The organism is Pseudomonas sp. GW821-FHT03C07, assembly GCF_059420925.1.
Genome location: NZ_JBWKUQ010000008.1, coordinates 1 through 57,671 on the forward strand (window position 1 = coordinate 1; position 57,671 = coordinate 57,671).

Annotated in this window: 51 protein-coding genes (1 of these 51 running past the window's edge); 27 read left to right on the forward strand and 24 right to left on the reverse strand. The window is 59.4% G+C overall.

The window, feature by feature from the left end:
* Nucleotides 1–179 precede the first annotated feature (179 nt).
* The gene (locus tag AC07VG_RS16905) at nucleotides 180–503 is read left to right on the forward strand and encodes a tetratricopeptide repeat protein (protein WP_495000275.1); all 324 of its coding nucleotides are present in this window, start codon (nucleotides 180–182) and stop codon (nucleotides 501–503) included.
* Here AC07VG_RS16905 and AC07VG_RS16910 read toward each other — a convergent pair.
* The 3 genes from AC07VG_RS16910 to AC07VG_RS16920 all read right to left on the reverse strand — a co-directional run bounded on the left by AC07VG_RS16910 (nucleotide 490) and on the right by AC07VG_RS16920 (nucleotide 2,298).
* Nucleotides 490–735, reverse strand: a complete 246-nt coding sequence (locus AC07VG_RS16910) for a PilZ domain-containing protein (protein ID WP_495021573.1) — start codon at nucleotides 733–735, stop codon at nucleotides 490–492. The genes AC07VG_RS16905 and AC07VG_RS16910 overlap by 14 nt on opposite strands.
* Nucleotides 736–811: 76 nt before the next feature.
* Nucleotides 812–1,699, reverse strand: coding sequence for a lysophospholipid acyltransferase (locus AC07VG_RS16915; protein WP_495000273.1), 888 nt, complete (start codon nucleotides 1,697–1,699; stop codon nucleotides 812–814).
* 35 nt (nucleotides 1,700–1,734) lie between these two features.
* A complete protein-coding gene (locus AC07VG_RS16920; RefSeq protein WP_495000272.1) occupies nucleotides 1,735–2,298 on the reverse strand; it encodes a DNA-3-methyladenine glycosylase I in 564 nt (187 codons plus the stop codon).
* A gap of 81 nt (nucleotides 2,299–2,379) precedes the next feature.
* On the opposite strand from AC07VG_RS16920, the gene glyQ reads away from it, so the two are divergent.
* The 4 genes from glyQ to AC07VG_RS16940 are packed head-to-tail and all read left to right on the forward strand — an operon-like array spanning nucleotide 2,380 to nucleotide 6,779.
* Complete coding sequence (glyQ, locus tag AC07VG_RS16925; RefSeq protein WP_248804124.1) at nucleotides 2,380–3,333, forward strand: glycine--tRNA ligase subunit alpha; 954 nt, start codon at nucleotides 2,380–2,382, stop codon at nucleotides 3,331–3,333.
* Nucleotides 3,330–5,384 (forward strand): glycine--tRNA ligase subunit beta, encoded by a 2,055-nt coding sequence (gene glyS, locus AC07VG_RS16930; RefSeq protein ID WP_495000271.1) that lies wholly within the window; start codon nucleotides 3,330–3,332, stop codon nucleotides 5,382–5,384. The genes glyQ and glyS overlap by 4 nt, the downstream gene beginning before the upstream one ends.
* Nucleotides 5,385–5,393: 9 nt before the next feature.
* Entirely contained in the window at nucleotides 5,394–5,927 is a 534-nt protein-coding gene (gene gmhB, locus AC07VG_RS16935; protein WP_495000270.1) for a D-glycero-beta-D-manno-heptose 1,7-bisphosphate 7-phosphatase, read from the forward strand.
* Nucleotides 5,928–5,984: 57 nt separating this feature from the next.
* Nucleotides 5,985–6,779, forward strand: coding sequence for a lysophospholipid acyltransferase family protein (locus AC07VG_RS16940; RefSeq protein WP_495000269.1), 795 nt, complete (start codon nucleotides 5,985–5,987; stop codon nucleotides 6,777–6,779).
* A gap of 292 nt (nucleotides 6,780–7,071) precedes the next feature.
* On the opposite strand, the gene AC07VG_RS16945 is transcribed toward AC07VG_RS16940, so the two are convergent.
* Together AC07VG_RS16945 and AC07VG_RS16950 are read right to left on the reverse strand one after the other, a co-directional pair.
* Nucleotides 7,072–8,694 carry an MFS transporter gene (locus tag AC07VG_RS16945; protein WP_495000268.1) on the reverse strand — a complete coding sequence of 541 codons (1,623 nt, stop codon included), beginning with the start codon at nucleotides 8,692–8,694 and terminating at the stop codon, nucleotides 7,072–7,074.
* A gap of 205 nt (nucleotides 8,695–8,899) precedes the next feature.
* A complete protein-coding gene (locus AC07VG_RS16950) occupies nucleotides 8,900–10,549 on the reverse strand; it encodes a GMC family oxidoreductase (RefSeq protein WP_495000267.1) in 1,650 nt (549 codons plus the stop codon).
* A 137-nt stretch (nucleotides 10,550–10,686) separates the two neighbouring features.
* Between AC07VG_RS16950 and AC07VG_RS16955 the strand changes: the two genes are divergently transcribed.
* Nucleotides 10,687–11,574, forward strand: a complete 888-nt coding sequence (locus tag AC07VG_RS16955; RefSeq protein WP_495000266.1) for a LysR family transcriptional regulator — start codon at nucleotides 10,687–10,689, stop codon at nucleotides 11,572–11,574.
* A gap of 12 nt (nucleotides 11,575–11,586) precedes the next feature.
* Here AC07VG_RS16955 and AC07VG_RS16960 read toward each other — a convergent pair whose 3' ends face one another.
* From AC07VG_RS16960 to AC07VG_RS17020, 13 genes are all read right to left on the reverse strand, one after another.
* Nucleotides 11,587–12,855 carry a TerC family protein gene (locus AC07VG_RS16960; RefSeq protein WP_495021574.1) on the reverse strand — a complete coding sequence of 423 codons (1,269 nt, stop codon included), beginning with the start codon at nucleotides 12,853–12,855 and terminating at the stop codon, nucleotides 11,587–11,589.
* A 25-nt stretch (nucleotides 12,856–12,880) separates the two neighbouring features.
* Nucleotides 12,881–14,104, reverse strand: coding sequence for an NRAMP family divalent metal transporter (locus AC07VG_RS16965; RefSeq protein ID WP_495000264.1), 1,224 nt, complete (start codon nucleotides 14,102–14,104; stop codon nucleotides 12,881–12,883).
* A gap of 88 nt (nucleotides 14,105–14,192) precedes the next feature.
* Nucleotides 14,193–15,074, reverse strand: a complete 882-nt coding sequence (hflC, locus tag AC07VG_RS16970) for a protease modulator HflC (RefSeq protein WP_495021575.1) — start codon at nucleotides 15,072–15,074, stop codon at nucleotides 14,193–14,195.
* On the reverse strand, nucleotides 15,071–16,126 hold the full coding sequence (gene hflK, locus AC07VG_RS16975) for an FtsH protease activity modulator HflK (protein ID WP_495021576.1): 1,056 nt from the start codon (nucleotides 16,124–16,126) through the stop codon (nucleotides 15,071–15,073). The genes hflC and hflK overlap by 4 nt, the downstream gene beginning before the upstream one ends.
* A 188-nt stretch (nucleotides 16,127–16,314) precedes the next feature.
* The gene (locus tag AC07VG_RS16980) at nucleotides 16,315–17,382 is read right to left on the reverse strand and encodes a protein-glutamate methylesterase/protein-glutamine glutaminase (protein WP_495000261.1); all 1,068 of its coding nucleotides are present in this window, start codon (nucleotides 17,380–17,382) and stop codon (nucleotides 16,315–16,317) included.
* Complete coding sequence (locus AC07VG_RS16985) at nucleotides 17,351–17,887, reverse strand: chemotaxis protein CheD (protein ID WP_495000260.1); 537 nt, start codon at nucleotides 17,885–17,887, stop codon at nucleotides 17,351–17,353. Before AC07VG_RS16985 ends, AC07VG_RS16980 begins: the two co-directional genes overlap by 32 nt.
* Nucleotides 17,884–18,690: a CheR family methyltransferase gene (locus AC07VG_RS16990; protein ID WP_495000259.1), complete on the reverse strand. Its 807-nt coding sequence runs from the start codon at nucleotides 18,688–18,690 to the stop codon at nucleotides 17,884–17,886. The genes AC07VG_RS16985 and AC07VG_RS16990 overlap by 4 nt, the downstream gene beginning before the upstream one ends.
* Nucleotides 18,691–18,712: 22 nt before the next feature.
* Nucleotides 18,713–19,249, reverse strand: a complete 537-nt coding sequence (locus tag AC07VG_RS16995) for a chemotaxis protein CheW (protein WP_495000258.1) — start codon at nucleotides 19,247–19,249, stop codon at nucleotides 18,713–18,715.
* A 41-nt stretch (nucleotides 19,250–19,290) separates the two neighbouring features.
* Nucleotides 19,291–20,952, reverse strand: coding sequence for a methyl-accepting chemotaxis protein (locus tag AC07VG_RS17000; protein WP_495021577.1), 1,662 nt, complete (start codon nucleotides 20,950–20,952; stop codon nucleotides 19,291–19,293).
* On the reverse strand, nucleotides 20,949–23,204 hold the full coding sequence (locus tag AC07VG_RS17005; RefSeq protein WP_495021578.1) for a chemotaxis protein CheA: 2,256 nt from the start codon (nucleotides 23,202–23,204) through the stop codon (nucleotides 20,949–20,951). The genes AC07VG_RS17000 and AC07VG_RS17005 overlap by 4 nt, the downstream gene beginning before the upstream one ends.
* Nucleotides 23,205–23,263: 59 nt before the next feature.
* The gene (locus tag AC07VG_RS17010; protein ID WP_495021579.1) at nucleotides 23,264–23,563 is read right to left on the reverse strand and encodes an STAS domain-containing protein; all 300 of its coding nucleotides are present in this window, start codon (nucleotides 23,561–23,563) and stop codon (nucleotides 23,264–23,266) included.
* A 41-nt stretch (nucleotides 23,564–23,604) separates the two neighbouring features.
* Nucleotides 23,605–23,973: a response regulator gene (locus AC07VG_RS17015; RefSeq protein ID WP_495000254.1), complete on the reverse strand. Its 369-nt coding sequence runs from the start codon at nucleotides 23,971–23,973 to the stop codon at nucleotides 23,605–23,607.
* A gap of 9 nt (nucleotides 23,974–23,982) precedes the next feature.
* Nucleotides 23,983–25,194 (reverse strand): methyl-accepting chemotaxis protein, encoded by a 1,212-nt coding sequence (locus tag AC07VG_RS17020; protein WP_495021580.1) that lies wholly within the window; start codon nucleotides 25,192–25,194, stop codon nucleotides 23,983–23,985.
* A gap of 373 nt (nucleotides 25,195–25,567) precedes the next feature.
* On the opposite strand from AC07VG_RS17020, the gene AC07VG_RS17025 reads away from it, so the two are divergent.
* The gene (locus AC07VG_RS17025; RefSeq protein WP_495021581.1) at nucleotides 25,568–26,824 is read left to right on the forward strand and encodes a sensor histidine kinase; all 1,257 of its coding nucleotides are present in this window, start codon (nucleotides 25,568–25,570) and stop codon (nucleotides 26,822–26,824) included.
* A gap of 805 nt (nucleotides 26,825–27,629) precedes the next feature.
* On the opposite strand, the gene AC07VG_RS17030 is transcribed toward AC07VG_RS17025, so the two are convergent.
* From AC07VG_RS17030 to dnaA, 6 genes are all read right to left on the reverse strand, one after another.
* Nucleotides 27,630–30,290: a hypothetical protein gene (locus AC07VG_RS17030; RefSeq protein ID WP_495021582.1), complete on the reverse strand. Its 2,661-nt coding sequence runs from the start codon at nucleotides 30,288–30,290 to the stop codon at nucleotides 27,630–27,632.
* Nucleotides 30,291–31,117: 827 nt separating this feature from the next.
* Nucleotides 31,118–32,293: a phospholipase D family protein gene (locus AC07VG_RS17035; protein WP_495021583.1), complete on the reverse strand. Its 1,176-nt coding sequence runs from the start codon at nucleotides 32,291–32,293 to the stop codon at nucleotides 31,118–31,120.
* Nucleotides 32,294–32,716: 423 nt separating this feature from the next.
* Nucleotides 32,717–35,134 carry a DNA topoisomerase (ATP-hydrolyzing) subunit B gene (gene gyrB / locus AC07VG_RS17040; RefSeq protein WP_495000252.1) on the reverse strand — a complete coding sequence of 806 codons (2,418 nt, stop codon included), beginning with the start codon at nucleotides 35,132–35,134 and terminating at the stop codon, nucleotides 32,717–32,719.
* Between the two features lie 4 nt (nucleotides 35,135–35,138).
* Entirely contained in the window at nucleotides 35,139–36,242 is a 1,104-nt protein-coding gene (recF, locus tag AC07VG_RS17045; RefSeq protein ID WP_100939924.1) for a DNA replication/repair protein RecF, read from the reverse strand.
* A gap of 35 nt (nucleotides 36,243–36,277) precedes the next feature.
* Nucleotides 36,278–37,381 (reverse strand): DNA polymerase III subunit beta, encoded by a 1,104-nt coding sequence (gene dnaN / locus AC07VG_RS17050; RefSeq protein WP_495000251.1) that lies wholly within the window; start codon nucleotides 37,379–37,381, stop codon nucleotides 36,278–36,280.
* Between the two features lie 38 nt (nucleotides 37,382–37,419).
* Nucleotides 37,420–38,934: a chromosomal replication initiator protein DnaA gene (gene dnaA / locus AC07VG_RS17055; protein WP_495000250.1), complete on the reverse strand. Its 1,515-nt coding sequence runs from the start codon at nucleotides 38,932–38,934 to the stop codon at nucleotides 37,420–37,422.
* A gap of 566 nt (nucleotides 38,935–39,500) precedes the next feature.
* On the opposite strand from dnaA, the gene rpmH reads away from it, so the two are divergent.
* The 20 genes from rpmH to AC07VG_RS17155 form a co-directional block, all read left to right on the forward strand.
* Nucleotides 39,501–39,635, forward strand: coding sequence for a 50S ribosomal protein L34 (gene rpmH / locus AC07VG_RS17060; protein ID WP_003213577.1), 135 nt, complete (start codon nucleotides 39,501–39,503; stop codon nucleotides 39,633–39,635).
* Between the two features lie 13 nt (nucleotides 39,636–39,648).
* On the forward strand, nucleotides 39,649–40,056 hold the full coding sequence (gene rnpA, locus AC07VG_RS17065) for a ribonuclease P protein component (RefSeq protein ID WP_495000307.1): 408 nt from the start codon (nucleotides 39,649–39,651) through the stop codon (nucleotides 40,054–40,056).
* Complete coding sequence (yidD, locus tag AC07VG_RS17070) at nucleotides 40,049–40,294, forward strand: membrane protein insertion efficiency factor YidD (protein ID WP_100939920.1); 246 nt, start codon at nucleotides 40,049–40,051, stop codon at nucleotides 40,292–40,294. The genes rnpA and yidD overlap by 8 nt, the downstream gene beginning before the upstream one ends.
* 2 nt (nucleotides 40,295–40,296) lie before the next feature.
* Nucleotides 40,297–41,979: a membrane protein insertase YidC gene (yidC, locus tag AC07VG_RS17075; protein WP_495000249.1), complete on the forward strand. Its 1,683-nt coding sequence runs from the start codon at nucleotides 40,297–40,299 to the stop codon at nucleotides 41,977–41,979.
* A gap of 81 nt (nucleotides 41,980–42,060) precedes the next feature.
* Entirely contained in the window at nucleotides 42,061–43,431 is a 1,371-nt protein-coding gene (gene mnmE / locus AC07VG_RS17080; protein ID WP_495000248.1) for a tRNA uridine-5-carboxymethylaminomethyl(34) synthesis GTPase MnmE, read from the forward strand.
* A gap of 672 nt (nucleotides 43,432–44,103) precedes the next feature.
* Nucleotides 44,104–45,996, forward strand: a complete 1,893-nt coding sequence (gene mnmG, locus AC07VG_RS17085; protein ID WP_495000247.1) for a tRNA uridine-5-carboxymethylaminomethyl(34) synthesis enzyme MnmG — start codon at nucleotides 44,104–44,106, stop codon at nucleotides 45,994–45,996.
* Entirely contained in the window at nucleotides 45,993–46,637 is a 645-nt protein-coding gene (gene rsmG, locus AC07VG_RS17090; RefSeq protein ID WP_495000246.1) for a 16S rRNA (guanine(527)-N(7))-methyltransferase RsmG, read from the forward strand. The genes mnmG and rsmG overlap by 4 nt, the downstream gene beginning before the upstream one ends.
* 18 nt (nucleotides 46,638–46,655) lie before the next feature.
* On the forward strand, nucleotides 46,656–47,450 hold the full coding sequence (locus AC07VG_RS17095; RefSeq protein WP_495000245.1) for a ParA family protein: 795 nt from the start codon (nucleotides 46,656–46,658) through the stop codon (nucleotides 47,448–47,450).
* Between the two features lie 9 nt (nucleotides 47,451–47,459).
* Nucleotides 47,460–48,332, forward strand: coding sequence for a ParB/RepB/Spo0J family partition protein (locus AC07VG_RS17100; protein WP_495000244.1), 873 nt, complete (start codon nucleotides 47,460–47,462; stop codon nucleotides 48,330–48,332).
* A gap of 157 nt (nucleotides 48,333–48,489) precedes the next feature.
* Nucleotides 48,490–48,897: a F0F1 ATP synthase subunit I gene (locus AC07VG_RS17105; protein WP_495000243.1), complete on the forward strand. Its 408-nt coding sequence runs from the start codon at nucleotides 48,490–48,492 to the stop codon at nucleotides 48,895–48,897.
* A 16-nt stretch (nucleotides 48,898–48,913) separates the two neighbouring features.
* A complete protein-coding gene (gene atpB, locus AC07VG_RS17110; protein WP_495000242.1) occupies nucleotides 48,914–49,786 on the forward strand; it encodes a F0F1 ATP synthase subunit A in 873 nt (290 codons plus the stop codon).
* Nucleotides 49,787–49,919: 133 nt separating this feature from the next.
* Nucleotides 49,920–50,177 (forward strand): F0F1 ATP synthase subunit C, encoded by a 258-nt coding sequence (gene atpE, locus AC07VG_RS17115; RefSeq protein ID WP_019694395.1) that lies wholly within the window; start codon nucleotides 49,920–49,922, stop codon nucleotides 50,175–50,177.
* A gap of 58 nt (nucleotides 50,178–50,235) precedes the next feature.
* Nucleotides 50,236–50,706 carry a F0F1 ATP synthase subunit B gene (locus AC07VG_RS17120; protein WP_191489152.1) on the forward strand — a complete coding sequence of 157 codons (471 nt, stop codon included), beginning with the start codon at nucleotides 50,236–50,238 and terminating at the stop codon, nucleotides 50,704–50,706.
* A 12-nt stretch (nucleotides 50,707–50,718) separates the two neighbouring features.
* On the forward strand, nucleotides 50,719–51,255 hold the full coding sequence (locus tag AC07VG_RS17125; protein WP_248799659.1) for a F0F1 ATP synthase subunit delta: 537 nt from the start codon (nucleotides 50,719–50,721) through the stop codon (nucleotides 51,253–51,255).
* Nucleotides 51,256–51,276: 21 nt separating this feature from the next.
* On the forward strand, nucleotides 51,277–52,821 hold the full coding sequence (gene atpA, locus AC07VG_RS17130) for a F0F1 ATP synthase subunit alpha (RefSeq protein WP_495000241.1): 1,545 nt from the start codon (nucleotides 51,277–51,279) through the stop codon (nucleotides 52,819–52,821).
* A gap of 50 nt (nucleotides 52,822–52,871) precedes the next feature.
* A complete protein-coding gene (gene atpG, locus AC07VG_RS17135) occupies nucleotides 52,872–53,732 on the forward strand; it encodes a F0F1 ATP synthase subunit gamma (RefSeq protein ID WP_248806899.1) in 861 nt (286 codons plus the stop codon).
* Nucleotides 53,733–53,759: 27 nt separating this feature from the next.
* Nucleotides 53,760–55,136 (forward strand): F0F1 ATP synthase subunit beta, encoded by a 1,377-nt coding sequence (atpD, locus tag AC07VG_RS17140; RefSeq protein ID WP_177093899.1) that lies wholly within the window; start codon nucleotides 53,760–53,762, stop codon nucleotides 55,134–55,136.
* Nucleotides 55,137–55,181: 45 nt separating this feature from the next.
* Nucleotides 55,182–55,607, forward strand: coding sequence for a F0F1 ATP synthase subunit epsilon (locus AC07VG_RS17145; protein ID WP_040071848.1), 426 nt, complete (start codon nucleotides 55,182–55,184; stop codon nucleotides 55,605–55,607).
* A 112-nt stretch (nucleotides 55,608–55,719) separates the two neighbouring features.
* Nucleotides 55,720–57,087 carry a bifunctional UDP-N-acetylglucosamine diphosphorylase/glucosamine-1-phosphate N-acetyltransferase GlmU gene (gene glmU / locus AC07VG_RS17150; RefSeq protein ID WP_495000240.1) on the forward strand — a complete coding sequence of 456 codons (1,368 nt, stop codon included), beginning with the start codon at nucleotides 55,720–55,722 and terminating at the stop codon, nucleotides 57,085–57,087.
* A gap of 116 nt (nucleotides 57,088–57,203) precedes the next feature.
* Nucleotides 57,204–57,671, forward strand: the 5' portion of a protein-coding gene (locus AC07VG_RS17155) for a DeoR/GlpR family DNA-binding transcription regulator (RefSeq protein ID WP_495000306.1). The gene runs 312 nt beyond the window's last position; only the first 468 of its 780 coding nucleotides appear in the window; its start codon is at nucleotides 57,204–57,206; the stop codon falls past the right edge of the window.

The window sequence follows — 57,671 nt, forward strand, 5'->3', positions numbered from 1 at the left end:
TATGGGGTGCTCAAATCAGGCGTACCGTTTGACCCAAACATCGCGCTTGCGCGATGAGGGTCAAGACGGTATCTACACTGGATCGTGTGGCACGCATAGAGTTGCGTGACACCACCGATCCCTTGTAGGAGCTGGCTTGCCAGCGATAGCTATCTCAACGGCAACACAGAAGGAACGTCATGCTCGAATCACTGGAAAAAATGCTCGCCAAGGGTGTGGATAACTCGCTGCTGCGCTTCGGCCTCGGCAAGGGTTACCTGGACCTTGGGGACAACACCAAAGCCGCCGAACACCTGCAACGCTGCGTCGACTTCGACCCGAAATACTCCGCCGCCTGGAAACTGCTGGGCAAGGCCCATCAGGCCGCGGGCGACACCGCCGCAGCCCGGCAAGCCTGGGAGCAGGGACTGGAAGCCGCCCGCGGCCATGGCGACAAGCAGGCGGAAAAGGAAATGACGGTGTTTCTGAAAAAGCTCGAAAAAGCCGCGCTCAAAGGTCAATGAAGCGCAGGCCGATGCCGTCGAGGTCGACCCGCACCACTTCCATGCGAATCCGCGGCGCCACCGCCGACAGCCCCTGCACCTGGCCATAGACCACCTCGCCGGTGGTCAGGCACGACAAGCTCGGGTGCGTCACATACACGCCCTTGCTGGACAGGTTGCGTGTCTGCCCCAGGCACTCGCCGATGCTGGGATGCTGGATCTTGATGCGCAAGGAGTTCTTGTTATTGGACATCTGTTGCGTCCTTGGAAGGTGCACCTGTGGATAAATCCGTATCGCGGACTTATCCACAGATCATGCCAATCTCGTTTCAGTACCAGCGTTTCTCACCCGCCGGGCGCCTGCGGAAGCGCTTCATGCTCCACATGTACTGGTCCGGATAAGCCCGCACATAACGCGCCACCACCTGGCTCATGGCAGCCACGGAGGTCTCTGTATCAGTGCTGTACATGGCTTCGGGCGCGGCTTCGAGGATCACCTTGAAGCCCGAACCGTCCGGCAAGCGCAACGCATGCAGGAACACGCCCACCGCCTTGCCGCCGGCGAGCATATTGGGCACGAACTTGCTGGTCAGCGCCATGGTACCGAGGAACGGCACGAACACCCCGGCGGATTCGGCCGGTTCCGGGTCAGCGGGAATGCCCACCGCACCACCTTTGCGCACTTCCTTGATGACGCTGAGGATGCCTTCCTTGGTGGAGGCGGCAACCCGGTTGCCCAACTGCACCCGCTGCTTGCGCAACAGCTCGTCGACCGCCTTGAGCTTGGGCGGGCGATAGAAAATGATCGGCTTGCACTGGCTGCAATAGAAGTGATTGAGCACTTCCCAGTTGCCCAGGTGGCTGGTGATACCGACCACCCCCTTGCCCGAGGCCAGGGCCTCCTTGAGGATGTCCAGGCCTTCGACTTCGCGCACCCGCTCCATGGAGCGATGGGCCGGCCAGATCCAGGCGCAGGCACTTTCGGTAAAGGACTTGCCGATGCCCATCAGGCTGCGGCCGACCAATTGCTCGCGAGCCACCGGGTCGAGTTCCGGGAAACATTTCGCCAGGTTGATCCGCACCACTTCGCGGGAACGGTTGGGCAGCTTCCACATCATCCAGCCGATGGCCGCGCCCACCCGCTGCACCGCGCACCAGGGCAGCAGTGCAAACAACCGCAACGCCCCCACCAGCATGGCGCCTTTAAACTTGTCCACAGGCCACTCCTGTCGTGATCGAGCTTGTTAGCCGGCTATTGTAACCGTGGCGTGGCCAATGTCGCGTAGCGATCACAATCGGTGGTGTGGTCCATGACCATGCCGGAGGCCTGCATGAGGGCGTAGCAGATGGTCGGGCCAACGAATTTGAAGCCGAGTTTCTTCAGCGCCTTGCTCATCGCCTCGGCCTCGGGGGTGACGGCCGGGACTTCGCCGCGGACCTTGAAATGATTGATCTTCTGCACGCCACCGACAAAGGACCAGAGCAGCGCCACCGGATCCTCCAGCGTCAGCCAGAGCTGGGCATTGCGCCGCGCGGCAGTGAGTTTCAGACGATTACGGATAATCCCCGGATCGAGCATCAATTGCTCGATATCGGCATCGCTCATGGCCGCGACTGCGTGCACATCGAAGCCGAACAAGACCTTCCGGTAGTGCTCGCGTTTCTTCAGGATGGTGATCCACGACAAACCGGCTTGGAACCCTTCGAGCAAAAGCAACTCGAACAGACGCTGCCCATCGCGCAGCGGCACGCCCCACTCCTGATCGTGATAGGCCATGTACAAAGGATCGTCGTTGCACCAAAAGCAGCGTGGCATAAGGCTCCAGGGGGCGTGCGCGTGGCCGAATCGGGTATACTCCCGCCTTTTGAATCGCAGCCCAAGTAACAGGTGAATTTCGTGAGCCAGCCTACGCCAGCCGTGCGTACCTTCCAAGACTTGATCCTCGCCCTCCAGCAATACTGGGCCGAGCAAGGTTGTGTGGTACTTCAGCCCTACGATATGGAAGTAGGCGCCGGCACCTTTCATACCGCCACGTTCCTGCGCGCCATCGGCCCGGAAACCTGGAACGCCGCCTACGTACAACCCAGCCGCCGCCCGACTGACGGCCGCTACGGCGAAAACCCGAACCGCCTGCAGCATTACTACCAGTTCCAGGTAGTCCTCAAGCCGAACCCGGACAACTTCCAGGAGCTGTACCTGGGCTCGCTCAAGCATGTCGGCCTCGACCCGCTGGTGCACGACATCCGTTTCGTCGAGGACAACTGGGAATCGCCAACCCTCGGCGCCTGGGGCCTGGGCTGGGAAGTCTGGCTCAACGGCATGGAAGTCACCCAGTTCACCTACTTCCAGCAGGCCGGCGGCATCGAGTGCTACCCGGTCACCGGCGAAATCACCTATGGCCTCGAACGCCTGGCGATGTACCTGCAGGGCGTCGACTCGGTCTACGACCTGGTCTGGGCCGACGGCCCGTTCGGCAAGGTGACCTACGGCGACGTGTTCCACCAGAACGAAGTCGAGCAGTCGACCTACAACTTCGAACACGCCAACGTCGAGAAGCTGTTCGAACTGTTCGATTTCTATGAAAGCGAAGCCAAGCGCCTGATCGAACTGGACCAGCCGCTGCCGTTGCCGAGCTACGAAATGGTCCTCAAGGCCTCGCACACCTTCAACCTGCTGGATGCACGCCGGGCGATCTCGGTCACCGCGCGCCAGCAGTACATCCTGCGGGTCCGCACCCTGGCCCGTTCGGTGGCGCAGGCCTATCTGATGGCCCGGGCCAAACTGGGCTTCCCGATGGCAACCGCGGATTTGCGTGACGAAGTGTTGGCTAAGTTGGAGGCAGCACAATGAGTGCTCAAGATTTTCTGGTTGAACTGGGCACGGAAGAGCTGCCACCCAAGGCCCTCAATACCCTGGCCGAGGCTTTTCTCGCCGGCATCGAAAAGGGCCTGCAAAGCGCCGGCCTGAGTTTCGAGAGCAAACAGGTCTACGCCGCGCCGCGCCGCCTCGCGGTACTGCTGACCCAGCTGCAAACCCAGCAGCCGGACCGCAGCATCAACCTCGACGGGCCGCCACGCCAGGCCGCCTTCGACGCCGAAGGCAACCCGACCCAGGCCGCCCTCGGCTTCGCCAAGAAATGCGGCGTGGAACTGAGCGAAATCGACCAGAGCGGGCCGAAACTGCGCTACACCCAGAGCATCCAGGGCAAGCCAACCAGCAGCCTGCTGCCGACCATCGTCGAGGATTCGCTGAACGACCTGCCGATTCCCAAGCGCATGCGCTGGGCCGCGCGCAAGGAAGAGTTCGTGCGTCCGACCCAGTGGCTGGTGATGCTGCTCGGTGATCAGGTCATCGACTGCACCATCCTCGCCCAGAAATCCGGTCGCGACTCCCGTGGGCACCGCTTCCACCACCCGGAAAGCGTGCGTATCACCTCGCCGGCCAACTACCTGAACGACCTGCGCGCCGCCTATGTCCTGGCCGACGCTGGCGAACGGCGCGAGCTGATCAGCAAACGCACCACCGAGCTGGCGACCCAGCAGGAAGGCACCGCGATCATGCCGGCCGACCTGCTCGACGAAGTCACCGCCCTGGTCGAATGGCCGGTGCCGTTGGTGTGCGCCTTCGAAGAACGCTTCCTCGACGTGCCTCAGGAAGCCCTGATCACCACCATGCAGGACAACCAGAAGTACTTCTGCCTGCTGGACGGCGAAGGCAAGCTGCTGCCGCGCTTCATCACCGTCGCCAACATCGAGAGCAAGGACCCGCAACAGATCATCGCCGGTAACGAGAAAGTCGTTCGCCCGCGCCTGACCGACGCCGAATTCTTCTTCAAGCAGGACAAGAAACAGAAGCTCGAACAGTTCAACCTGCGTCTGCAAAACGTGGTGTTCCAGGAGAAACTGGGCAGCGTCTACGACAAGGCCGAGCGTGTTTCCAAGCTGGCCGCGTTCATCGCCCCGCGCATCGGCGGCGACGCCCAGCGCGCGGCCCGTGCCGGTCTGCTGTCGAAGTGCGACCTGGCCACCGAGATGGTCGGCGAGTTCCCGGAGATGCAAGGTGTTGCCGGTTACTACTACGCCCTCAATGACGGCGAGCCGGAAGATGTCGCCCTGGCCCTGAACGAACAGTACATGCCCCGCGGTGCCGGCGCAGAACTGCCAGGCACCCTGACCGGTGCGGCGGTGGCGATTGCCGACAAGCTCGACACCCTGGTCGGGATCTTCGGCATCGGCATGCTGCCGACTGGCAGCAAAGACCCCTACGCCCTGCGTCGCGCCGCCCTCGGCGTGTTGCGCATCCTGATCGACAAGCAGCTCGACCTCGATCTGATCGAGACCGTGGAGTTCGCGGTCAAGGCCTTCGGTGCCCGGGTCAAGGCCGCCGGCCTGGCCGACCAGGTGCTGGAGTTCATCTTCGACCGCCTGCGCGCCCGTTACGAAGACGAAGGCGTAGACGTCGCGACCTACCTGTCGGTACGTGCCCTCAAGCCGGGTTCGGCGCTGGACTTCGACCAACGCGTACAAGCCGTGCAGAAATTCCGCCAGTTGCCGGAAGCGGCAGCCCTGGCGGCGGTGAACAAGCGTGTATCGAACCTGCTGAGCAAGGCCGAAGGCAGCATCCCGAGCACCGTGGAAGCCAAGTACTTCGACAACGCCAACGAGTTCTCGCTGTACTCGGCGATCCAGCAGGCGGACCAGGCGGTCCAGCCGATGGCCGCGGCACGCCAGTACAACGAATCGCTGGCACGCCTGGCCGCCCTGCGCGAGCCGGTGGATGCGTTCTTCGAAGCGGTGATGGTAAATGCCGAGGACGCCAAGGTACGCGCCAACCGTTATGCGCTGCTGGCGCGTCTGCGAGGCCTGTTCCTGGGTGTCGCCGATATTTCGCTGCTGGGCTGAGGGCGCGTCTTGAAACTGCTGATTCTCGATCGGGACGGGGTGATCAACCAGGACTCCGACGCCTACATCAAGTCGGTGGAGGAATGGATTCCACTCCCCGGCGCGATCGAAGCCATCGCGCAGTTGAGCAGGGCCGGCTGGACGGTGGCGGTGGCCACCAACCAGTCCGGCATTGCTCGCGGCTACTACGACATCGCCACCCTGGAAGCCATGCACGAGCGCCTGCGTTCGTTAGTGGCGCAACAGGGCGGTACGCTGGGGCTGGTGGTGTATTGCCCGCACGGCCCGGATGAGGGCTGCGCGTGCCGCAAACCCAAGCCCGGCATGTTGCACAGCATTGCCGAACATTATGGGGTGTCGTTGGCCAGGCTATGGTTTGTCGGCGACAGCCTCGGTGACTTGGAGGCGGCGCAGGCCGTCGACTGTCAGCCTGTTTTGGTAAAAACCGGTAAAGGCGAAAAGACACTGGGTAAAACCCTGCCGGTGGGCACCCTGGTTTTTGACGATCTGGCGGCGGTTGCCGCAGAACTTATCCACAACTGAAGCTCTTCTGACCTCCTGACCAAGGACTGTTCGGGAAGCGCTTTTTATAGGCGGGCAATGCCCGCAACGGTAAATGCCGCTATGTCGATCCTGCAGGCCATCAGAACCTTTTTCTTTTACCTGCTACTGGGCACCAGTTCGCTGTTGTGGTGCTCCCTGAGCTTTTTTATCGCGCCGTTCCTGCCGTTCAAGGCACGTTATCGCTTTATCAACGTGTACTGGTGCCGTTGTGCCCTGTGGCTGACCAAGGTCTTCCTCGGCATCACGGTCGAGATCAAGGGTGCGGAGAATGTGCCCGAGCGCCCTTGCGTGATTCTGTCGAATCACCAGAGCACCTGGGAAACCTTCTTCCTCTCGGCCTACTTCTCGCCGTTGAGCCAGGTGCTCAAGCGTGAGTTGCTGTACGTGCCGTTCTTCGGCTGGGCCATGGCCATGTTGCGGCCGATCGCCATCGACCGGGACAACCCGAAGGCGGCGCTCAAGCATGTGGCGAAGAAGGGCGACGAGTTGCTCAAGGACAATGTCTGGGTGCTGATCTTCCCGGAAGGCACCCGCGTGCCGTTCGGTACGGTCGGCAAGTTCTCCCGGGGCGGTACGGCACTGGCGGTGAACGCCGATCTGCCGGTGCTACCAATTGCCCACAACGCCGGCAAGTTCTGGCCGAAGACCGGCTGGCTGAAGAACCCGGGCACCATCACCGTGGTGATCGGCGCGCCGATGATGGCCGAGGGCAGCGGGCCACGGGCGATTGCCGAGCTCAACGACCGGGTTCAGGCCTGGAACGAGCAGACTCAGCGGGAGATGGGCTCATTGCCGCCGGCACCGGCGGCAGAGGCGTCCGTCGTGGTTTGAGGTAATTGTGGATAACTTGTGTACAAGATTTTGATTTCTTTCAGAAAAACTACCTAAGCGACTGATTTTATTGCTTATTTCTCTGTATGACTTTCTGCTGTAAATCGTGCATAAGTTTTTTCAAGCGATAAAAAAACCGGCTTTAATGCCGGTTTTTCCTGGCTAAATACGCTCCCTTGTAGGAGCTGGCTTGCCGGCGATGAGGCCGTTATGGGCGATGCAAGCGTCAAGGGCGCCATCGCTGGCAAGCCAGCTACAAGGTTTCGTGGTGTCTACAAGGTCGTCGGTAACCTCAGACCTTGTCCAGATCCACGCCCTTGGTCTCCTTCAGGCAGCACAACCCCACCACCAGGCTGACCCCGGTCACCAATACCGGGTACCACAGGCCATAGAAGATATCCCCGGTGTAGACCACCAGCGCAAAGGACACCGTGGGCAGGAACCCGCCGAACCAGCCGTTGCCGATATGGTAGGGCAACGACATCGAGGTGTAGCGGATGCGCGTCGGGAACAGCTCGACCATCACCGCCGCCAGCGGGCCATAGGTCATGGTGGCAATCAGAATCAGCAAGACAATCAGCAGCACCACCATCGGCTCGTTCACCGACGCACTATCGGCCTTGGCCGGATAGCCCGCCGTGGTGATCGCCGAGCGCATCGCCGCTTCGTCGAAACCGCTGATCTTCTGTTCACCCACCGATACCGTCACCTCCGTCCCAGCTGCCGCGGCCTGCGAGCTATAGGGCAGACCCTGCTTGACCAGGAAGGTCTTGACCTTGTCGCACGGGCTATCGAAACGGGCTTTACCCACCGGGTCGAACTGGAAGGTGCAACTCGCCGGGTCGGCCAGCACCACAATCGGCGCCTGCCGGCTGGCCGCATCGATCTGCGGATTGGCGTAATGGCTCAAGGCCTTGAACAGCGGGAAATAACACAGCGTCGCCAGCAGCAGGCCGAGCATCAGGATCGGCTTGCGGCCGATCTTGTCCGACAGCCAGCCGAACAGCACGAAAAACGGCGCACCGATCACCACGCTGATGATCAGCAGGGTATTGGCCTGGGTCGGGTCCATCTTGAGCATCTGGGTCATGAAGAACAGCACGTAGAACTGCGCGGTGTAGAAGGTCACCGCCTGCCCGGCGTTGATGCTGAAGAGGGCAGTCAGGACGATCTTCAGGTTCTGCCAGGAGCCGAAGGATTCGCGGATCGGCGAGCGGCTGACCTTGCCCTGGGCCTTCATTTTCACGAAAGCCGGCGACTCGTGCATGCTCAGGCGGATCCAAGTGGAAATCGCCAGCAGGAAGATCGACAGCAGGAACGGCAGGCGCCAGCCCCAGACTTCAAACTGGTCGCCGCTGATATAACGGCTGGCGAGCACCACCAGCAGGGACAGGAGCAGGCCCAGGGTGGCGGTGGATTGAATCCAGCCGGTATACGAACCGCGCTTGCCGGTCGGTGCGTGCTCCGCCACGTAAGTCGCGGCGCCACCGTATTCGCCACCCAGCGCCAGCCCCTGGAGCATGCGCAGCAGGACCAGGATGATCGGCGCGGCGAGGCCGATGCTGGTGTAGGTTGGCAACAAGCCGACAGCAAAGGTGGAAAGGCCCATCAGGATGATGGTCATGAGGAAGGTGTATTTGCGCCCGATCATATCTCCCAGGCGCCCGAACACCAGGGCGCCGAAAGGCCGGACCAGGAAACCCGCGGCAAATGCCATGAGGGCGAAGATAAACGCCGTGGTGTCGTTGACCCCGGCAAAGAACTGCTTGCTGATCACCGCCGCCAGGGCGCCATAGAGAAAAAAGTCATACCACTCGAAAACCGTCCCGAGGGATGACGCAAAAATGATCTTTCGTTCTTCCTTGCCAGTGCTCGCGGTTGCGCTCACGGACTGTTGCTCGATGTAGTCCGACATTTGCCATGTCCTCGGCCCTGAGGGCCACAGTGATTATTGTTGTTGTTCCACTGTGGATTCCGGCTGACTTCCACCGGAATCCGCTTTTGCACTATTGACGCGATCTACCGGTATAACGCGGCCCCTTGTAGGAGCTGGCTTGCCGGCGATGAGGCCCTGGAGTCATGCATCGCCCATACCGACGCCATCGCCGGCAAGCCGGCTCCTACAAGGGGGCCAGAATTTCCTCCGTTTGAATGTCATGAATGGCCGGGGCATCCTCCAGAATCATCTGCGCCGCCTTCTCGGCAATCATCACCGTTGGTGAACAGGTATTGCCGGAGACGATGTCCGGCATGATCGACGCATCGGCGACCCGCAACCCCGCGACACCGTGCACCCGTAGCCGGGCATCCACCACATCCAGCGCGCCGCTGCCCATCCGGCAGGTGCCCACCGGGTGAAAGATCGTCGTACCGATCCGCGCGGCCGCCTCATGCAACTGTTCTTCAGTTTGCAGCGCCGCCCCGGGCAGGTATTCCTCGGGTTGGAAGCGCCGCAGGGCAGGGGAGTCGACAATGCGCCGAGTCAGCCGGATTGCCTCGGCCGCGACGTTCAGATCCTCGGGATCGCTCAGGTAATTCGGGTCAATCAATGGCGGCACATCCGGATCGGCCGAACGAATATCGATCCGCCCCCGACTCATCGGTCGCAGGTTGCACACCGAGGCGGTAAAGGCCGGGAACCGATGCAGCGGCTCACCGAAGCGTTCCAGCGACAAGGGCTGCACGTGGTACTGCAAATTGGCCGAGGGCTGCTCCGGCGAGGACTTTACGAACGCCCCCAACTGGCTCGGCGCCATGGCCAACGGACCACTGCGGTCGTAGAGATAACGCAGGCCCATGCCGACTTTGCCCCACAGGCTATTGGCGACCTGGTTGAGGGTACGGGCATGGCTGAGCTTGTAGATCAGGCGCAGTTGCAGATGATCCTGCAGATTACCGCCGACACCCGGCAATTCGTGATGCAGCGCGATCCCGAGGTTTTCCAGCAAGGGCCGCGGGCCGATGCCCGAACGCTGGAGAATGCCGGGGGAGCCGACCGAACCGGCAGACAAAATGATCTCGCGACGAACGTTGAACACATGTTCCTCACCCTGCCAGCGCGCGACAACGGCACAGGCGCGGCCCTGTTCCAGGGTTACCCGGTCAACCTGGACTCCGGTCAGGATCGTCAGGTTGGGGCGCTTGAGGATCGGCCGCAGAAAGGCTTTCGACGAATTCCAGCGTACGCCGGAACGCTGGTTGACCTGAAAGTACCCACAGCCCTGGTTATCGCCAGCGTTGAAATCGCTGACGCTGGCGATACCGTTTTCAGCCGCGGCGTCGCGGAAGGCGTCGAGGATCGACCAGGAGTAGCGCTGCTGCTCGACCCGCCATTCGCCCTGGTCGTTGTGGAATTCGCTGGCGCCGCCAAAGTGGTTTTCGCTGCGCTTGAACAACGGCAGGACATCGTTCCAGGCCCAGCCCGGGTTACCTTGCGCGGCCCAGCGATCATAGTCGCCGGCCTGGCCACGCATGTAGATCATGCCATTGATCGAAGAACTGCCGCCCAACACCTTGCCGCGTGGGTAGCCGAGGCTGCGCCCTTGCAGGCCGGGTTGTGCTTCGGTCTTGAAGCACCAGTCGGTGCGTGGATTACCGATGCAGTACAGATACCCTACCGGCACATGAATCCACGGGTAGTTATCCCGGCCGCCGGCTTCGAGCAGCAACACATGGTTCCGCGGATCGGCGGACAGCCGATTGGCCAGCACACAGCCTGCGGGCCCGGCACCGACTATCACGTAGTCATAGGGCAGGTGGGCGGATGACATAGGCAACCTCGCCTTTTTTATTGTTCTTGTCTCCCTTCATGTTATTGATTAGTTTCGAGATGAAAACCTTCGTTTTTGCGCAAGTGCTGTGCGTTTTCAAGCAAGGCAGTGAACCCTGCGATTCACAAGGAAGCCCGATGTTCGACTGGAACGATCTACGTTTTTTCCTCGAGTTGCAGCGCAGCGGACGCCTGCTGACCGCGGCCAAGCGCCTGAACACTACCCACAGCACCGTGGCCCGGCATATCGAGACCATCGAGCAGAGTCTGGGCACGGCGCTGTTTGTCCAGCATGCCCAGGGCTACGAGCTGACGCCTTCGGGCCAGGCCTTGCTCAAGCATGCCGAGGCCATGGAAAACGTCGCCTTGCTGGCCCAGGAGGAAATCACCCAGGCCATCGCGCCCCTGGGCAAGATCCGCCTGGGGGTGACCGAAGGGATCGGCATCATGTTTCTCACCACTCGCATGGGCAGCCTGTACGAACGTTATCCGGGGCTGGAAGTGGAACTGGTGGCGGTGCCGCGTTTCGTCAGCATCCTCAACCGCGAGGCGGAAATCAGCATCCACCTCGACCGGCCGAATGCCGACCTGTTGATCACTCGCAAGCTGACCGACTATCGCCTGGCGCTGTATGCCAGCCCGGACTACCTCGCCCGGGCGCGGGCGTTGCAGCACCGGGATGATCTGTCGCAACACAACTGGATCGGCTACGTCGACGACCTGCTGTTCAGCGAGGAACTGCTGTTCCTCAACAACTTCTGCCGCACACCGAATGTGATTTTTCGCAGCACCAGCGTGATAGCCCAGCAACAGGCGGCGCGGGCCGGGCTGGGGATTGCGGTGTTGCCCAACTACATGGCCAAGGACGACCCGCAACTGGTGCGGGTATTGCCGGAGGAAACCATCCAGCGCAGCTACTGGATCAGTACCCGACGGGAGCTGCACAAGTCAGTGCGCTTGCGAGTGGTGTGGGATTTTCTGCTGGCGTTGTGCGCGAGTGAGCAGGGGGTGTTGCTGGCGCAGTAAAAATATCGACCCTCAGCTTTTCTTGTAACACTCCATTTGCGAAAAGCTCCCCCCATTGATGCGAATGGAGGTGGCATCGTCATTGGTAATTTCCTGGGGCGGCGTAAAACCGAGCATCGACGAGGCCCGGGTCGCATTGATCCATTCCAGCCGGCCCTTGATCAGCGCGCCGTCGAGCGAGCCGGCACTGCTGTGGATACGCACGGTGTCCTTGCCATGCTGGTAGAAGAAGACAAACGGCCCGTTCAGACCAGGACACTCATAACTGCTCAGCAGCCTGGGCTTCGGCATGTAGCCGCTGTTGATGATGCCGACATAGATCACCGAATAACCGATATACGCCAGCACCGGTACCGCCGCCAGCATCCCGGCCCAGTACCAGCGGCGCTTGCGGTTCGATCTGTCTGGCGAAGGCTCGACAGGCGAGTTATCCACAGGCGGGACCGCCTCGGGAGGGAGTAACTCGGCGGAGATGGGTTCACGCCCCCCAGGAATAGCCTCTGCTGCTTCGACCGCCCGAACCACGCTGGCCGGCAGCGGCTCGGCGAGCACCGTCTCATCCATGCGGGCCTGCCGCAAAACCGGCTCGGGTCTGGGCAACAAACGCAGGTTGCGCTGAATGATCCGACTTTCCACCAGCACAAAAATCGCACAGGCCAGTGGCATCGCCAGCACCAGGCCCGGTGCCTGGGTCGCCACCCAATCGGCAATCAGCGGATCGGACATGCCGATATCCCCGGCCACCCAACCCAACAAGGCACCGCCCGCCGGGATCAACCAGGGATAACGCTTGAACAGCCCAGTCACGAACAAGCTACCGTACATCAGCATCGGGATGCTCAGCAGCAACCCCAGCACCAGGATCCCCAGGTTGTCCTGGGCCACGGCGGCCAAGGCCACCACATTATCCAGGCTCATGGTCAGGTCGGCGAAGACGATAAGCCCGATCACCGACCACAGGGTGCCACCCGAATGCTGCGGCAGATGCTCGGCGCCCTCATCGTCGACCAACAGCTTGATGGCAATCACCACCAAGGCGCACATACCCAGCAGTTTCAGGCAGGGCACCTTGAGCAACAGGCTGATCACCGAGGTGAACAGGATTCGCAACCCGACCGCCACGCCCATCCCGGCGAACAGCGCCTGGCGCATCTGCCGCGCCGGCAGATGACGGCAGGCGAGCGCAATGACCACGGCATTGTCGCCGCTCAGCAGCAGGTCGAGCAGGAACACCTGCAACGTCAGGTTGATGCCCTGTATCCCGGTATCCAAGCCGATCATCTTGCCGCTCCCGCAACCATCGTCATCAATTCAGCAAACCTCCCACACCACAGAACAGACCGGCCAGAGAGGCGAACCCGAACACCAGGCCCACTACCCACGCATACCCGCCCTGTAACCGGAAAGCTCCGGTCAATTGTGTGCGGGCCAACCAATAGAGCAGGCCCAGCACCGCCGGCAGCAACAGCGCGTTGACCACCCCGGTGAAAATCGACAGCTCGACCAGATTGACCCCGGAACCCACCAGCACGCCGGCCCCCAGCAACATGGCGCCGAATGCCGCGTAGAACCAGGGCGCTTCGGTGGGCCGCTGTTCCAGCGAATGCCGGCGGCCGGTGGCCTCGCCAACGCCCCAGGCCACGGTCAGGCAGACCACGATAGTGGCCACCAGTGCGCCCCCGGCCAACCCCATGGCAAAGACCCCGCGCCCAACCGTCTGGCCCAGGGACGCGGTAAAGGCATCGGCCAGTTGCGGTACGCTGGTCAAGGTAAAGGCGGTGTCGGCTCGGTTGAAACACGCCGCCGCGGCAATCACCACGGCGGCCGTGAGGATCTGGCAAAGGGTCGCACCGAGCAACGTTTCAATGCGCGCTGCTTTCAAGTGCCTGGCATCGAGGCCTTTGTCGATCAACGCCGACTGTTGGTAGAACACTGTCCACGGCATGACACTGGTCCCCAGGTTGGCGGCCACCAGATACAGATAGGCATTATTGTGAAGCGGCATCTGGTACCACTGCGCGATGATCTGCCGGGGATCGGGGTGAGCGTTCCAGGCCACGGCGATAAAGGCCACGCCGAACAGACCGAGGCAAATCGCGACCCGTTCGACGCCCCGGTAGGAGCCGGTGCAGACCATCGCGAAAATCAGTACCACCAGCACACCGATGGTTTCCCACAAGGGCACGCCGAACAGTTCACCGACCCCGGCCAGCCCGCTCAACTCGGTCACCAGCGCGCCGAAACAACTGAGCACCAGTGTCGCCAGGGACAGCAACGCAATGCCCCGGCCAAACCGCTGGCGCACCAGCTCACCGAAGCCCTTGCCCGTTCCCAGCCCCAGACGGATCGAGAGTTCCTGCGCGGTGTACAGCAGGGGAATGATGAGGAACTGCAGCAACAGCAGCCGATAGCCCCATTGCGCGCCACTCTGCGCGGCGGTGATCACGCTGCCGGCTTCAGTATCCGCCAGCATCACCACCAGCCCCGGGCCGACGGCGGCGGCCATCAGGCGCAGTCGGCTCGAGGGCATTGAAACGCTTGGCATCATGTCTGTTCCCGGCGCATGGAGTGCGTGTGCGTAGAAGGTAAAAATCCCGTTCATCGACCCTGGCGGGATGTCAGGGTCGGCTATTTACCTGCGGGCCACTTTTGAAATCCTTGAGGAACGCCGTATCCGGTGACAGCACCAGGGTCGGCGCGGATTCGGACAAGGATTGCCGGTAAGTCTGCAGGCTGCGGTAGAGCTTGTAGAACGCGGGGTCCTTGTCGAACGCCTGGGACGAGATCCGATTCGCCAGGGCATCGGCTTCGCCCCGGGTGATGCGGCTTTGCCGTTGTGCTTCGGAGATCAGCACTGCCCGTTCGCGCTCGGCATTGGCCTGGATCTGTTGCGCCCACTCGAAGCCCTGGGCGCGCAGTTCCTTGGCCTCGCGCTGACGCTCGGACTTCATCCGGTCATAGATGGCCTGGCTGGTTTCAAACGGCAGATCGGCGCGATGAAAACGCACTTCGGTGACTTCAATACCCAGGGGCCTGGCCTTCTCCACCACTTCGCTCTGGATATGCTCGACGATCTTCGGCCGCTCGGCGGACAACAACGACTTGAGCATCACCTGTCCCAGTTCGCGGCGCAGCGACGAGCTGACCAACTGGGCCAGTTGCGCATTGGCCTGGTCCACCGTGCGCAGGGCCTGATAGAAACGCAGCGGATCGACGATGCGATAACGCGCATAAGTTTCCACCTCCAGACGTTTCTGGTCGCCGAGTATCACCTGTTCGGAAGGCGGCGCCAGGGTCAGGATACGGGTGTCGTAATAAATGACGGTGTCGATCAACGGCACCTTGAGTTTCAGGCCCGGCGTACTCACCGGCGCGGTCGGTGCCCCGAGCCTGACCACCAGGGCCTGCTGCGCTTCATCGACGGTATACAGCGAGGCGCCGAGCCCCCACAGAACAACCAGCGCCAGGATCACCAGGGCCACGCGAATCGACGGTTTCATCGGGTCTGCTCCTTGACCGGACGCTTGTCCTGTTCCGATAGCGGCATATAGGGCACCACGCCCGAAACGCCTTTGCCGGAAGTGTCGATGATCACCTTGGAAGCTCTTTTCAGCACTTCATCGGTGCTTTCCATATACAGGCGCCAGCTGGTCACGTCCTTGGCCTGTGCATAACTTTCGTACACCGCCAGGAAGCTTTTCGCGTCGCCTTCAGCCAGGTTCACCGCCTGAGCCTTGTAGGCTTCGGCCTCCTGATTGATATGCGACGCTTCGCCCCGGGCCCGCGGAAGAATGTCGTTGGCGTAGGACTCGGCCTCGTTGCGCGCACGCTCCTGGTCGGCCCGGGCCCGCTGCACATCGTTGAAGGCATCGATCACCGCCGGCGGCGGGTCGACGCGCTGCAACTGGATCTGGGTGATCAGTACCCCGGCTTTTTCATCGTCGAGCAGGCCTTGCAACAACGTCTTGGTTTCCTCGGCGATCTCCTGGCGCTTGTCCGACAGGGCCGCCTGGATCGGCGTGCGCCCGATAACTTCGCGCAGGGCACTTTCGGCGGCCAGCTTGATGGCGAATTCGGGCTTGTCCATGCTGAACAGAAATTGTCCGGCGTCCTTGATCCGCCAGAACACCGCGCAATCGGCCTCGACAATATTCTCGTCGCCGGTAAGCATCTGCTTGTCGCGGGACAGGCTGCTGTCATTCAGGCCGAGCGCGGGAGCGTGCCCCAGTTGCAACTGGTTGACCGTGGTGACCTTGGGCAGTAGCACCGTTTCGATGGGGAAGGGCAGGTGGTAGTGCAAGCCGGCCTCAGTGGTGTCGACCCATTTGCCAAAACGCAGGACGATGCCTTGTTCGTCGGGCTGGACCTTGTAGATGCCCCCGACGATCCAGACAAACGCCAGCAACCCGGCGAGCAGCGCCAGACCTTTGCCTTGCAGTCCCGTGAGGGCAACGAAACGATTGGCCCGCAAGCCCATCGCGCGGGCTTGGTCGCCCAGAGAGGCGGAAGGGCTTTCCGGTTCCAGGGGGGTCAAGGGCTGCGGGTCGGGCATGGTCTTATCCTGGAGGACGGTTTGCCGGGAGGCACTGATCGGATTTTTTATTACCGAATATTTCTGGACATCATACAGCCGAGGCCTGAACCCCTCCTGACTTGGCGCAATGATTGAGGTGCCTGCGGCGCAAATGTGCTGACTGGGAAGTATTCCCAGGAATAAGCCTGAGCCGGGGCGAACGCGCGCTACTTGCCCAGTATTGCCAGATGCATGTCCTGCAGCGGCAGGACACGTTTGACCGCCCCCAGTTTTATCGCTTCCTTGGGCATGCCGAAGACCACGCAACTGGCCTCGTCCTGGGCCACGGTCGCGGCGCCCGCGTCAGACATTTCCTTGAGACCACGAGCACCATCGTCGCCCATCCCGGTCATGATAATACCGGTGGCGTTCTTCCCGGCGAATTTGGCCACCGAGCGAAAAAGCACATCCACCGACGGCCGATGGCGATTGACCAGCGGACCGTCCGCCACCTGCACATGGTAATAGGCGCCGTTGCGCACCAGCATCATGTGTTTGCCGCCCGGGGCGATCAGCGCCAGGCCCGGCAGCACCCGATCATTGTGTTGCGCCTCGCGGACTTCAATCTGCGCCAGCCCGTTGAGACGCTGGGCAAAGGAGGCGGTGAACTTCTCCGGCATATGCTGAACGATGACAATCCCCGGGCAGACTCTCGGCAACACGGTGAGCAGCGCCTCCAGGGCCTGGGTTCCCCCCGTGGAAGTACCGATGGCGACAATCCGTTCGGTGGTCTGGGCCATCGCGTGGCTGCCAGCCGCCGACAACATCGCATCGGCATTCAGCTTGCTGGCAACCTCAAGACGTGGAGCGGCGACACGTTGGCTGAGATTCCTGACATTGGCCCCGGCCGCACCACGAACGGCACCCAGCAGATGCGCGGCGGACTCCAACAGGAAATGCTTAACGCCGCCCTGCGGCTTGGTGATGATATCCACCGCTCCGGCCGCGAGCGCCTGCAAGGTGGTCTCGGCGCCGCGTTCGGTCAGCGAGGAGCAGATGAGCACCGGGGTGGGGCGCTCGGCCATGATCTTTTTCAGGAAGGTGATGCCGTCCATGCGTGGCATTTCCACGTCCAGCACAATCACATCCGGCCAGGCCTTGGCCATTTTATCCATGGCGAAGATCGGGTCGGCGGCGACCGTCACGTCGATATCCGGGGCTTGGTCGAGAATCGCCATCAGTACCTGCCGGACCACGGCGGAGTCATCGACCAGCAGAACGCTTATTCTTTTCATGACTGCCTTCCAGCGTTTTCAAAGAGAGATGCCGGACCCAGACGTCACCGCTCCAGGTATCGAAGACCAGGTTGCGATGCCCGGTGCCCCCCAGGTCCATGGCACAAGGTGACCATTGCAGACGCGCCGCTATGGCCGTGACCGCCGCGCGGTTCAAACCGGCGATATCAGCGGTGGGATAATCACGCGATTGTTCGGGAAACATCTCACCGCCGCCGAACAACTTCAGCTGATACTCGCTGGCCTCGCTCTGATGGCCATGAATATTCTGTATCAGCCACTCGAAGGCTTCATCGACATAACTGCCGTCCAGGGTCACGCCGCGCTGTCGACGGTTGGGCAGCAGGCAATGGGATATCCCGCCCAGCTTGCGCAGCGGATGCCAGACAATCATCGAAACACAGGAGCCCAACAGGGTATGGATACGGGCGGGACTGTTGCGAAAGCACAGGCTCCCGGGAGCCAGGTAGATTTCCTCGACGTCCATGGCGATGGCGACCTTCATGGCTTTTGATAGATGGAGGGGGCCACCAGCTTGAACGCGTCACTGACGCCGTGCAGGCTTTCCGAGTGGCTGATGATGAAATAACCGCCACGCCGGAGAAACGGCAGGAGGCGGTTGACCACTTTGCGCTTGGTCTCCTGATCGAAGTAGATCATCACATTGCGCAGGAAAATGACCTCGAACTCCCCCAGTTGCGGCAGGCTGTCGTTCAGATTGACCTGTATGAAGCTGACCCGCTGGCGCAGGGCCTTGTCGATCAGGAAAGTCCCGGCCTGCTGGCCGATGCCCTTGAGGCAATAGCGGCTCAGCAACGCCGGCGGCAGGTTGCTCGCCCGCTCCATCGGGTAGTGCCCGCTGCGGGCCTTGGTCAGCACCTGGGTGCTGATATCCGAACCGATCACCTCCCAGGGCGTACTGCCCAGACCCTCGGCCAGGGTCATGGCCAGGCTGTAAGGCTCTTCGCCCGACGAACTGGCCGCGCTCCAGACCCGGAAAGTTTTCCCCGGCGCGGCGCGAGGCAACACCTGTTGACGCAGAAAATCGAAGTGCTTGGGTTCGCGGAAGAAGTACGTCTCGTTGGTGGTCAACAGGTCGAGGGCCACCTGCAGTTCACCCTTGTTCTCCTTGCCCATGATCAGTTTGAAATAGGCACCGTAGCTCTCCAGCTCGTGGTGTTTGAGGCGTTTGAACAAACGTCCGGCGACCAGGGCCTTTTTCGCGGGCGACAAGCTGATGCCCGCCACACCGTAGAGCCAGGCCTGAAACTGGGTAAATTCGCGATCCTCGAGCGTAATGCCGTTCACCCTGCGCCTCCCTCTTCGCCACTCACTGCACCTGCTGTGGGTGGCTGTCACCGACCTCCGCCAATTGCGACATCTCGTCCACGGACAACACCCGATCAACTTGCAGGACAATGACGAACTTACCCTCGACCTTGGCCATGCCGCTGATGAAATCAGCGCGAATGCGCGCACCGAAGCTCGGCGGTGGTGCCATCTCGGCCGCCGGTATTTCCAGCACCTCGGACACCGTGTCGACCAGCAAGCCGATATCCTGGGCCTGGCGGTCGTCGCTGCTGGCTTCGATGATCACCACGCAGCTGCGCCGGGTCACGGTGGAACGCTGTTGTCCGAAACGCGCCCCCAGGTCCACCACCGGCACCACGGCACCGCGCAGGTTGATCACGCCACGGACAAAGGCGGGCATCATCGGTACAGGTGTAACGTGGCCGTACTCGATGATTTCCTTGATCCCCAGGATACCAATGGCGAACATCTCGCCGGCCAGCAAGAACGTCAGGTACTGCGCCTCCTGCGCCGGCAGCACCGCGGTCGCCTGTCGGGTAGTGGTTAATGCGCCCATGTTGCTCTCCTGCATGAAAAGGGCCCGCGTCCGGGCGTCGCTCAGAACCGGGTGAACTCGCTTTCGTCGGGGCCGGCGGCCTGGGCGAAGCTCTTGTGCGAGGCCGGTTGCATGGCCCGCACCACGGCTCGCGGCGTACCGACCGCCGAGCGCGATTTGCCTTGCGCCACGGTCACCGGCGCGCTGACCGCCTCCAGCGTGAAAAAGCTCATTGCCTGCTGCAACTGTTCGGCCTGGCTGCTCATTTCTTCGGCGGTAGCGGCCAACTCCTCGCTGCTCGAAGCGTTTTGCTGGGTGACCTGGTTGAGCTGGTTCATCGCGGTATTGATCTGCGCCACGCCAGCCGCCTGTTCTTCGGAGGCCGCGGTGATCTCCTGGACCAGGTCGGAGGTCTTGTTGATCGAAGGGACCATCTCGTCCAGCAAGTGCCCGGCCCGTTCGGCCATTTCGACGCTGCTGGTGGACAGCTCGCCGATTTCCTGCGCGGCCACCTGGCTGCGCTCGGCCAGTTTGCGCACTTCCGCCGCCACCACCGCGAAGCCCTTGCCATGCTCACCGGCGCGCGCCGCTTCAATGGCCGCGTTCAAGGCCAGCAGATTGGTCTGGTAGGCAATGTCGTCGATGATGCTGATGCGCTGGGCAATCTTCTTCATGGCCTGGACGGTCTGTTGCACCGAGTCGCCGCCATCGGTGGCTTCCTTGGCCGCCTTGCTTGCCATGCCATCGGTGATCTTGGCGTTCTCAGTGTTCTGGTTGATGCTGGCGCTCATCTGCTCGACGGAGGCACTGGTCTCTTCGACACTGGCCGCCTGCTCGCTGGTGGCCTGGCTCATGGACTGGGCCGTGGCGCTGACTTCCTCGGACGCGCTGGCCAGGTTGTCGGCGGCGGTGCGTACTTCACCGATAATCTGCGAGAGCTTGCCGACCATGGCCTGCATGGCCGTGAGCACCTGACCGGTCTCGTCCTTGGAGCCCGCTGCAATGGTGACCGCCAGATTGCCCTCGGCCAACTGGCCGGCAACCCCGGCCGCAGTTTTCAGCGGGTTGGCAATGATCCGCGAAATGAACAACGCCAGGGCAATCCCCACGAGCAGGGCCACGATCACCGAGGCCATGATCGACAGCCGTCCATTGGTGTAGATCTCGTTACCCCGTTGATTGGCGGCCGTCGCGCCGGTGTCGTTGAGTTCGATTATTTTCAGCAGATCGGTGGCGATCACTTCAAAGGTTCGCTTCGAATCGCCTCTGAGAACCGCCATGGCTTGCTCCCGTCCGCCCTCCTGCCGGGACTCGGCGAACATTTTCTTGCTGCTCGCCAGGTAGCTCTCCCAGTCGTTCTTGAACGTATCGAACAGCGCTTGTTCCGCAGGGCCGGAGATCAGGCCTTCCTTTTCATAACGGACAATACGGGTGTCGACATCCTTGCGGGCATCGGCAGCCTCCTGTTCATACTGAGCCTGTTCCGTCGGACCTTCGGCCAGCAGATAGCGGATCTCCTTGATCCGGTAGTTGGCGACAAAAAACCGAATGCCCGAGGACAGGCGCACGGAGGGCAACCAGTTCTCGCGCATGTCAGTGGCCGTCTGGTTGACCTGACGCAGTTGAATGACGGCAAACGCCCCCATCGCCGCCATCAGTGCCAACACCACCAGAAACGAAGCGATGATCTTGGTTGCTATCCTCAAATCGTAGAACCATTTCATTGAAGAGCCCCTCCATGTACGGTGTGGTTGGCTGAGTTGCCAGGTTTGCTATCGGTCAAGGAATAAACTGCGGCCTGGCGGGTTTCACGCTGGACCAGTTCGCCCAGCAGCGCAGGAACATCGAGAATCAGTGCCACCTCGCCGCTGCCCAGGATGGTTGAGCCACTGATACCGCGCAGTGCGTTGAACAGCTTGCCAAGGGGTTTGATGACGGTCTGGAATTCCCCCAGCAGGTCATCGACTACCAGTCCGGCCTTTTGCTCGGCACAACGCACCACCACCACGTTCTCGCGGCGAACGCTGTGCCCCGCATGACCGAAGTGGTCGCGTAGGCGCACCAGCGGCAGGACTTCACCGCGCAGGTCCAGGTAGTTGTTTCCCGACAGATCCTGACGCTGCCCGGCACTCAACTCGATGCATTCCTGGACCATTTCCAGCGGCACCACGTAGTGGATCTGGCCGATGCCAACGAGGAATCCGTTGATGATCGCCAGGGTCAACGGCAGGCGGATACGGATGATCGTGCCTTGCCCGGGTTGGCTATCCAGATCGACGGTACCGCGCAACAGCGTGATGTTGCGCTTGACCACGTCCATGCCCACGCCGCGTCCGGACAGATTGGTCACCGCCTCGGCGGTGGAAAAACCCGGCTCGAAAATCAGGTTGTAGATTTCCTGGTCCGTCAGGTTCGACGCCGCGGCGACCAGGCCGCGCTCGACAGCTTTTTGCAGGATCCGATCACGATTGAGACCGGCACCATCGTCGGCAATCTCCAGCACGATGCTGCCCGAATCGTGAAAGGCGTTGAGCTGCAGCCGGCCCTTGGCGGGCTTGCCGGCGGCCTGGCGTACCGATGGGGATTCAATGCCGTGATCCATTGCATTGCGCAACAGGTGCATCAGCGGGTCGCCGATTTTCTCCACCACGGTCTTGTCCAGCTCGGTGTCGGCACCGCTGATCAGCAGTTCGATGTCCTTGCCCAGCTCCTGGCTGACATCCCGCACCACCCGGCGGAAGCGGTTGAATGTATCGCCGATGGGGATCATCCGCAGGTGCAGCGCGCCGTCGAGGATCTCCTCCACCAGCCCCGACACCACCGAAGTGGACTCCTGCAACGGGCCGCTCGGGCTACTACGCGCCAACAGGTTGGCCCCGGCGCTGGCGATGACCAGCTCGCCGACCAGGTTGATCAGCTCGTCCAGCTTGTCGGCATTGACCCGGACAAACCGCGCTTCGACAGCCGTAGCCTGGGGCTGCTCACGCTGCCGGCCCTGTTTTTCCAGGGCCGACTGCACCACGGCCGCTTCGACCACGCGCTGTTCAATCAGGATTTCGCCCAGTGGCATGGCTGGCGCGCCGGCCGACTCGGCATGCTCGCGCTGGGCGCGCAAGCCATCCTCCAGCTCCTGGGCCGTCAGCGCACCACATCGGGTGAGGATCTCCCCCAGTCGCGCCGGCTCTTCGGGCAGCGCGGCGATGACTCGCAGGTATTCTTCCAGGCGACTGTAGGGCGCCAGGATATGAATCTGGCAGTCGTCGCGCACAAAATCGAAAGCTTCAGCAATGGTTTCACGACTGGCATCCGAGTCCAGGTCGATCTCGAACCCCAGGTGGCAGCTCTCGGCATCGAACCGCTCCAGGGCGGGCAGGGTGTCGGCGAGGGTGACCACATGGATGATCTCGCCCAGGGTGTTCAGGTAACGAAGAAAGGACAGCGGGTCCATGCCATTGCGAAACACATCGGCACCGAACCGCAGGGAGATGTGCCAATAGCCGGAGCCGACCGAGTCCTGGCCAGGTACCGGCTGGGCCACCGGGATCTCGAGCAAGGCCGGCACGACAGACGTCGCCCGCACGGCCTGGTAGTTCTGCAATCCTTGCCGCAGCGCCGCCTCACGCTCCAGGGCGATGTCGCTCAACGCCTCGCCGGCACCGGCGACGACGTCAACCAGCTCCAGCATATGGTCGGCGCTTCTGAGCAGCAGGGCGATCAACGGCGCATCGACCTGGATGGCGCCCTCGCGCAAGCGATCGAGCACGTCTTCGACGATATGGGTAAAACCGACGATGGGACTCAAGCCGAACAGTCCGGCAGACCCCTTGATGGTGTGCGCCGCGCGGAAGATTGCACCGATGGCGTCGCTGTCATCGGGTTCGGACTCCAACTGCAGTAACGACGATTCCATGTCCTGGAGCAGCTCGCGCGCTTCCACGATAAAGGTCTGCTGCGCCTGGTCGAGATTGATGGTCACGATAGAGTCCCTTTTATCGCCCCGGGGTCAGAGAACCACGGGAAGCTGTCAACGCTGGATCAAGGCTGACCCAGCGTACCGCCCAGGTCACACAATTCGAACACCTCAAGCACCGCCGGGCTGTGCCCGCTCAGTTGTAGCGCAACGCCTGTGCGCAAGGTTTCGCGCTTGGCGAGCATCAACAGTTGCAGGCCCGCGCCGTCGATTTCAGTGACCTGCGAGAGGTCAATGTCCAGCGGGCTGGCCAGCGCCAGGAACGGCGCCAGTTCGGCATACAACTGCGCGGCGGTGTAGATGGTCATCTCACCTTCGATACCCAGGTGGGGGGTCGAAGTGTTTGCTTGGCAAATGATCGGCATGCTCGAGTCTCCCTGTTTGCCCGGTCTGATGGTGTCCGGGCTCAGGGCAGGATCAGCTTGGACACGGCCGCGAGCATCTGTGCCGGCTGGAACGGCTTGACCACCCAGGCCCGTGCCCCCGCGGCCTGCCCCTCCTGCTTCTTGCTTTCCTGGGACTCGGTAGTGAGCATGATGATCGGGGTGAATTTGTAGCTGGGCAGCTTTTTCACTTCCTTGACGAAGGTGATGCCATCCATGTTCGGCATGTTCACGTCACTGATGATCAGGTGAACTTTCTGCCCGGTGAGCTTGCCCAGCGCGTCCTTGCCGTCGCTGGCTTCGATCACGTCGTAACCGGCGCTTTTGAGCGCGATGCTGACCACCTGACGGACACTGCTCGAATCGTCGACCACCATTACGTTTTTTGCCATGACCGGCTCCTAAAAGAAGGTGATTTCCTGGATCTTAGCGGGCTGATTGACGTTGACCTTACCCGTGTGGTGATTACGTCGCTGCTCGTCGGTGGCGTAGGTCAACTCCATTTCCGCCAGCCAGGCGGGCGCGTCGACCAGCACCGTGGCGCCCGGCACCTGGGCCTCGCGCAGGTGACGGAGCAGGGCCTCCATGTTGTTGCGCACCTGCGCGAGGATCTGGCTGACCCGATCCTGGAATTGCAGGTTGATCAACACCTCGGTGACCTCGTCGCGAATCCCCAGACCTTCGCGTTGCAGCAGGGCCGATGATTCCGAGAGCTGACCGGTGATGCTCTTGAAACGCTCGAGCACCCCCTGGATGCTGGCTTCCGAGTCAGCCACCGAATCCTTGTCATGATCGGTACTGCTGGCCGCGGCCTCGACCAACTGGTTAATGGCGCCGTTGATGATGTCGACCTTGGCGGACATCTTCTGCCCGGTTTCGCTGGATTGGCTGGAGAGGGTCCGTACCGCGTCGGCGACCACCGCAAAGCCGCGTCCCGCCTCACCGGCACGGGCGGCCTCGATGGCGGCGTTGAGCGCCAGCAGGTTGGTCTGTTGGGCGATGGCCGCCACTTCGCCGGCCATGGCCCGTAGCTCGCCGGTATAACCGGTGAGGTTGCGCACCTGTACCAGCATCTCGTCACGGCTTTGCTGAATGGTCTTGAGCGACTCGATCACATGCAGCAACTCGGCATCACTCTTGGCCAATACTTCCAGCGCCCCCCCCTGGTTCTGGTGGGCCAGATCGCCCGCCGTGGCCTGGGAGGCATCGACGGTCTGTCGCAAGCGCTCGGAAATGGCGCTGAAACGGCTGGTCAGTTCAATGATGGCGGTCTCGGTTTCAGTCCGAGAGCTTTCGATTTGCCGGGACCAGATAGGGATCGCTTCCAGGCAGACGGCCTCCAGACCACCGGTTGGGGCGCTATCGGTGGTGGTCTGCGCGGCCTCGGCGTCACTCAGGATCCGGGCTGACAATTGCCGATAGTGACGCTGGTTCAGGAGTCCGACGAGAGCACCCACCACCAACAAACCCGCCGACCAGGCCAGGTTGGCAGGGCGCCAGTCGCTCAACAGCAACACGCACACACCACTGGCGGCGGGAACAAAAGGTATCCAGAAGAAAGCACCAGCCTGGGGGGCGGGCGGTAAACCCTGCAGGTTGCTGGATGACGACATAGGATCCTCCCTGAATCAGTTGGACAAAGCTCCACTGCACAACAAGGCTATCCGCCAAAACCCCAGCCTGCTTGAGCATGGCGCGGGGCCAGTCGTCGGATAGTGGTAAACCGTTCAATGAGCGGGTGCGGCACAATGCCATCTATGGGCACAGACTCATGAGTGTAGACGGGCTTGCTGAATACAGAAGGGCGAGTTTGCTTTTAAATCGTAGGGGGTGGACGCGCACCGACGCCACCTCGAAGCTGGCGATTCCTCACGACCCTCAGCCATTCCGAATGGAAGTGGATATCTCTACTACATTTCATGTGGCACAGCCTCGCCAACGTCGCAGATGTACGAACGCAATACATGATGAAATGGGAGAGCCGTAATGGAATACCTGGCCAACTTATTACGCTCCGACGGATTCATGCCCCATGGGCACTGCTACTTGTGGATACCTGAACTGCTGTGGACGAATGTTATTTCGGACACCCTGATTGCTTTTGCCTATATGACAATCCCGATCACCCTGGTCTACTTTATCCGGAAAAGGCGTGATATCCCGTTTGACTGGATGTTTGCTGCCTTTGGGATATTTATCCTCGCGTGTGGCAGCACCCACGTGATGGAAATATGGACCATCTGGCATCCCAGTTACTGGCTATCGGCCCTGATCAAGGCCATTACCGCTGTCGCCTCCTGCGTCACCGCCATACTCCTGATCAAATTGATCCCCGCCGCACTGCTTATTCCCAGTCCGCAACAGCTGGCTAAAGTGAATGACGAATTGAGAAAGACGCAGTCCAAACTGGTCTCTACAGCGCGTCAGGCCGGGATGGCCGAAATCGCCACCAATGTGCTGCACAACGTCGGCAATGTGCTCAACAGTGTGAACATATCGGCGGAACTGGTCAGCAGCCGGGTGCGCGGTTCCAAAGCCCAGGGGCTGGGCAAGGTGGCTCATCTGATGAACGAGCACGTCGACGACTTGAGCGAATTTCTGACCGGCGACCAGAAAGGCAAGATGCTACCCGACTATCTGCTCAAGCTGGCAGAGGCCATAACGGCAGAGCGCGAGGCAATTATCGACGAGCTGGATCAGCTCACCAAAGGCATCAACCATATCAAGGGTATCGTCGCGGCCCAACAGGACTACGCCGGAGCGTCCAGTGTGCTCGAGCCGGTACAGCTAAAGGATCTGTTTGAGGAAGCAGTGAAGATGAGCGCCTCGCAGCATGAGGTGATAGTGCTGAAGGAGGTGGCCGACGTGCCCGTATTGTCGCTGGACAAGCGCCGGGTGCTGGAAATCCTGATCAACCTTATTACTAACGCCAAACACGCGCAGAATGGAGTGCCTGGCCGGCAACAGCCGATCATCTTGCGCGTGAATTGGGAACAAGGACAAAGCGTGCAGATCCAGGTCGTGGACAACGGCGAGGGGATTGCACCAGAAAACCTGATACGTATCTTTTCCCATGGTTTCACCACTCGCAAGGACGGCCACGGCTTTGGTCTGCATAGCTGCGTAATAGCTGCGCGTGAGATGGGCGGTAGTTTGACCGTGCATAGCGAGGGGGTGGGTAAGGGGGCGACCTTTACGCTTGAAATCCCAATCAAAATAACCGAAGAAGAGGCGCGTTTATAAGCGCAGACCACGAGCGGGTAAAGTCCGGTGGCCAAAGCAAAAAACCCCGGCTTTGAGACCGGGGTTTTCCTTTAGAAGGCGAGATTAGCCAGCCCGCTTGTCACACTGAATGTTCTCAGTGACCGCTACTGTAGGTTCACAAAATAGATGATTCGGAAGCCCCAGCAAACACAGGCGAAAAATCATCTTTTTTGTGAGGCCGCCGGTTGGGACTCACAAAAAAGATGAGAAAAGCCTACTGGATTCACAAAATAGATGCATCACCCTCACCAGCAGCGCTCCGGGCCCCTCCGTTCATCAACGAGGATTGTGCATATAAAGGAAGGGATCGTAAAATCCGGCCGTGGAGCGCGCATGCCGGTGATGCCGTAAAGGTGAGTGCCCATGCCGCCAAGCTTTCGAGCTTGGTTCCGCCAAAACCTTTGGTGGCGGAATAGGGTCGCTAAGACCCAAGAGGCCCGGCCTATTCCTGAGTCTTGGGCTTTCACAAAGCCCAAACCTTTAAACCCTTCTTTTATATAGATGCCGTCGGCCTCAGGCGGCACCTATTGTGGTCGCGGTAGGGATGGCAGTTACCTGCCACCCCCCGCACAGATCTGTACGTGCGGAACTACCGCATACGGCTCCTGCCTCGGGTATGTGACGCGAAGCGTGTTGCCACCGATGCGGAATTGACCCAGTTGCCGACACAACGGTGACCCAACTCCAATCAGTAAAAATCCAGCACTGGTAACGGCTCACAAAACAGCTGCCTGGGTCAGTGGAATTTCGGTAACTGGGTCAATCCCGCGCTGGTGACAACAAGTCAATGACAAGGCAAGCCGGCCACGGTCAGAAATTGACAGGCCACTTTTGGATCTTTGCTGCTTTGGGCTTCGCTGGCGAGGGTCGACCAGGGCTCGACACTCGGCGGCGTGCTTTCAACATGAAGGGCGGTAATGAGTGGCCGCCAATCTTCCCGTGGTAACCAATCGGTCAGATCGAGTATTACTTCATCTGACTCGCGTTTCTCAAGCGCGACCTTGAGCTGCGCCGGTTTTTTGAATAACCAGGCTATTCGCCGACGCTTTTCCGGGACTGACAGGGTGGAGTGGCTGATCGCATCGATTGCGGCGAGCGTCCATTTCGGAGGAACAGGGGGTTGGCCCCAACGCTGCAGCCTGGTCAAGTCAAATGATTGTACCGCGCCGAGGTAGTCATCGCGTTGGGTGGTGAAGGTGTGGTAGATAAATTCGTCCACATCGTGTGGAGCGTCCCAGGTTGTGGAATTGCCACCTCTAGAGTTATCCACAGCGTCTAGGCATGCATTCAAATCGCCTTGCAGGTCGCATTGTGCTTGTAGGGCCTGAGCGGCCGGGGCATAGGCAGAGACCTCTTCGAGATAATAAGGAGCGCTTTTAGTCCAGGCCAGAAGATGAGGCGCAAGCCCACCACTACAACGATCACCCGACTCTCCATATGCCAGATAATATCGCCTCCCATCCTGAGTATCACGCAGGCCCAATAGCCCGGCGCTAGCACCTCCATCAAAGCGGAACGCCTCAATGGCACCATTACGCTCAAACCGCGACTCAGTCACTTCAGGCCTATCGGCGCAGGGGTTCATACGCTCGTACCCCCCTATAAAATCGTCGTTATCTACCGAGCCCACCATGTCCCAAAAACCAGACACGACTATCGCGCAGTTATCGGACTTAGGTACGTCAAGCAACTGCACCGTCTCGAAATGCAGTTGTCTGGAATCACCTTCTTCATCAGGAGCCAGAAGTGACTTTAACCAGCCGTCGCTGGGCAAGAAATTGCACTTCACAGGCTCGAAGACAAACCGTGCAGCACTCGCCACGTCGGCAACCGGCGCCACAACACCCAACGCCAGCAACTGGGTGTAAACCTCGGGGGCAGTGTTTAGCGCGCAAGCCTTGGGGAAGGAAAGCGGATGAACAACTGCACCCAATTGGATCAGCGCGTTTAGGTTGGTCATCTGATGCGCTTGGGGCGAATTTGAATCACTGGTACAGGTGAAGGGCTTGCGGCCAAACGGACGTATGAGCTTTTCAATAACGCTATCGGCGAGACCTGGTACTTGCGCGGTCATCAGCGGCCAACTTTGCTGCAAGTCAGCAACCGGACGCTCGAGCCAGTCGCTGATCTCGTCGGGATGATTGGAGTTCTTCATAGCCTCAGTGGCTAAGGTATTTTCAACACGATAACCGTGCTTGAACAACTCCAGCCATAGGGATATCGGAACCGCGTAAAGCAGCTGCGGCACACGCTGGCCGTCTAGCCGTAACGCGCTTCGTTGCAACAGAACTGACCAGATCATCTGCCGTTGTTCGATGGGCCTTCCATCCTGCAAGACCGCGCGGGCTGCAGCCGCAGACTCTGCCGTCAGTATCTCATCCGGCACCAAGGCCAAGGCCCAGGAGAACTCCTCGAAAGAACCCGCTGCGGCGATTGCCAGCCAACTATAAAGATTATTCGAATCGGCCAACCAAGGATTAAGGACCGTCACCGGCAAGTGCTCAGCCAATGCCTTGCGCACAGCAAAGGGCAAAGGCGCAGGGTCGATTCCATTCAAGGTTCTCGGCCTAGCCACCATCCACGGCAGTAGCAACTCAGCCAGTTTTTCAGGCTGGTCCGGGCGGCGCAAGTCCGAGGCAAACAGGGCCTTCACGTCATCGGCAGAAGCCAGCGTCTGAAGCAAATAGCCGAAGATCGAGGGGAGCATTTGCGTGTCGAGCTTTTTCCAGGCGGCAAGGTCGACTGTTTTAAAAGAACCACGAGCGGACTGATCCTTGGAGGGATGAACACCCTGGCAATCGCCATACCTGTCCAGTTCGCCGGGCGCGGGTAACTGGCGGCTGTCCACCTTCAGCGCTTGCTGGACGGCACCTTGCTCCAGCTCATAATTGAGCATGCAAGAACCCAGCTTGCCAGTCGGGGCCGCGAAGTGGCGGGCCAACAGTTCATCGAGCGAGGCGGGGTTCTGAACTAGATAGCGGTCAGTCAGTTGTTGACCCGACAACCGCTGATACACCGGCAGCGCCAGCAGGGCATCAACGATGCTCCAATGGCTCATGTAGATAGCCAAGCCAAGAGAGTCTGGATCGCGAGAAAAACCTGCCACCGTCGCCAATGGATCAGCGCCTTGGCTTATCAACCACATGGACACGTCTTTCATATTAGCGCGCACGGCATGCTGCAAAAGTGTGCCGTGGAACGCGACCTGCTGCATGTCGGCGTTCTGATACGACAGGTATTCAATCAGGCCGGCTTCATCGGTGGCCTTAAAATCTTCCGGGGCGAAAACCTGCCATCTACCTTCGCCTCCCGGCTGGGCTTGCGGCATCGAAAGTAATGCACTGAAAGCATCGTTCGCGCCCTGGCTATCGACTTCGTCGGCATAGGCCAGAACGCTACACAGCACCACCACGGCAAACAGAGCACGACTAAACAAACGACGCATGACAATCCTTGTCTCGGGCAACGAAAGGCTGCGTCCGATAAGCAACAGAACTGGAGCAACTGGCGGTGGCACTATGCACGAACCGCTTACTCGAAGCACTCTGATTTAAAACTTATAAGATATGGCCCGTATGAATCTTTGTTAATTGTAGGGGTTGGACCTGCCCGAGGCATGCGTTTGTCGGGCTAAGGGTTCTGAGGGCCCCAGGCAGGCCAAGAGCCGTCAGCTATGGTCCAGCCCTGCTGCTGAAGGGGAGGCTAGTGGCCGCTCAAGCAGCATCATCGGCGTCTTCTTCATCTTCATCGGCGTCCCCAACGCTGAGCCAGTCGTGAATGTTGTAACGCACGAAGTCTTCCACATCGAGCATGGTGAAGTCCTGCAGCACCGTGGACACCCTGTCAGCGCTTAAAGGGCGGGGGAAGATGGGTTTGCCGGCGGCTTACATTCCTCCTTCAGCCCGTATCACAAAGTCTCCGCACTCGATGGTGGTTACCGGCCCCTTAACCGCCAGTAAAGAACTGTCAGAGTGTGAAGTAGTAGTCAACAAGAGCACGTAGTGCAGACTCAGTCTGAATCGTGGCACTAAACACTGCCCTGTGATGCCCGCCGGAGAACACCCGATTCAAGGCTGTTGACTTGCTATCCGCCAAGATGTGCTTGATATCGACGATCCCGGGCAAATTCGGTAGCTCTCTTTCAACTCTGACGTAGAGACCTCTCTTAGTCTTGGGGTCGAAAGCAAACTCTATTCCCCTCCTGGTTTTAATCTTGTAGCTCCAGAACTTGTCCTTTTCGTCCTTTTCGAGAAGAACTACATACTTGGAAAGCTACTCCAGCACTCCCACCGCGTCCTGCCCGTTGAACGTCCCATCAACCGGCAGTTTCGCATCCCGCTGTCCGACGGTTAGGTCACTGGGATGAACCACAGGACCTGGCTCTTCGATATCATCCAAAGCCTGAGCCCGACCTGCCGCTTTCTCCAAAATATCTGCTACCTCGGCCAAGTGAACGACCCGTACGTCGTCTCCATCGCCAGTCGTATCCCATATTTCCTGCATACACGCTTTGAGTTGCGCTTCCATTGCTCGTTGCGCCTTCGTTCCGAATGGAATGCCAAGTAGAGTTTTTACTGGATTTGCAATGTCGAGTGTCCCAACAAGCGAATTGGCGTATTGGATACTCGCCTGTTGGCCGAGTAAGCGGCACGGTCCGAACACAGATACCCCTTTCATGGGTCCCCACCGAATGTCCACATACTCGGCTTCTACGTCAGCAGGAAAATCAGGCCAGTTCTCGTAGCCCCACAGTTTGATGCCGGTCTTAAGGTGCCCCTTGTCGTCACCCACCTCGCTTTCGATAGCCTTCAGCTTCGATATCGCCTCTGGCGAATTTTTCTGACGATATATAAGGGCGTAGACCTTCTCCCAACGAAGACTAGAAGCAGTGAAATTAGCCAGCGAGAAGTAGTCCTTCTTGCCTAAGTTAGCCGCCAACATGGGCTTCCGGTTCCGGCCCCAGGCCAAATACGCAGCGGCGATGTCGGAAGCATCAATAGATCTTACGTGGTCCGAATCCCATAAAGCGTCGAACCAAGATTGCATGGCACCGAGTTCGGTGCGCTCTCGAATGTGCATGCCGGCCTCCAGCCAGTGGGCAGAGTCCTCATCCTCGAGGCCTAGACCATTAGCTGAAATATTGGCGGAGCCAATAACTGCTTGGTTCGCTCCGAGAATTACTTTCGCATGCAAGCGATCGCACTGCCGGACTTGCACGTTTCGGTCGGGTCGGGCGGATAATTCTAGGAACTGCTCGATCACTTGGGGATTTGTACTGCCCGTACGCAGGTTGCAGATGATTCGGATAGGTTTGGATTCATCCGGATGGATTAGCTTCTGAGCACCAAACCCCCAAAATGCGACGGCAACATCAAGTGAGTCCTCATCAGCAACCAGTTGGGCTAGGCGCGACTTGTAGACTTGGGGCGTTAGAAATGATGAGTCCACGTGTAGTCGTCCCTGTGTGAACGTAGCGGGTGATTAGGGGGTGTTGGCGCTGATGCGAATTGACCCAGGGGGCCGGAAATCGTTGACCTACCTGAATACTTGGTAATCGATGGTCTTATATACGTTTCACAGACTGCCTAAGGGTCAACTGATGTCGGCAGCCTGGGTCAAATCCGCATCAGTACCAACAATATTGAACGTCCGCCTGCTTTCAAACCACGCCTGCGCGATGAGATAACGTTAAACCAATCTTATCCGGAGAGAGCACCGTATTTGCCCGAAACTACAACAAAGCTAAAAATCTCTATTTTTTAAGATAAAAAAGCCAACGCTTTAAACGTTGGCCTTTTCAGTCAGTTGAGCTGACAGCTTGAGTCATTTATTTGTGAAAGTTCTCATTTATTCTGAGAACCTACACATACATTAGAAGTCCAGGTTCGACACCGCCAATGCATTGCTCTCGATAAAGTCACGACGTGGCTCTACCGCATCACCCATCAGCGTGTTGAAGATCTGGTCCGCACCGACGGCGTCTTCGATCGTCACTTTCAGCATCCGGCGAACCGCTGGGTCCATGGTGGTTTCCCACAACTGGTCCGGGTTCATCTCACCCAGCCCTTTGTAGCGCTGGATGGTGTGGCGCTTGGTGCTTTCGGCCATCAGCCAGTCCAGGGCTTCCTTGAACTCGGTCACGGCTTTCTTGCGTTCGCCACGCTGAATGTAGGCGCCTTCGTCGAGCAAGGTGCTCAACTGCGCGCCCAAGGTGACCACGGTCTTGTAGTCGTTGCTGCCGAAGAAGTCGCGGTTGAAGGTGACGTAGTTGGACAGGCCGTGAGAGATCAGTTCGACCTCCGGCAGCCAGACGTTACGTTCACGGTCTTCGCGCAGGCTGGCTTTGTAGACCAGGCCGGACTTCTCGTTCAGACGCAGGCGGACTTCATACTTGGCCAGCCACTCCTGCATCGCCACGTGATCGCCCAACTGTTCCAGGCTCACCGCTGGCAGGTAGATGAAGTGCTCGGTCAGCTCCTGCGGGTACAGGCGTGACAGGCGCTTGAGGGTTTTCATCACCATGCGGAAGTCATACACCAGACGTTCCAGCGCCTCACCGGAAATACCCGGGGCGTCTTCGTTCAGGTGCAGGCTCGCATCTTCCAGGGCCGACTGCGTCATGTATTCTTCCATGGCATCGTCGTCTTTGATGTATTGCTCTTGCTTGCCTTTCTTGACCTTGTACAACGGCGGCTGAGCGATATAGATGTAGCCGCGCTCGATCAGCTCCGGCAACTGACGGAAGAAGAAAGTCAGCAGCAGGGTACGGATGTGCGAACCGTCGACGTCAGCATCGGTCATGATGATGATGTTGTGGTAACGCAGCTTCTCGATGTTGTACTCGTCGCGGCCGATACCGCAACCCAACGCGGTGATCAGCGTGCCGACTTCCTGGGACGAGATCATCTTGTCGAAACGGGCTTTTTCCACGTTGAGGATCTTGCCTTTCAACGGCAGGATCGCCTGGGTACGACGGTTACGACCCTGCTTGGCGGAACCGCCAGCAGAGTCACCTTCCACCAGGTACAGTTCGGAAAGAGCAGGGTCTTTTTCCTGGCAGTCCGCCAGTTTGCCCGGCAGGCCAGCGATATCCAGCGCGCCTTTACGACGGGTCATCTCACGGGCTTTACGCGCCGCTTCACGGGCACGGGCGGCGTCGATCATCTTGCCGACCACCAGCTTGGCTTCGTTCGGGTTTTCCAGCAGGAAGTCCGAGAAGTACTTGCCCATTTCCTGTTCGACAGCGGTCTTCACTTCGGAAGAGACCAGCTTGTCCTTGGTCTGAGAGCTGAACTTCGGATCCGGCACCTTGACCGAAATGATCGCGGTCAGGCCTTCACGGGCATCGTCACCGGTGGTGGCGACCTTGTGCTTCTTCGCCAGGCCTTCCGCTTCGATGTAGGTGTTCAGGTTACGTGTCAGTGCCGAACGGAAACCCACCAGGTGAGTACCGCCATCGCGCTGCGGAATGTTGTTGGTGAAGCACAACAGGTTCTCGTTGAAGCTGTCGTTCCACTGCAGGGCGATTTCCACGCCGATGCCGTCTTCACGCTGGACGTTGAAGTGGAACACCTGGTTGACCGGAGTCTTGTTGGTGTTCAGGTATTCAACGAACGCCCGCAGGCCACCTTCGTACTTGAACAGCTCTTCCTTGCCGCTGCGCTCATCCTTGAGGACGATGCCGACACCGGAGTTGAGGAAGGACAGTTCACGAATCCGCTTGGCCAGGATGTCCCAGCTGAAGTGGATGTTCTTGAAGGTGTCGGCGGAGGCCTTGAAGTGAATTTCGGTACCGGTGGTTTCGCTGTCGCCGACGATTCTCATCGGTTCCTGTGGCACACCGTGGACGTAGGTCTGTTCCCAGATCTTGCCGCTGCGACGCACGGTCAGCACTAGCAATTCGGACAGGGCATTCACCACCGACACACCCACACCGTGCAAACCGCCGGAGACTTTATAGGAGTTGTCGTCGAACTTACCGCCGGCGTGCAGCACGGTCATGATGACCTCGGCCGCGGAAACGCCTTCTTCTTTATGCACGTCTACCGGAATACCGCGACCGTTGTCGCGCACGGAGATGGACTCATCCGGGTGGATGATGATGCTGATTTCGTCGCAATGACCGGCGAGCGCTTCGTCGATGGAGTTGTCGACCACCTCGAACACCATGTGGTGCAGACCGCTGCCATCATCGGTGTCGCCAATGTACATACCGGGACGTTTGCGTACGGCATCCAAACCTTTCAGCACCTTGATGCTGGTCGAGTCGTACGTATTTTCTTCGCTCATGCCTTCACTCCCGATGGTCGTGGGTCTGGGTGATACAGCCTTGTTCCACGTGGAACAAAGCGACTGGCGTTTCCGTCTGCCAGCCTTCCCTCAATAATTCGTGGTCTACACAGGTGATAAACACCTGGCAGCGTAAGTCTTCCAGCAAGCGACAGAGTGCGCGACGGTGTTGCTCGTCCAACTCGGACGGCAGGTCATCCACCAGATAAATACACTGACCGCGCCGGGCCTGGCTGACCAGGTGTCCCTGAGCAATGCGCAAGGCACAGACCACCAGTTTCTGCTGACCCCGGGACAAGATGTCCGCGGCATTGTGTGCGCCCAATCGAAGACGCAGATCAGCTCGCTGTGGTCCGGCTTGGGTGTGGCCCATTTGCTGGTCCCGGTGCAGGGAAGAGGCGAGCACGGCGCTCAATTCCTTCTCTTTATCCCAACCACGGTAATAGCTCAGCGTTAAGCCCTCGAGTTCGACTAACTCGCTCAAGGTTTGCTCAAAGACTGGTTTCAAGACTTTGATGTAAGCGCGGCGGTACTCATCGATTTCGGCGCTGGCCAGGCACAGTTCCCGGTCCCAGGCCGCTTGCGAAGCGGCGTCAAGTGTACCATGCCGCAGCCATGAGTTCCGCTGCCGCAGGGCCTTCTGCAAGCGCTGCCAGGTCGACATGAAACGAGGTTCCACGTGGAACACCCCCCAGTCGAGGAACTGGCGGCGGATCTTCGGGGCCCCTTCGAGCAGGCGGAAGCTGTCCGGGTTGATCAGTTGCAGCGGCAGGATTTCCGCCAGTTGCGCCGCGCTCTTGGCGTTCTGCCCATCGATGCGGATCTGAAATTCACCCTGGCGGTCCCGCGAGATCCCCAACGCGCTGTGTCCCCCCTCGGCCAACTCCACCTGACCGAACACGGTGCAGGCGAGTTGCTCGTACTGGATCACCGGTAGCAGACGGGTACTGCGAAACGAGCGGGCGAGCCCGAGCAGATGCAGCGCTTCGAGCACGCTGGTTTTTCCGCTGCCGTTGGCGCCGTAAAGGATATTGATACGCGGGGAGGGGGAGAAGGTCACCGGCTGCAGGTTACGCACCGCGGTGACCGAAACACGACTGAGGGACATCTAGCGTTGGCTGGACATGGGCAGGCGCGACACCGTTACAGGCGCATCGGCATGACGACGTAGGCGGAGTCGTCGTTGTCCGACTCCTGCACCAGGGCGCTGCTGTTGGAGTCGGACAGGATCAAACGCACCTGCTCGGTGGTCATCACGCCCAGCACGTCCAGCAGATAGCTGACGTTGAAGCCGATTTCCAGCGAACCGCCGTTGTATTCGACGCCGACTTCTTCTTCCGCTTCTTCCTGCTCAGGGTTGTTGGCCTGGATCTTCAGCTGACCATTGGCCAGCTGCAGACGGATGCCGCGGTACTTCTCGTTGGACAGGATCGCGGTACGGCTGAAGGCTTCGCGCAGTGCCTGGCGATCCCCCAGGACCAGCTTGTCGCCACCTTTGGGCAGAACGCGCTCGTAGTCCGGGAACTTGCCGTCCACCAGCTTGGAGGTGAAGGTGAACTCACCCGTGGTCGCACGAATGTGGTGCTGGCCGAGGACGATGCTCACATTGCCTTCCGGCTCGGTCAGCAGGCGGGCCAATTCCAGGATGCCCTTGCGCGGCACGATCACCTGGTGACGATCCGGCTGACCGATATCGGCCTGCATCGAACACATGGCCAGACGGTGACCGTCGGTGGCCACGGCACGGATAATACCGGCCGAGACTTCCAGCAGCATGCCGTTGAGGTAGTAACGCACGTCCTGCTGGGCCATGGCGAAGCTGGTGCGCTCGATCAAGCGACGCAGTTTGCTCTGGTCGAGCTGACAGGTCAGCGAGCCCGGACCTTCTTCCACGGTTGGGAAATCGTTCGCCGGCAAGGTCGACAGGGTGAAGCGGCTACGGCCAGCCTTCACCACCAGCTTCTGCTCATCAACCTTGATGTCGATCAGGGCGTCATTGGGCAGGCTCTTGCAGATGTCCATCAGCTTGCGGGCCGGGACAGTGATTTCACCCGGTTCCGCCGGCTCTTCGAGTTGGACGCGACCAACCAGTTCGACTTCCAGGTCGGTACCGGTCAGCGACAGTTGCTGGCCTTCGACAACCAGCAACACATTGGAGAGCACCGGCAAGGTCTGGCGGCGCTCGACGACGCCTGCGACCAGTTGCAGGGGTTTCAACAGGGCTTCGCGTTGAATAGTGAAATGCATGGTCTAGTCCCTTGCCTTAATAAGCTGCGCTGGTGTCATCAAGTAGTCAGTGTTCGCAGCAGGTTCTTGTAGTCCTCGCGGATGTCCGCGTCGGATTCCTTAAGTTCGTTGATCTTGCGGCATGCATGCAAGACCGTAGTATGGTCGCGTCCGCCAAAGACATCACCAATTTCAGGCAAGCTGTGGTTGGTGAGTTCCTTGGACAAGGCCATGGCAACCTGGCGTGGACGCGCGACCGAGCGCGAACGGCGCTTGGACAGCAGATCGGAAATCTTGATCTTGTAGTATTCGGCCACCGTGCGCTGAATGTTATCCACAGACACCAGCTTGTCTTGCAGCGCCAGCAGGTCTTTCAGCGATTCGCGGATCAGTTCGATGGTGATATCGCGGCCCATGAAGTGCGAGTGAGCGATCACCCGCTTCAGCGCGCCTTCAAGTTCACGGACGTTGGAACGAATACGTTGGGCAATGAAGAACGCCGCGTCGTGGGGCAGTTCGACTTTTGCCTGGTCGGCCTTCTTCATCAGGATCGCGACCCGGGTTTCCAGCTCCGGCGGCTCGACCGCAACGGTCAGGCCCCAGCCAAAGCGCGATTTCAGGCGCTCTTCCAGGCCCTCGATCTCTTTCGGATAACGGTCGCTGGTCAGGATCACTTGCTGACCACCTTCGAGCAAGGCGTTGAAGGTGTGGAAAAACTCTTCCTGGGAACGTTCCTTGCGGGCGAAGAATTGAATGTCATCGATCAGCAAGGCGTCCACCGAACGGTAGAAACGCTTGAATTCGTTGATGGCGTTGAGCTGCAAGGCCTTGACCATGTCCGCGACGAAACGCTCCGAATGCAGGTAGACCACCTTGGCGTTCGGGTTCTTCTTCAGCAGGTGGTTACCCACAGCGTGCATCAAGTGAGTCTTACCCAGGCCGACGCCGCCATAAAGGAAGAGTGGGTTGTAGCCATGCTTGGGGTTGTCCGCCACCTGCCAGGCCGCGGCCCGGGCCAGTTGGTTGGACTTGCCCTCGACGAAGTTCTCGAAGGTAAAGGTCCGGTTCAGGTAACTGGTGTGCTTGAGCGCACCTTCCACCTGGACAGTACGCTGTTCGGCACGTACCGGGGCCTGTTGTGAACTGGCGCCGGCCATCGGATCGAAACTGTCACGCGACGGTTCTTCGCTGACCTCGACCACGGTCTTCGGGGTCGGGGCCAGCTTTGCGGACGGGGTCACCATGGCCGGGGCCGGAGCGCTGGCGGCCATGGCCTGGGAAGCCGCGGCGGCCAATGGGGCATTCGGCGCCGCACGAGGCGCGGAACTGCGTTTGCTGCCTATTAATAAGGAAAGCGCTGGTGCCAGACCGTTGCCATGCTCGTTCAACAGTTCGAGCAAACGTCCCAGGTACTTTTCATTCACCCAGTCGAGCACAAAACGGTTCGGTGCATAGACACGCAACTCGTCGCCTTCGGCTTCGACCTGTAGTGGACGGATCCAGGTGTTGAATTGCTGGGCAGGCAGCTCATCACGCAGAAGCTCCACGCACTGCTGCCAAAGTTCCACTGACACGGATATCCCCTAAGTTGAAAGCCGGTGAGGCAAAAACAAGCCGCCATTGTACCGGCAGGCCGAGCACTTATCCACATGTAGGTTGCAGGGACAACCTGAAGAATCAACCGCTTATCGGTGGACAAAGCGACCAATGGTATGTGCATAAGCTCTGTGGATAACCGCCCCTGAGGGCGTTGCACAAGTGGGGGCGAAAGTCTGTGGGTAACCTGCCTGTGGATAACATGGCATTCCACCCACAGCTTATCCGACAGCGCGGCACAGGCGGAGCACCGCTTACCCACCCAGTTGTCATTCTCTGTACAGTACGTGTCTCATGGCCTAAAGCGACTTATCCACAGATAATCGCTTCCTAAGCTTCTATAAGCTTTACAGAAAAGCTTTAAATAATTCCCTTCTTTATTCTTATATCTAGGTCATGGTGGGTGCCAGGCAGATCGGCCCAAATATCTATATGAAGTAAAAGCTGGTTGGAAATTGACCTGCGGGCTTGCTTTCTCTAGAATCCCCGGTCTCTTAAAACGGGGGCCATTCCGGCCCGTTGTGACGAACCAGGTAGCAACGCCATGAAACGTACTTTCCAACCCAGCACTATCAAACGCGCCCGCACCCACGGCTTCCGTGCTCGCATGGCCACCAAAAACGGTCGTGCCGTCCTGTCGCGTCGCCGCGCCAAAGGCCGTGCTCGTCTGGCAGTTTGATAATCCGGCGCGGGTGGTGAGTCAGGACTTCAGTCGGGAAAAGCGTCTGCTTACTCCTCGGCATTTCAAGGCAGTCTTTGACTCCCCTACCGGCAAGGTTCCGGGGAAAAATCTCCTGCTCCTTGCGCGCAACAACGACCTGGATCATCCCCGTCTGGGGCTGGTTATCGGTAAAAAGAGCGTCAAGCTCTCCGTTGAGCGCAATCGCCTGAAACGTCTAATGCGCGAGTCGTTCCGACTGCACCAGGATTCACTGGTCGGCTGGGACATCGTTATCGTCGCGCGCAAAGGTCTGGGCGATATCGAAAACCCTGAATTGATCCAGCATTTCGGCAAACTCTGGAAACGCTTGGCCCGTACGGTGCCAGCGGTACCCGCAGTCAAAACCGAAACTGTGGGGGTAGACAGCCCAGATGCGTAAACTGGCCCTCGTTCCGATCCAGTTTTATCGCTATGCCATCAGTCCCTTGATGGCCAATCACTGTCGTTTCTACCCCAGTTGTTCTTGCTACGCGTATGAAGCCATCGAAACACATGGACTCCTGCGCGGTGGCTGGCTGACCGTTCGTCGCTTAGGTCGCTGTCATCCGTGGAATGCCGGTGGTTATGACCCGGTTCCACCAATCCCTACCTCCCGTTCTTCTTCGATGGCCGAGTAATCATGGATATCAAACGCACGATCCTGATCGTCGCCCTGGCAATCGTGACCTATGTCGGGGTCCTCAAATGGAACCAGGACTACGGTCAGGCTGCCTTGCCGACCCAGAATGTCGCTTCCAGCACCACCGTTCCCGGCTTGCCGGATTCGGTATCTGGCAACAAAGCAAGCGCCAGTGATGACATTCCACGTGCAGCCAATGACACCAGTGCACCTGTTGAAGCACCGGTGGCTGTCAGCAACGACCTCATCCATGTCAAAACGGATGTGCTCGACCTGGCTATCGATCCAAAAGGTGGGGATGTTGCCCAGCTGAAGCTGCCGCTTTATCCACGTCGTCAGGACCATCCGGAAATTCCTTTCCAGTTGTTCGACAACGGTGGCGAGCGTACCTACCTGGCCCAGAGCGGCCTGATCGGTGCCAACGGCCCGGACGCGAGTTCGGCCGGTCGCCCGCTGTACGCTTCGGCACAGAAAAGTTATCAACTGGCTGAGGGTCAGGACCAACTGGTCGTCGACCTGAAATTCAGCGAGAACGGCGTCAATTACATCAAGCGTTTCAGCTTGAAACGCGGCCTGTATGACGTGACCGTGTCGTATCTGATCGACAATACAAGCGCCCAGTCCTGGTCGGGTGCGATGTTCGCCCAGCTGAAACGTGACAACAGCGCCGATCCGTCCTCCAGCACCGCCACCGGTACCGCGACTTACCTGGGCGCCGCCCTGTGGACAAGTTCCGAGCCGTACAAAAAAGTGTCGATGAAAGATATCGACAAGGCCCAACTGAAAGAAACCGTTCAGGGTGGTTGGGTTGCCTGGTTGCAACACTACTTCGTGACTGCCTGGATTCCGGCCAAGGGCGACAGCAATGTCGTGACCACTCGCAAGGACAGCCAGGGCAATTACATCATTGGCTACACCGGTCCTTCGCTGACCCTGGCTCCTGGCCAGAAAACCGAGACCAGCGCCGTTCTGTACGCCGGCCCGAAAAGCCAGGCCGTGCTGAAACAGTTGTCCCCAGGTCTGGAACTGACGGTCGACTACGGCATCCTGTGGTTTATCGCCCAACCGATCTTCTGGTTGCTGCAACATATCCACAGCCTGCTCGGTAACTGGGGCTTCTCGATCATCGTTCTGACCATGCTGATCAAGGGTCTGTTCTTCCCATTGTCGGCGGCCAGCTACAAATCGATGGCGCGCATGCGTGCCGTGGCACCGAAACTGGCGGCACTGAAAGAGCAACATGGCGACGACCGGCAGAAAATGTCGCAAGCCATGATGGAGCTGTACAAGAAAGAGAAGATCAATCCGCTGGGCGGCTGCTTGCCGATCCTGGTGCAGATGCCGGTTTTCCTTTCGCTGTACTGGGTGTTGCTGGAAAGCGTTGAAATGCGCCAGGCACCGTTCATCCTGTGGATTACCGACCTGTCGATCAAGGATCCGTTCTTCATCCTGCCGATCATCATGGGCGCAACCATGTTTATCCAGCAGCGTTTGAACCCGACTCCGCCGGATCCGATGCAGGCCAAGGTGATGAAGCTGATGCCAATCATCTTCACCTTCTTCTTCCTGTGGTTCCCTGCAGGTCTGGTGCTGTACTGGGTTGTTAACAACTGCCTGTCCATCACCCAACAGTGGTACATCACACGTAAGATCGAAGCGGCTACCAAAAAAGCCACTGCGTAACCTACTCTGTGGATAACCACTCAAGACGCCCCCTAGTGGGGCGTTTTGCTATCTGTCATTTTTAGCGTCGAGACCCGCTTCATGAACCTTTCTCGGGAAACCATCGCCGCCGTTGCCACCGCCCAGGGCCGTGGTGGGGTCGGTATCGTTCGAATTTCCGGGCCCCTGGCACACGCCGCGGCGCTGGCCATCAGCGGCCGCGAGTTGAAACCGCGGTATGCCCACTACGGCCCGTTCCTCGACGGCATCGGTGATGTGCTCGACGAAGGCATTGCCTTGTATTTCCCCGGGCCGCACTCCTTCACCGGCGAAGATGTGCTCGAGCTGCAGGGCCATGGCGGCCCGGTGGTTCTCGATATGCTGCTGCAACGTTGCTTGCAACTGGGTTGCCGACTGGCCCGGCCCGGGGAATTCAGCGAGCGGGCGTTTCTCAATGACAAGCTCGACCTGGCCCAGGCCGAGGCGATCGCCGATCTGATCGAAGCCAGTTCCGCACAGGCGGCGCGTAATGCACTGCGTTCGTTGCAAGGCGCATTTTCCCAGCGTGTGCATAACCTCACTGAGCAACTGATCGGCCTGCGGATCTATGTGGAAGCGGCCATCGACTTTCCCGAGGAAGAAATCGACTTCCTTGCCGACGGCCATGTGCTGGCCTTGCTCAACGCGGTGCGTAACGAGTTATCCACAGTGATGCGTGAAGCCGGTCAGGGCGCCTTGTTGCGCGACGGCATGACGGTGGTGATTGCTGGTCGGCCGAATGCCGGCAAGTCCAGCCTGCTCAATGCCTTGGCCGGACGCGAAGCAGCGATCGTCACCGAGATCGCCGGCACCACTCGCGATGTCCTGCGTGAACATATCCACATCGATGGCATGCCCCTGCATGTGGTGGATACCGCCGGTTTGCGCAACACCGACGACCATGTGGAAAAGATCGGCGTGGAACGTGCGCTCAAGGCCATTGGCGAGGCGGACCGGGTGTTGCTGGTGGTGGATGCAACCGCGCCGGAGGCTGTGGATCCTTTTGCCTTGTGGCCGGAATTCCTCGAGCAGCGGCCAGATCCGGCCAAAGTGACCTTGATCCGTAATAAAGCCGACCTGAGTGGCGAGGCCATGGCGATGGAGGTCAGCGAGGATGGCCATGTCACCATCAGCTTGAGCGCCAAGGTCGGCGGGAAGGGGCTGGAGCTGTTGCGCGAGCACCTCAAGGCCTGCATGGGTTATGAACAGACCTCCGAGAGCAGCTTCAGCGCCCGTCGCCGCCATCTGGAAGCCCTGCGGCATGCCAGCGCGGCTCTGGAGCACGGTCACGCGCAGTTGACCCTGGCGGGAGCCGGCGAGCTGCTGGCGGAGGATCTGCGCCATGCTCAGCAGTTCCTGGGCGAGATTACCGGCGCATTCAGCTCGGATGACTTGTTGGGAAGGATCTTTTCCAGCTTCTGCATCGGTAAATAACCTTCCCATGTAGGAGCCAGCTTGCTGGCGATAGCGTCCTCGAGACCGCTAAAACTTCGCTGGCAATCGAGCGTCGACCGGCCGCTCCTACAGGTTTTGTTGTCTTCTAAAGATCGGATACCTCTACGTCAGGTATCGCGGCGCCCTAAGATCGCTATCGCGAGCAAGCTCGCTCCTACATTTCTTTGCCGTCCGGATGATTTCAGATCGTTCCGGCGGCTTTCGGCTGCCTGGGATTTGTCCCAGCAGACGCTTTTCTGTGGATTAAGCCCTGTGAATAACCACGCCTCAGCTCGGTTGATAACAGGGCCTGAAAACTGAGGATGAACCAGCTTGTGGATAACCACCTGTTTAATCCACAGGCTTAGACCGGTTATCCCAAACCCTCCGACCCACATGACCACAGACTTTTTAATCTCTGTACACATTGATAAATAAGGCCTGTAGAACCTTATCCACAGAAATGGTGCTCACTAAGAATAAACATAAAAACAAAGATTTAATAAATTTCTCTCTTTTAATTTCTATTGTCCGTGATTCATCCACAGCTGGTTAAATTTTGTGCAAAGGGTTCTTTAGGAGGGGGGAAGTCCCTATACTTGCCGACCTGGCTCAAAAAAGTGGGCCGACCCTATTCCTAATTACCTACTTGAAGCAGGCACGAGGTGCGTGGTGGATTTCCCTTCCCGTTTTGAAGTGATCGTCATCGGCGGCGGTCATGCCGGTACCGAGGCAGCACTGGCGTCCGCACGCATGGGGGCAAAAACCCTGCTGCTGACGCATAACGTGGAAACCCTCGGCGCCATGAGCTGCAACCCCGCGATCGGCGGGATCGGCAAAAGCCATCTGGTCAAGGAAATCGATGCCCTCGGTGGTGCGATGGCCATCGCCACCGATAAGGGCGGCATCCAGTTTCGGGTCTTGAACAGCCGCAAAGGCCCAGCCGTGCGCGCTACCCGCGCCCAGGCCGACCGTGTGCTGTACAAGGCCGCGGTGCGCGAGATCCTGGAAAACCAGCCGAACCTGTGGATATTTCAACAAGCCGCCGACGACCTGATCGTCGAGCAGGATCAGGTTCGCGGTGTGGTTACCCAGATGGGCCTGCGGTTCTTCGCCGAATCCGTGGTCCTGACCACCGGCACCTTCCTCGGTGGACTTATCCACATCGGGATGCAGAACTATTCCGGCGGCCGTGCCGGCGATCCCCCGTCGATTGCCCTGGCCCAACGCCTGCGGGAACTGCCGCTGCGTGTCGGCCGCCTGAAAACCGGTACACCGCCACGTATCGACGGTCGCTCGGTGGATTTTTCGGTGATGTCCGAACAACCGGGCGATACGCCGATCCCGGTAATGTCGTTCATGGGCTCGAAAGAGCAGCATCCACGGCAGGTCAGTTGCTGGATTACCCACACCAACGCGCGCACCCACGAAATCATCGCCGCGAACCTTGATCGTTCGCCGATGTATTCCGGGGTGATCGAAGGCATTGGCCCGCGCTATTGCCCGTCCATCGAAGACAAGATCCATCGCTTTGCCGACAAGGAAAGCCACCAGGTCTTTATCGAACCCGAAGGCTTGACTACCCACGAGTTGTACCCGAACGGGATATCCACCTCCCTGCCGTTCGACGTGCAGTTGCAGATCGTCCAGTCGATCCGCGGCATGGAAAACGCCCATATCGTGCGGCCGGGTTATGCCATCGAGTACGACTACTTCGATCCCCGTGACCTGAAATACAGCCTGGAAACCAAAGTTATCGGCGGCTTGTTCTTTGCCGGGCAGATCAATGGCACCACCGGCTACGAAGAAGCCGGCGCCCAAGGTTTGTTGGCCGGGGCCAACGCCGCGTTGCGTGCCCAGGGCAAGGACAGCTGGTGTCCGCGTCGCGACGAAGCGTACATCGGTGTGTTGGTCGACGATCTGATTACCCTGGGGACCCAGGAACCGTATCGGATGTTCACCTCCCGCGCCGAGTACCGCCTGATCCTGCGCGAAGACAATGCCGACCTGCGCCTGACCGAAAAAGGTCGCGAACTGGGTCTGGTGGACGAGGTGCGCTGGGCTGCTTTCTGCACGAAACGCGAAAGCATCGAGCTGGAAGAACAGCGGCTGAAAAGCACCTGGGTTCGCCCGGGTACCGAGCAGGGTGATGCCATTGCCGAAAAATTCGGTACGCCACTGACCCACGAATACAACTTGCTGAACCTGCTGAGCCGTCCGGAAATCGACTACGCTGGTCTGGTCGCCGTGACCGGACAGGGCGCCGAAGACCCACAAGTCGCCGAGCAGGTCGAGATCAAGACCAAATACGCCGGTTATATCGATCGCCAGCAGGATGAAATCGCTCGTCTGCGCGCCAGTGAAGACACCAAGCTGCCTGTGGATATCGAGTACACCGGTATTTCCGGCCTGTCCAAGGAGATCCAGAGCAAGCTCAGTGCAACCCGTCCGGAAACCCTGGGCCAGGCTTCGCGGATCCCTGGCGTAACGCCGGCGGCGATTTCCCTGTTGATGATTCACCTGAAAAAACGCGGCGCCGGCCGTCAGTTGGAGCAAAGCGCTTGAGTTCGTTGGTTACTTCGCAACACGCAGAAGAGTTATCCACAGGTGCTCGTCAGCTTGGCGTCAACCTGAGTGAAGCCCAGCACGCCTTGCTGCTGGGTTATCTGGCCCTGTTGATCAAATGGAATCAGGCCTACAACCTCACCGCCGTCCGCGATCCCGACGAAATGGTCTCGCGCCATCTGCTCGACAGCCTGAGCGTGATGTCTTTCGTCGAAAACGGTCGCTGGCTCGATGTCGGCAGTGGCGGTGGGATGCCGGGGATTCCCCTGGCGATCCTGTTTCCCGATTCACCCGTGACCTGCCTGGACAGCAACGGCAAGAAAACCCGCTTCCTGACCCAGGTCAAACTCGAACTCAAACTGGATAACCTGCAAGTTATCCACAGCCGGGTCGAAGCCTTCCAGCCGCCGCAGCCGTTCAACGGGATTATTTCCCGGGCCTTCAGCAGCATGGAGAACTTCACCGGCTGGACTCGCCACCTCGGCGACGCTGATACACGCTGGCTGGCAATGAAGGGCGTCCATCCCGCCGATGAGCTGGTAGCATTGCCGGCAGACTTCCACCTCGATAGCGAACACGCCTTGGCCGTACCCGGTTGCCAAGGCCAACGCCATCTGCTGATACTGCGCCGCACGGCATGATTGGGAACACAAGCAAGAATGGCTAAGGTATTCGCGATAGCGAACCAGAAGGGTGGCGTGGGCAAGACCACCACCTGCATCAACCTCGCAGCATCCCTGGTCGCGACCAAGCGTCGGGTGCTGCTGATCGACCTCGATCCACAGGGCAACGCCACCATGGGTAGCGGTGTGGATAAACACGCGCTGGAAAACTCCATCTACGATGTGCTGATCGGCGAATGCGACTTGGCCCAGGCCATGCATTTCTCTGAGCACGGCGGTTATCAACTGCTGCCGGCCAACCGTGACCTGACGGCGGCCGAAGTGGTGCTGCTGGAAATGCAGATGAAGGAAAGCCGTCTGCGCAGCGCCCTGGCGCCGATTCGCGAGAATTACGATTACATCCTCATCGACTGCCCGCCGTCGCTGTCGATGCTGACCCTCAATGCGTTGGTGGCCGCCGATGGGGTGATTATCCCCATGCAGTGCGAATACTTTGCTCTGGAAGGGCTTAGCGACCTTGTGGATAACATCAAGCGCATTGCCGAGTTGCTCAACCCGGAGCTGAAAGTCGAAGGCTTGCTGCGGACCATGTACGACCCGCGTCTGAGTTTGATGAACGACGTTTCCGCACAGCTCAAGGAACATTTCGGTGACCAGCTGTACGACACCGTGATTCCGCGCAACATCCGCCTGGCCGAAGCCCCGAGCTACGGCATGCCCGCGCTGGCATACGACAAACAATCCCGTGGCGCCCTGGCCTACCTGGCCCTGGCGGGCGAGATGGTTCGTCGGCAACGCCGCACTTCACGCACCGCAGCCCCGGCAACTTAAGGAATCCCCATGGCCGTCAAGAAACGAGGTCTCGGACGTGGACTGGATGCACTGCTGAGTGGTCCGACTGTCAGTTCGCTGGAAGAACAGGCCGTCCAGGCCGATCAACGGGAGTTGCAGCACCTGCCGCTGGACCTGATCCAGCGCGGCAAGTACCAGCCGCGCCGCGACATGGACCCCCAGGCGCTGGAAGAACTGGCGCAATCGATCAAGGCCCAGGGCGTGATGCAACCGATCGTGGTCCGCCCGGTCGGCGGCGGTCGCTTTGAAATCATTGCCGGCGAACGCCGCTGGCGTGCCAGCCAGCAGGCCGGGCAGGAAACCATTCCGGCCATGGTCCGCGACGTGCCGGATGAAACCGCCATCGCCATGGCGCTGATCGAGAACATCCAGCGCGAAGATCTCAATCCGATCGAGGAAGCCGTGGCCCTGCAGCGCTTGCAGCAGGAGTTCCAGTTGACCCAGCAACAGGTCGCCGAAGCCGTGGGCAAGTCCCGCGTGACCGTGGCCAACCTGCTGCGCCTGATCGCATTGCCGGAAGTGATCAAGACCATGTTGTCCCACGGTGACCTGGAAATGGGTCATGCCCGTGCCTTGCTCGGTTTGCCGGATGACCGACAGGTCGAAGGGGCGCGACACGTTGTCGCACGCGGCCTCACGGTGCGCCAGACCGAGGCGCTGGTTCGCCAGTGGCTGAGTGGCAAACAGGAGCCTGCCGAGCCGGCCAAGGTCGATCCGGACATCAGTCGCCTTGAACAGCGCCTGGCAGAGCGGCTGGGCTCCGCAGTGCAGATTCGCCATGGCCAGAAGGGAAAAGGTCAGTTGGTGATTCGCTATAACTCCCTGGATGAACTACAAGGGGTACTCGCGCATATCCGCTGAATCTGCTGAAACATTTCCTCATGTAGCGGGCAGTCGGAAATCACTACCCGGCAGTTGAATAGGGGCTGAACCGCCCCTATACTCTGCGCGCATTTTGTCGGCACAATTTATGCCAAGTTATTGATTTGTGGCAGCCGACCCTTGAGGAGCGTTAGTGATGGAAACCCGCACGCCAAACAGGTTGCCGTTCCATCGCTTGGCGGTATTTCCGGTGTTGTTGGCCCAGTTTGTCGTTTTGTTGGTGGCGGCTTTGGCGCTTTGGCAATGGCGGGGTGTCGTTGCCGGATACTCAGGACTCTGCGGAGGCCTGATAGCCTTGCTCCCCAATGTGTATTTTGCTCACAGGGCCTTTCGGTTTTCCGGCGCCCGAGCAGCCCAGTCCATCGTCCGGTCTTTTTATGCCGGCGAGGCGGGTAAATTGATTTTGACGGCAGTGCTGTTTGCACTGACGTTCGCAGGTGTGAAGCCATTGGCGCCGATAGCAGTCTTCGGTGTCTTCGTGCTGACCCAGTCGGTCAGCTGGTTCGCACCCGTGCTAATGAAAACAAGACTTTCGAGACCTTAGGGCGTTTGAGGCAACCATGTCAGCAGAAACAACCGCTTCGGGCTATATCCAGCACCACCTGCAGAACCTGACCTTCGGTCAGCTACCGACTGGCGGCTGGGGCTTTGCCCATTCCGCAGCAGAGGCCAAGGCCATGGGCTTCTGGGCATTCCACCTGGATACTCTGGGTTGGTCTGTCGCACTGGGCCTGATCTTCATTCTGGTTTTCCGCATGGCGGCGAAGAAGGCCACATCCGGTCAACCCGGTGCCTTGCAGAACTTCGTTGAAGTCCTGGTCGAGTTCGTCGACGGCAGCGTGAAGGACAGCTTCCACGGTCGTAGCCCGGTGATTGCACCGCTGGCCCTGACCATCTTCGTCTGGGTGTTCCTGATGAACGCCGTCGACCTGATCCCGGTCGACTGGATTCCTCATCTGGCCATACTGATCACCGGTGACGAGCACATCCCGTTCCGCGCCGTGTCGACCACCGACCCGAACGCGACCCTGGGCATGGCCTTCTCGGTCTTCGCACTGATCATTTTCTACAGCATCAAGATCAAGGGCCTCGGCGGTTTTATCGGCGAACTGACCCTGCACCCATTCGGTAGCAAGAACATCTTCCTGCAGGCACTGTTGATCCCGGTGAACTTCCTGCTGGAATTCGTCACCCTGATCGCCAAGCCGATCTCGTTGGCCCTGCGACTGTTCGGCAACATGTATGCCGGTGAGCTGGTGTTCATCCTGATCGCCGTGATGTTCGGCAGCGGCCTGCTCTGGCTCAGTGGCCTGGGCGTGGTGTTGCAGTGGGCGTGGGCAGTGTTCCACATCCTGATCATCACCTTGCAGGCGTTCATCTTCATGATGCTGACCATCGTCTACCTGTCGATGGCACACGAAGAAAACCATTAAGAGCCGTCCCGACGGCTCTGATGTCCCTGGCGCTTCGGCGCGGGGTGGCCCCGCAAGGGGCCGCGAAACGATTTGTTTTACCGCTTTAAATTAAAAAAACCTAAACCATACGACGTAAAAGTCGGGAGGAAAGATGGAAACTGTAGTTGGTCTAACCGCTATCGCTGTTGCACTGTTGATCGGCCTGGGCGCACTGGGTACCGCAATTGGTTTCGGCCTGCTGGGCGGCAAGTTCCTGGAAGGCGCCGCGCGTCAGCCAGAAATGGTCCCAATGCTGCAAGTCAAAATGTTCATCGTCGCCGGTCTGCTCGACGCCGTGACCATGATCGGTGTTGGTATCGCTTTGTTCTTCACCTTCGCGAACCCCTTCGTCGGTCAACTCGCTCACTAATCACTCGGATATTTCGAGTGGATTGGTGTGATGGACAACGAACGAGCGAGGTGTTGGCGTGAACATTAATGCGACCCTGATTGGCCAGTCCGTTGCGTTCCTCATTTTTGTACTGTTTTGCATGAAGTTCGTGTGGCCTCCGGTCATCGCGGCACTGCACGAACGTCAGAAGAAGATCGCGGATGGACTGGACGCTGCCAGCCGAGCAGCTCGCGACCTGGAGTTGGCCCAAGAGAAAGCGGGTCATCAACTGCGCGATGCGAAAGCTCAGGCAGCCGAAATCATTGAGCAAGCCAAGAAACGCGGTAACCAGATCGTCGACGAGGCCCGTGAACAGGCTCGTGTCGAAGCTGACCGTGTGAAGGCTCAGGCTCTGGCCGAGATCGAACAGGAACTCAACAGTGTCAAAGACGCGCTGCGCGCCCAATTGGGTAGCTTGGTAGTCGACGGCGCCGGGAAGATCCTGGGCAAGGCAATTGATAAAGACGCGCACGCAGAGCTGGTTAACCAACTGGCTACTGAAATCTAAGCGAGGGCGACCATGGCAGAACTGACCACGTTGGCCCGACCTTACGCTAAGGCGGCCTTCGAGCACGCTCAGGCCCACCAGCAACTGGCCAATTGGTCAGCCATGCTCGGCCTGGCAGCAGCGGTGTCGGAAGACGACACCATGCAGCGCGTGCTCAAGGCCCCGCGACTGACGAGCGCAGAAAAGGCCACCACGTTCATTGACGTGTGTGGCGACAAGTTCGATGTCAAGGCACAGAATTTCATCCATGTCGTTGCTGAAAACGACCGTCTCCTGCTGTTGCCGGAGATCGCCGCTCTGTTCGACCTGTACAAGGCCGAACAAGAGAAATCGGTAGACGTGGAAGTCACCAGTGCTTTTGCATTGAACCAAGAACAGCAAGACAAACTCGCCAAGGTTCTCAGTGCACGACTCAATCGGGAAGTGCGCCTGCAAGTTGCGGAGGACGCCACCCTGATTGGTGGCGTCGTGATCCGCGCCGGCGACCTGGTTATCGATGGCTCGGTTCGCGGCAAACTCGCGAGCCTGGCCGAAGCATTGAAATCTTGAGTTTGAAGGGGCAGCAGAGCAATGCAGCAACTCAATCCTTCCGAAATAAGTGAAATTATCAAGGGCCGCATCGACAAGCTCGATGTGACCTCCCAAGCCCGTAACGAAGGCACTGTCGTCAGCGTGTCTGACGGTATCGTGCGGATTCACGGTCTGGCCGACGTCATGTACGGCGAGATGATCGAGTTTCCGGGCGGCGTCTACGGTATGGCCCTCAACCTCGAGCAAGACTCCGTAGGTGCCGTGGTACTGGGCGCTTACACCAGTCTGGCTGAAGGCATGAGCGCCAAGTGCACCGGCCGCATCCTCGAAGTTCCGGTCGGTAAGGAACTGCTGGGTCGCGTTGTCGACGCACTGGGTAACCCGGTTGACGGCAAAGGTCCGCTGAACAACACCGAGACCGACGCGGTCGAGAAAGTTGCTCCAGGCGTGATCTGGCGTAAGTCGGTAGACCAGCCTGTACAGACTGGCTACAAGGCTGTCGATGCCATGATCCCGGTTGGCCGTGGCCAGCGTGAGCTGATCATCGGTGACCGTCAGATCGGTAAAACCGCTCTGGCGATCGACGCGATCATCAACCAGAAAGACAGCGGCATTTTCTGCGTCTACGTAGCCATTGGTCAGAAGCAATCGACCATCGCCAACGTGGTTCGCAAGCTGGAAGAAAACGGCGCCCTGGCCAACACCATCATCGTGGCGGCCAGTGCTTCGGAATCTCCTGCGCTGCAGTTCCTGGCACCGTACTCCGGTTGCACCATGGGCGAGTACTTCCGCGACCGCGGTGAAGACGCGCTGATCGTTTATGACGATCTGTCCAAGCAAGCAGTGGCTTACCGCCAGATTTCCCTGCTGCTGCGCCGTCCACCAGGCCGTGAAGCCTACCCAGGCGACGTGTTCTATCTCCACTCCCGTCTGCTGGAGCGCGCATCCCGCGTTTCGGAAGAGTATGTCGAGAAGTTCACCAAGGGCGCAGTGACTGGCAAGACCGGTTCCCTGACCGCGCTGCCGATCATCGAAACCCAGGCTGGCGACGTTTCCGCGTTCGTTCCGACCAACGTGATTTCCATCACCGACGGTCAGATCTTCCTGGAATCGGCCATGTTCAACTCCGGGATCCGTCCTGCTGTGAACGCCGGTGTTTCGGTATCCCGCGTAGGTGGTGCCGCTCAGACCAAGATCATCAAGAAGCTGTCCGGTGGTATCCGTACCGCCCTGGCTCAGTACCGTGAACTGGCGGCATTCGCCCAGTTCGCTTCTGACCTGGACGAAGCGACCCGCAAGCAACTTGAACACGGTCAGCGCGTTACCGAGCTGATGAAGCAGAAGCAATATGCGCCGATGTCGATTGCCGACATGTCGCTGTCGCTGTATGCCGCTGAGCGTGGGTTCCTGACTGACGTCGAAATCACCAAGGTCGGTAGCTTCGAACAAGCGCTGATTGCTTACTTCAACCGCGATCATGCCGACTTGTTGGCCAAGATCAACGTGAAGGGTGACTTCAATGACGAGATCGACGCTGGCCTGAAGGCTGGTATCGAGAAGTTCAAGGCCACCCAAACCTGGTAAGCCGCAGCGGGAGCTGCAAGGCTCCCGCTTGCTAACCTGATAGGTGTTACATGGCAGGCGCAAAAGAGATTCGCAGTAAGATTGCGAGCATCAAAAGCACGCAAAAGATTACCAGCGCCATGGAAAAAGTGGCGGTCAGCAAAATGCGCAAGGCACAAATGCGCATGGCTGCTAGCCGTCCTTATGCGGAGCGTATCCGCCAGGTAATTGGGCATCTGGCCAACGCCAACCCGGAATACCGCCACCCATTCATGATCGACCGCGCCGTCAAGCGCGTCGGCTATGTCGTGGTGAGCAGTGACCGTGGTCTGTGCGGTGGCTTGAACACCAACCTGTTCAAGGCCCTGGTCAAGGACATGGCGGTAAACCGCGAAAACGGCGTCGAGATTGATCTGTGTGTGGTCGGTAGCAAAGGTGCGGCGTTTTTCCGCAACTTCGGCGGTAACGTCGTCGCCGCTATCAGCCACCTGGGTGAAGAGCCGTCGATCAACGATCTGATCGGCAGCGTCAAGGTGATGCTGGATGCCTACCTGGACGGCCGTATTGACCGCCTGTCCGTGGTGTCCAACAAGTTCATCAACACCATGACCCAGCAGCCTACAGTGGAGCAGTTGATTCCTCTGGTGGCGACCCCGGATCAAGCACTCAAGCACCACTGGGACTATCTCTACGAACCGGACGCCAAAGAGCTGCTTGACGGCCTGATGGTGCGTTACGTGGAGTCGCAGGTCTACCAGGCGGTGGTCGAGAACAACGCGGCTGAACAAGCTGCGCGGATGATCGCGATGAAGAACGCTACCGACAACGCCGGTGATTTGATCAGCGATTTGCAGCTGATCTACAACAAGGCGCGTCAGGCTGCGATCACCCAAGAGATCTCGGAAATCGTCGGCGGCGCTGCCGCGGTTTAACGGTTCAAATATTCAGAGGATCCAGCTATGAGTAGCGGACGTATCGTTCAAATCATCGGCGCCGTTATCGACGTGGAATTTCCACGCGACAGCGTACCGAGCATCTACAACGCGCTGAAAGTACAAGGCGCGGAAACCACCCTGGAAGTCCAGCAGCAGCTGGGCGACGGTGTGGTGCGTACCATTGCGATGGGTTCCACCGAAGGCTTGAAGCGCGGTCTGGACGTTATCGACTCTGGCGCTGCCATCTCCGTACCGGTCGGTAAAGCGACCCTGGGCCGGATCATGGACGTCCTCGGCAACCCGATCGACGAAGCTGGCCCGATCGACACCGAAGAACGCTGGGGCATTCACCGTCCTGCGCCATCCTTCGCGGAACAAGCGGGCGGCAACGACCTGCTGGAAACCGGCATCAAGGTTATCGACCTGGTTTGCCCGTTCGCCAAGGGCGGTAAAGTCGGTCTGTTCGGTGGTGCCGGTGTCGGCAAGACCGTAAACATGATGGAACTGATCCGTAACATCGCCATCGAGCACAGCGGTTATTCCGTGTTCGCCGGTGTGGGTGAGCGTACTCGTGAGGGTAACGACTTCTACCACGAGATGAAGGACTCCAACGTTCTGGACAAAGTGGCACTGGTTTACGGTCAGATGAACGAGCCGCCGGGCAACCGTCTGCGCGTCGCCCTGACCGGCCTGACCATGGCCGAGAAGTTCCGTGACGAAGGTAACGACGTTCTGCTGTTCGTCGACAACATCTACCGTTACACCCTGGCCGGTACCGAAGTATCCGCACTGCTGGGCCGTATGCCTTCGGCAGTAGGTTACCAGCCGACCCTGGCTGAAGAGATGGGCGTGCTGCAAGAGCGCATCACTTCGACCAAGAACGGTTCGATTACCTCGATCCAGGCCGTCTACGTTCCCGCGGATGACTTGACCGACCCGTCGCCGGCGACCACCTTCGCCCACTTGGACGCCACCGTCGTACTGTCCCGTGACATCGCCTCCCTGGGTATCTACCCAGCGGTCGATCCACTGGACTCGACTTCGCGCCAGCTGGACCCGAACGTGATCGGCAACGAGCACTACGAAACCGCTCGCGGCGTTCAGTACGTGCTGCAGCGTTACAAAGAGCTGAAGGACATCATCGCGATCCTGGGTATGGACGAACTGTCGGAGACCGACAAGCAGTTGGTATCCCGCGCTCGTAAGATCCAGCGCTTCCTGTCGCAGCCGTTCTTCGTGGCTGAAGTCTTCACCGGTGCCTCGGGTAAATACGTTTCCCTGAAAGACACCATTGCTGGCTTCAAAGGCATCCTCAACGGTGACTACGACCACCTGCCAGAACAAGCGTTCTACATGGTTGGCGGCATCGAAGAAGCGATCGAGAAAGCCAAGAAACTGTAATCCCAGCGCCCGGCAACGGGCGCTAATTTAGGTTGAGGCAATCAGATGGCTATGACAGTCCATTGCGACATCGTCAGTGCGGAAGGTGAAATCTTCTCCGGTCTGGTCGAGATGGTGATTGCGCACGGTGCACTGGGTGATCTGGGTATCGCCCTGGGTCACGCGCCGCTGATCACTAATCTGAAACCAGGTCCGATCCGCCTGATCAAGCAAGGCGGGGAAGCCGAGGTGTTCTACATCTCCGGTGGTTTCCTCGAGGTTCAGCCGAACATGGTCAAGGTGCTTGCCGATACCGTGCAACGTGCTGCCGACCTGGATGAAGCCTCCGCTCAGGAAGCCGTCAAGGCTGCCGAGAAGGCCCTGCATGAACGTGGCGCGGAGTTCGATTACGGTTCCGCCGCCGCACGTCTGGCCGAGGCGTCAGCTCAGCTGCGCACCGTCCAGCAGATCCGCAAGAAGTTCGGCGGTTAAGCCAAGGCTTGTTGTGTGATTGATTAAAAAGGGTAGCCTCGGCTACCCTTTTTTCTTTTCCGCGTTTATCACGTGGTCACAGTCGCTGACCACCCAGGATTGGTAGCCAGTCATGTCTCTCGAAATCGTTATCCTCGCGGCGGGTCAGGGCACCCGGATGCGTTCGTCGTTGCCTAAAGTGCTGCACCCGGTCGCGGGCAATTCGATGTTGGGACATGTTATCCACAGCGCCCGACAACTTGATCCACAGCGCATCCATGTGGTGATTGGCCATGGTGCCGAGCGGGTGCGCGAGCGTCTGGCCGCCGATGACCTGAACTTTGTCCTGCAGGACCAGCAACTCGGTACCGGTCATGCCGTGGCCCAGGCGGTGCCGTTCATCAGTGCCGACACCGTGCTGATCCTCTATGGCGACGTGCCCTTGATCGAAGTCGAGACCTTGCGGCGTCTGCTGGAGCAGGCAGGCCCCGGGCAACTCGGCCTGTTGACGGTCGAGTTGGATAACCCGACCGGTTATGGGCGGATCGTCCGCGATGCCGCCGGCAAGGTGGCCGCCATTGTCGAGCAGAAAGACGCCAGCGCGGCGGAACTGGCCATCACCGAGGGCAACACCGGGATTCTCGCGGTGCCGGCCAAGCGCCTGGGTGAGTGGATGAGCCGCCTGTCGAACAACAACGCCCAGGGCGAGTACTACCTGACCGACGTGATTGCCATGGCGGTGGGTGACGGCCTGGTGGTCGCCACCGAGCAACCCCAGGATGCAATGGAGGTGCAGGGCGCCAACGACCGCCAGCAGTTGGCCGAACTGGAGCGTCATTACCAGTTGCGCGCGGGGCGGCGGTTGATGGCGCAGGGTGTGACGTTGCGCGATCCAGCGCGCTTCGATGTGCGCGGCGAGGTGACTGTCGGTCGCGATGTGCTGATCGACATCAACGTGATTCTCGAAGGCCAGGTGGTGATCGAGGACGATGTAGTCATCGGCCCGAACTGTGTGATCAGGAACAGCACCCTGCGCAAGGGTGTGACCATCAAGGCCAACAGCCATATCGACGGCGCGATCATGGGCGAGGGCAGCGATGCCGGTCCGTTCGCGCGCTTGCGCCCGGGGAGCGTGCTCGACGCCCGTGCCCATGTGGGTAACTTTGTTGAACTGAAAAATGCGCACCTGGGCGAAGACGCCAAGTGCGGCCACCTGACCTACCTCGGCGATGCTGAAGTCGGTGCGCGGACCAATATCGGTGCCGGTACCATCACCTGTAACTATGATGGGGCCAACAAGCACAAGACGGTGCTGGGCGAGGACGTCTTCATCGGCTCCAACAACGCCTTGGTGGCACCTGTGGATATCTCTTCCGGCGCCAGCACAGCGGCGGGTTCGACCATCAACCAGAACGTCGGTGAAGGGCAGTTGGGTGTGGCCCGTGCCCGTCAGCGCAATATCGACGGCTGGAAGCGTCCGGTGAAGGTCAGTAAGTCCTGAGTTATCCACAATGGCAACGGGAGCTCATTTATCCACAGTCTCCCTCATTTCACTTGACTAAGTTTCGTTTCGAAGGTCTTATGGTCGCTATTATCTTTCGAATCGAAACTTAAGTGATCATATCGAAACGCAACACCCCGCAACGTCGGCACAATATCCTGGCCATGCTCAATGACCAGGGCGAAGTCAGTGTGGATGAATTGGCCAGGCGCTTCGAAACCTCCGAGGTGACGATTCGCAAGGACCTCGCGGCCCTGGAAAGCCATGGCCTGTTGATGCGTCGCTACGGCGGCGCGATTACCATCCCCCACGAACTGTTCAGCGACCCGGCCCAGGCGGTTTCCCGGTATAAACAGGCGATTGCCCGCGCCGCGGTGGGGCGTATTCGTGAACACGCGCGTATTATTATCGACAGTGGCAGCACCACCGCCGCGATGATCCCCCAACTGGGCCAGCAACCTGGCCTGGTGGTGATGACCAACTCTCTGCATGTCGCCCGTGCCCTGAGCGAACTGGAACACGAACCGGTGCTGCTGATGACCGGTGGCACCTGGGACCCGCATTCCGAGTCGTTCCAGGGCCAG

What these genes read in the sequence shown, in the direction of transcription:
- AC07VG_RS17010 (WP_495021579.1), bottom strand. Translation starts at nt 23,563, where the DNA reads ATGCCGATCATTTGCCAAGCAAACACTTCGACCCCCCACCTGGGTATC.
- AC07VG_RS16945 (WP_495000268.1), bottom strand. Translation starts at nt 8,694, where the DNA reads ATGTCGGACTACATCGAGCAACAGTCCGTGAGCGCAACCGCGAGCACT.
- yidC (WP_495000249.1), top strand. Translation starts at nt 40,297, where the DNA reads ATGGATATCAAACGCACGATCCTGATCGTCGCCCTGGCAATCGTGACC.
- AC07VG_RS16920 (WP_495000272.1), bottom strand. Translation starts at nt 2,298, where the DNA reads ATGCCACGCTGCTTTTGGTGCAACGACGATCCTTTGTACATGGCCTAT.
- AC07VG_RS17095 (WP_495000245.1), top strand. Translation starts at nt 46,656, where the DNA reads ATGGCTAAGGTATTCGCGATAGCGAACCAGAAGGGTGGCGTGGGCAAG.
- AC07VG_RS17030 (WP_495021582.1), bottom strand. Translation starts at nt 30,290, where the DNA reads ATGCGTCGTTTGTTTAGTCGTGCTCTGTTTGCCGTGGTGGTGCTGTGT.
- AC07VG_RS16905 (WP_495000275.1), top strand. Translation starts at nt 180, where the DNA reads ATGCTCGAATCACTGGAAAAAATGCTCGCCAAGGGTGTGGATAACTCG.
- AC07VG_RS17015 (WP_495000254.1), bottom strand. Translation starts at nt 23,973, where the DNA reads ATGGCAAAAAACGTAATGGTGGTCGACGATTCGAGCAGTGTCCGTCAG.
- hflC (WP_495021575.1), bottom strand. Translation starts at nt 15,074, where the DNA reads ATGAAACCGTCGATTCGCGTGGCCCTGGTGATCCTGGCGCTGGTTGTT.
- mnmE (WP_495000248.1), top strand. Translation starts at nt 42,061, where the DNA reads ATGAACCTTTCTCGGGAAACCATCGCCGCCGTTGCCACCGCCCAGGGC.
- glyS (WP_495000271.1), top strand. Translation starts at nt 3,330, where the DNA reads ATGAGTGCTCAAGATTTTCTGGTTGAACTGGGCACGGAAGAGCTGCCA.
- AC07VG_RS16960 (WP_495021574.1), bottom strand. Translation starts at nt 12,855, where the DNA reads ATGATCGGCTTGGATACCGGGATACAGGGCATCAACCTGACGTTGCAG.
- atpA (WP_495000241.1), top strand. Translation starts at nt 51,277, where the DNA reads ATGCAGCAACTCAATCCTTCCGAAATAAGTGAAATTATCAAGGGCCGC.
- hflK (WP_495021576.1), bottom strand. Translation starts at nt 16,126, where the DNA reads ATGCCCGACCCGCAGCCCTTGACCCCCCTGGAACCGGAAAGCCCTTCC.
- atpB (WP_495000242.1), top strand. Translation starts at nt 48,914, where the DNA reads ATGTCAGCAGAAACAACCGCTTCGGGCTATATCCAGCACCACCTGCAG.
- yidD (WP_100939920.1), top strand. Translation starts at nt 40,049, where the DNA reads ATGCGTAAACTGGCCCTCGTTCCGATCCAGTTTTATCGCTATGCCATC.
- atpE (WP_019694395.1), top strand. Translation starts at nt 49,920, where the DNA reads ATGGAAACTGTAGTTGGTCTAACCGCTATCGCTGTTGCACTGTTGATC.
- dnaN (WP_495000251.1), bottom strand. Translation starts at nt 37,381, where the DNA reads ATGCATTTCACTATTCAACGCGAAGCCCTGTTGAAACCCCTGCAACTG.
- AC07VG_RS17100 (WP_495000244.1), top strand. Translation starts at nt 47,460, where the DNA reads ATGGCCGTCAAGAAACGAGGTCTCGGACGTGGACTGGATGCACTGCTG.
- AC07VG_RS16910 (WP_495021573.1), bottom strand. Translation starts at nt 735, where the DNA reads ATGTCCAATAACAAGAACTCCTTGCGCATCAAGATCCAGCATCCCAGC.
- AC07VG_RS17020 (WP_495021580.1), bottom strand. Translation starts at nt 25,194, where the DNA reads ATGTCGTCATCCAGCAACCTGCAGGGTTTACCGCCCGCCCCCCAGGCT.
- AC07VG_RS16940 (WP_495000269.1), top strand. Translation starts at nt 5,985, where the DNA reads ATGCCCGCAACGGTAAATGCCGCTATGTCGATCCTGCAGGCCATCAGA.
- AC07VG_RS16965 (WP_495000264.1), bottom strand. Translation starts at nt 14,104, where the DNA reads ATGCCCTCGAGCCGACTGCGCCTGATGGCCGCCGCCGTCGGCCCGGGG.
- AC07VG_RS17105 (WP_495000243.1), top strand. Translation starts at nt 48,490, where the DNA reads ATGGAAACCCGCACGCCAAACAGGTTGCCGTTCCATCGCTTGGCGGTA.
- AC07VG_RS16985 (WP_495000260.1), bottom strand. Translation starts at nt 17,887, where the DNA reads ATGAAGGTCGCCATCGCCATGGACGTCGAGGAAATCTACCTGGCTCCC.
- atpD (WP_177093899.1), top strand. Translation starts at nt 53,760, where the DNA reads ATGAGTAGCGGACGTATCGTTCAAATCATCGGCGCCGTTATCGACGTG.
- AC07VG_RS16955 (WP_495000266.1), top strand. Translation starts at nt 10,687, where the DNA reads ATGTTCGACTGGAACGATCTACGTTTTTTCCTCGAGTTGCAGCGCAGC.
- AC07VG_RS17145 (WP_040071848.1), top strand. Translation starts at nt 55,182, where the DNA reads ATGGCTATGACAGTCCATTGCGACATCGTCAGTGCGGAAGGTGAAATC.
- AC07VG_RS17000 (WP_495021577.1), bottom strand. Translation starts at nt 20,952, where the DNA reads ATGAAATGGTTCTACGATTTGAGGATAGCAACCAAGATCATCGCTTCG.
- AC07VG_RS16980 (WP_495000261.1), bottom strand. Translation starts at nt 17,382, where the DNA reads ATGAAAAGAATAAGCGTTCTGCTGGTCGATGACTCCGCCGTGGTCCGG.
- AC07VG_RS17125 (WP_248799659.1), top strand. Translation starts at nt 50,719, where the DNA reads ATGGCAGAACTGACCACGTTGGCCCGACCTTACGCTAAGGCGGCCTTC.
- AC07VG_RS16995 (WP_495000258.1), bottom strand. Translation starts at nt 19,249, where the DNA reads ATGGGCGCATTAACCACTACCCGACAGGCGACCGCGGTGCTGCCGGCG.
- glmU (WP_495000240.1), top strand. Translation starts at nt 55,720, where the DNA reads ATGTCTCTCGAAATCGTTATCCTCGCGGCGGGTCAGGGCACCCGGATG.
- AC07VG_RS16950 (WP_495000267.1), bottom strand. Translation starts at nt 10,549, where the DNA reads ATGTCATCCGCCCACCTGCCCTATGACTACGTGATAGTCGGTGCCGGG.
- AC07VG_RS17025 (WP_495021581.1), top strand. Translation starts at nt 25,568, where the DNA reads ATGGAATACCTGGCCAACTTATTACGCTCCGACGGATTCATGCCCCAT.
- atpG (WP_248806899.1), top strand. Translation starts at nt 52,872, where the DNA reads ATGGCAGGCGCAAAAGAGATTCGCAGTAAGATTGCGAGCATCAAAAGC.
- rpmH (WP_003213577.1), top strand. Translation starts at nt 39,501, where the DNA reads ATGAAACGTACTTTCCAACCCAGCACTATCAAACGCGCCCGCACCCAC.
- recF (WP_100939924.1), bottom strand. Translation starts at nt 36,242, where the DNA reads ATGTCCCTCAGTCGTGTTTCGGTCACCGCGGTGCGTAACCTGCAGCCG.
- gyrB (WP_495000252.1), bottom strand. Translation starts at nt 35,134, where the DNA reads ATGAGCGAAGAAAATACGTACGACTCGACCAGCATCAAGGTGCTGAAA.